This is a genomic window from Streptomyces sp. NPDC002838, assembly GCF_040295365.1.
Classification (GTDB): domain Bacteria; phylum Actinomycetota; class Actinomycetes; order Streptomycetales; family Streptomycetaceae; genus Streptomyces.
Genome location: NZ_JBEOVF010000012.1, coordinates 1 through 56,716 on the forward strand (window position 1 = coordinate 1; position 56,716 = coordinate 56,716).

Annotated in this window: 48 protein-coding genes, 1 rRNA gene and 3 pseudogenes (1 of these 52 cut by a window edge); 33 read left to right on the forward strand and 19 right to left on the reverse strand. The window is 70.3% G+C overall.

Features of this window, described 5'->3' with window-relative positions; genetic code table 11:
- The 9 genes from rrf to ABT063_RS17615 all read left to right on the forward strand — a co-directional run.
- Positions 1 to 95, forward strand: a 5S ribosomal RNA gene (gene rrf / locus ABT063_RS17575); the annotation flags it as partial.
- A gap of 71 nt (positions 96 to 166) precedes the next feature.
- Positions 167 to 811, forward strand: a complete 645-nt coding sequence (locus tag ABT063_RS17580) for an HAD family hydrolase (RefSeq protein ID WP_351058253.1) — start codon at positions 167 to 169, stop codon at positions 809 to 811.
- Between the two features lie 203 nt (positions 812 to 1,014).
- Positions 1,015 to 2,241, forward strand: coding sequence for an MFS transporter (locus ABT063_RS17585; RefSeq protein WP_351058254.1), 1,227 nt, complete (start codon positions 1,015 to 1,017; stop codon positions 2,239 to 2,241).
- Positions 2,192 to 3,364, forward strand: coding sequence for an acetoin utilization protein AcuC (locus tag ABT063_RS17590; RefSeq protein WP_351058255.1), 1,173 nt, complete (start codon positions 2,192 to 2,194; stop codon positions 3,362 to 3,364). Before ABT063_RS17585 ends, ABT063_RS17590 begins: the two co-directional genes overlap by 50 nt.
- A 436-nt stretch (positions 3,365 to 3,800) precedes the next feature.
- Positions 3,801 to 4,616: a phosphatase gene (locus ABT063_RS17595; protein ID WP_351058256.1), complete on the forward strand. Its 816-nt coding sequence runs from the start codon at positions 3,801 to 3,803 to the stop codon at positions 4,614 to 4,616.
- 129 nt (positions 4,617 to 4,745) lie between these two features.
- Positions 4,746 to 4,955, forward strand: a complete 210-nt coding sequence (locus ABT063_RS17600) for a helix-turn-helix domain-containing protein (RefSeq protein WP_016437488.1) — start codon at positions 4,746 to 4,748, stop codon at positions 4,953 to 4,955.
- Positions 4,956 to 5,140: 185 nt separating this feature from the next.
- Positions 5,141 to 5,239, forward strand: a complete 99-nt coding sequence (locus ABT063_RS17605; RefSeq protein ID WP_003948845.1) for a 30S ribosomal protein bS22 — start codon at positions 5,141 to 5,143, stop codon at positions 5,237 to 5,239.
- Positions 5,240 to 5,423: 184 nt separating this feature from the next.
- Positions 5,424 to 6,485: an NAD-dependent epimerase/dehydratase family protein gene (locus tag ABT063_RS17610; RefSeq protein ID WP_351058257.1), complete on the forward strand. Its 1,062-nt coding sequence runs from the start codon at positions 5,424 to 5,426 to the stop codon at positions 6,483 to 6,485.
- Between the two features lie 14 nt (positions 6,486 to 6,499).
- Positions 6,500 to 7,561, forward strand: a complete 1,062-nt coding sequence (locus ABT063_RS17615) for a lysophospholipid acyltransferase family protein (protein WP_351058258.1) — start codon at positions 6,500 to 6,502, stop codon at positions 7,559 to 7,561.
- A gap of 233 nt (positions 7,562 to 7,794) precedes the next feature.
- Here ABT063_RS17615 and ABT063_RS17620 read toward each other — a convergent pair whose 3' ends face one another.
- From ABT063_RS17620 to ABT063_RS17630, 3 genes are all read right to left on the reverse strand, one after another.
- Positions 7,795 to 9,039 carry a DUF5667 domain-containing protein gene (locus ABT063_RS17620; protein ID WP_351058259.1) on the reverse strand — a complete coding sequence of 415 codons (1,245 nt, stop codon included), beginning with the start codon at positions 9,037 to 9,039 and terminating at the stop codon, positions 7,795 to 7,797.
- A 233-nt stretch (positions 9,040 to 9,272) separates the two neighbouring features.
- A complete protein-coding gene (locus ABT063_RS17625; protein ID WP_351058260.1) occupies positions 9,273 to 10,046 on the reverse strand; it encodes an ECF subfamily RNA polymerase sigma factor, BldN family in 774 nt (257 codons plus the stop codon).
- A gap of 394 nt (positions 10,047 to 10,440) precedes the next feature.
- Positions 10,441 to 11,352 carry an HAD family hydrolase gene (locus ABT063_RS17630; RefSeq protein WP_095753410.1) on the reverse strand — a complete coding sequence of 304 codons (912 nt, stop codon included), beginning with the start codon at positions 11,350 to 11,352 and terminating at the stop codon, positions 10,441 to 10,443.
- Positions 11,353 to 11,446: 94 nt separating this feature from the next.
- Between ABT063_RS17630 and ABT063_RS17635 the strand changes: the two genes are divergently transcribed.
- The 5 genes from ABT063_RS17635 to ABT063_RS17655 all read left to right on the forward strand — a co-directional run bounded on the left by ABT063_RS17635 (position 11,447) and on the right by ABT063_RS17655 (position 17,229).
- Positions 11,447 to 11,734, forward strand: coding sequence for a glutaredoxin family protein (locus tag ABT063_RS17635; RefSeq protein WP_351058261.1), 288 nt, complete (start codon positions 11,447 to 11,449; stop codon positions 11,732 to 11,734).
- Between the two features lie 281 nt (positions 11,735 to 12,015).
- The gene (locus ABT063_RS17640; protein WP_351058262.1) at positions 12,016 to 12,783 is read left to right on the forward strand and encodes a redox-sensing transcriptional repressor Rex; all 768 of its coding nucleotides are present in this window, start codon (positions 12,016 to 12,018) and stop codon (positions 12,781 to 12,783) included.
- A complete protein-coding gene (locus ABT063_RS17645) occupies positions 12,780 to 14,537 on the forward strand; it encodes a glutamyl-tRNA reductase (protein ID WP_351058263.1) in 1,758 nt (585 codons plus the stop codon). The genes ABT063_RS17640 and ABT063_RS17645 overlap by 4 nt, the downstream gene beginning before the upstream one ends.
- Complete coding sequence (hemC, locus tag ABT063_RS17650) at positions 14,534 to 15,493, forward strand: hydroxymethylbilane synthase (protein ID WP_351058264.1); 960 nt, start codon at positions 14,534 to 14,536, stop codon at positions 15,491 to 15,493. The genes ABT063_RS17645 and hemC overlap by 4 nt, the downstream gene beginning before the upstream one ends.
- On the forward strand, positions 15,490 to 17,229 hold the full coding sequence (locus tag ABT063_RS17655; RefSeq protein WP_351058265.1) for a bifunctional uroporphyrinogen-III C-methyltransferase/uroporphyrinogen-III synthase: 1,740 nt from the start codon (positions 15,490 to 15,492) through the stop codon (positions 17,227 to 17,229). Before hemC ends, ABT063_RS17655 begins: the two co-directional genes overlap by 4 nt.
- A 25-nt stretch (positions 17,230 to 17,254) precedes the next feature.
- Here ABT063_RS17655 and ABT063_RS17660 read toward each other — a convergent pair whose 3' ends face one another.
- Complete coding sequence (locus tag ABT063_RS17660) at positions 17,255 to 18,652, reverse strand: FAD-binding oxidoreductase (RefSeq protein ID WP_351058266.1); 1,398 nt, start codon at positions 18,650 to 18,652, stop codon at positions 17,255 to 17,257.
- A gap of 248 nt (positions 18,653 to 18,900) precedes the next feature.
- Between ABT063_RS17660 and hemB the strand changes: the two genes are divergently transcribed.
- The 5 genes and pseudogenes from hemB (at position 18,901) to ABT063_RS17685 (ending at position 24,123) form a co-directional block, all read left to right on the forward strand.
- On the forward strand, positions 18,901 to 19,893 hold the full coding sequence (hemB, locus tag ABT063_RS17665) for a porphobilinogen synthase (protein ID WP_351058267.1): 993 nt from the start codon (positions 18,901 to 18,903) through the stop codon (positions 19,891 to 19,893).
- A gap of 274 nt (positions 19,894 to 20,167) precedes the next feature.
- A complete protein-coding gene (locus ABT063_RS17670; protein ID WP_351058268.1) occupies positions 20,168 to 20,524 on the forward strand; it encodes a DUF805 domain-containing protein in 357 nt (118 codons plus the stop codon).
- A gap of 478 nt (positions 20,525 to 21,002) precedes the next feature.
- The gene (locus tag ABT063_RS17675) at positions 21,003 to 21,905 is read left to right on the forward strand and encodes an SAM-dependent methyltransferase (protein WP_351058269.1); all 903 of its coding nucleotides are present in this window, start codon (positions 21,003 to 21,005) and stop codon (positions 21,903 to 21,905) included.
- 103 nt (positions 21,906 to 22,008) lie between these two features.
- Positions 22,009 to 23,229 carry an aminotransferase-like domain-containing protein gene (locus ABT063_RS17680; RefSeq protein WP_351058270.1) on the forward strand — a complete coding sequence of 407 codons (1,221 nt, stop codon included), beginning with the start codon at positions 22,009 to 22,011 and terminating at the stop codon, positions 23,227 to 23,229.
- Positions 23,230 to 23,300: 71 nt separating this feature from the next.
- Positions 23,301 to 24,123, forward strand: a pseudogene (locus ABT063_RS17685) (arylamine N-acetyltransferase family protein).
- 13 nt (positions 24,124 to 24,136) lie between these two features.
- On the opposite strand, the gene ABT063_RS17690 reads toward ABT063_RS17685, so the two are convergent.
- Positions 24,137 to 24,943 (reverse strand): DUF4253 domain-containing protein, encoded by an 807-nt coding sequence (locus ABT063_RS17690; RefSeq protein ID WP_351058271.1) that lies wholly within the window; start codon positions 24,941 to 24,943, stop codon positions 24,137 to 24,139.
- A gap of 107 nt (positions 24,944 to 25,050) precedes the next feature.
- Between ABT063_RS17690 and ABT063_RS17695 the strand changes: the two genes are divergently transcribed.
- Positions 25,051 to 25,596: a DinB family protein gene (locus tag ABT063_RS17695; RefSeq protein ID WP_351058272.1), complete on the forward strand. Its 546-nt coding sequence runs from the start codon at positions 25,051 to 25,053 to the stop codon at positions 25,594 to 25,596.
- A gap of 9 nt (positions 25,597 to 25,605) precedes the next feature.
- On the opposite strand, the gene argS is transcribed toward ABT063_RS17695, so the two are convergent.
- The gene (gene argS / locus ABT063_RS17700; protein ID WP_351058273.1) at positions 25,606 to 27,366 is read right to left on the reverse strand and encodes an arginine--tRNA ligase; all 1,761 of its coding nucleotides are present in this window, start codon (positions 27,364 to 27,366) and stop codon (positions 25,606 to 25,608) included.
- Positions 27,367 to 27,548: 182 nt separating this feature from the next.
- Between argS and lysS the strand changes: the two genes are divergently transcribed.
- Positions 27,549 to 29,291, forward strand: a complete 1,743-nt coding sequence (lysS, locus tag ABT063_RS17705) for a lysine--tRNA ligase (protein ID WP_351058274.1) — start codon at positions 27,549 to 27,551, stop codon at positions 29,289 to 29,291.
- 83 nt (positions 29,292 to 29,374) lie between these two features.
- Here lysS and ABT063_RS17710 read toward each other — a convergent pair whose 3' ends face one another.
- From ABT063_RS17710 to ABT063_RS17720, 3 genes are all read right to left on the reverse strand, one after another.
- On the reverse strand, positions 29,375 to 30,736 hold the full coding sequence (locus ABT063_RS17710) for a DUF2637 domain-containing protein (protein WP_351058275.1): 1,362 nt from the start codon (positions 30,734 to 30,736) through the stop codon (positions 29,375 to 29,377).
- Positions 30,737 to 30,821: 85 nt separating this feature from the next.
- Positions 30,822 to 31,721 carry a DUF3558 family protein gene (locus ABT063_RS17715; protein ID WP_351058276.1) on the reverse strand — a complete coding sequence of 300 codons (900 nt, stop codon included), beginning with the start codon at positions 31,719 to 31,721 and terminating at the stop codon, positions 30,822 to 30,824.
- 172 nt (positions 31,722 to 31,893) lie between these two features.
- Entirely contained in the window at positions 31,894 to 32,721 is an 828-nt protein-coding gene (locus ABT063_RS17720) for a DUF3558 domain-containing protein (protein ID WP_351058277.1), read from the reverse strand.
- Between the two features lie 203 nt (positions 32,722 to 32,924).
- On the opposite strand from ABT063_RS17720, the gene ABT063_RS17725 reads away from it, so the two are divergent.
- Positions 32,925 to 34,118, forward strand: coding sequence for an RtcB family protein (locus ABT063_RS17725; RefSeq protein WP_351058278.1), 1,194 nt, complete (start codon positions 32,925 to 32,927; stop codon positions 34,116 to 34,118).
- A gap of 303 nt (positions 34,119 to 34,421) precedes the next feature.
- Here ABT063_RS17725 and ABT063_RS17730 read toward each other — a convergent pair whose 3' ends face one another.
- The gene (locus ABT063_RS17730) at positions 34,422 to 35,198 is read right to left on the reverse strand and encodes an SDR family NAD(P)-dependent oxidoreductase (protein WP_351058279.1); all 777 of its coding nucleotides are present in this window, start codon (positions 35,196 to 35,198) and stop codon (positions 34,422 to 34,424) included.
- 162 nt (positions 35,199 to 35,360) lie between these two features.
- Between ABT063_RS17730 and ABT063_RS17735 the strand changes: the two genes are divergently transcribed.
- Entirely contained in the window at positions 35,361 to 35,792 is a 432-nt protein-coding gene (locus tag ABT063_RS17735) for an ester cyclase (RefSeq protein ID WP_351058280.1), read from the forward strand.
- Between the two features lie 231 nt (positions 35,793 to 36,023).
- Complete coding sequence (locus tag ABT063_RS17740) at positions 36,024 to 36,497, forward strand: MarR family winged helix-turn-helix transcriptional regulator (RefSeq protein ID WP_351058281.1); 474 nt, start codon at positions 36,024 to 36,026, stop codon at positions 36,495 to 36,497.
- Between the two features lie 33 nt (positions 36,498 to 36,530).
- Here the strand turns inward: ABT063_RS17740 and ABT063_RS17745 are convergent, their stop codons facing one another.
- A complete protein-coding gene (locus tag ABT063_RS17745; RefSeq protein ID WP_351058282.1) occupies positions 36,531 to 36,929 on the reverse strand; it encodes a winged helix-turn-helix transcriptional regulator in 399 nt (132 codons plus the stop codon).
- Positions 36,930 to 36,967: 38 nt separating this feature from the next.
- Between ABT063_RS17745 and ABT063_RS17750 the strand changes: the two genes are divergently transcribed.
- Positions 36,968 to 37,858 carry an NADP-dependent oxidoreductase gene (locus tag ABT063_RS17750; protein WP_351058283.1) on the forward strand — a complete coding sequence of 297 codons (891 nt, stop codon included), beginning with the start codon at positions 36,968 to 36,970 and terminating at the stop codon, positions 37,856 to 37,858.
- Between the two features lie 10 nt (positions 37,859 to 37,868).
- On the opposite strand, the pseudogene ABT063_RS17755 reads toward ABT063_RS17750, so the two are convergent.
- Positions 37,869 to 38,198: pseudogene (locus tag ABT063_RS17755) on the reverse strand (DoxX family protein); the annotation flags it as partial.
- A 15-nt stretch (positions 38,199 to 38,213) separates the two neighbouring features.
- Entirely contained in the window at positions 38,214 to 39,017 is an 804-nt protein-coding gene (locus ABT063_RS17760; RefSeq protein ID WP_351058284.1) for an AraC family transcriptional regulator, read from the reverse strand.
- 113 nt (positions 39,018 to 39,130) lie between these two features.
- Between ABT063_RS17760 and ABT063_RS17765 the strand changes: the two genes are divergently transcribed.
- The 4 genes from ABT063_RS17765 (at position 39,131) to ABT063_RS17780 (ending at position 43,090) form a co-directional block, all read left to right on the forward strand.
- A complete protein-coding gene (locus ABT063_RS17765) occupies positions 39,131 to 40,213 on the forward strand; it encodes an LLM class flavin-dependent oxidoreductase (RefSeq protein WP_351058285.1) in 1,083 nt (360 codons plus the stop codon).
- On the forward strand, positions 40,210 to 40,809 hold the full coding sequence (locus tag ABT063_RS17770; RefSeq protein WP_351058286.1) for an FMN reductase: 600 nt from the start codon (positions 40,210 to 40,212) through the stop codon (positions 40,807 to 40,809). The genes ABT063_RS17765 and ABT063_RS17770 overlap by 4 nt, the downstream gene beginning before the upstream one ends.
- A 130-nt stretch (positions 40,810 to 40,939) precedes the next feature.
- Positions 40,940 to 41,644, forward strand: coding sequence for a response regulator transcription factor (locus ABT063_RS17775; protein ID WP_351058430.1), 705 nt, complete (start codon positions 40,940 to 40,942; stop codon positions 41,642 to 41,644).
- 57 nt (positions 41,645 to 41,701) lie between these two features.
- Complete coding sequence (locus tag ABT063_RS17780; RefSeq protein ID WP_351058287.1) at positions 41,702 to 43,090, forward strand: HAMP domain-containing sensor histidine kinase; 1,389 nt, start codon at positions 41,702 to 41,704, stop codon at positions 43,088 to 43,090.
- An 82-nt stretch (positions 43,091 to 43,172) separates the two neighbouring features.
- On the opposite strand, the gene ABT063_RS17785 is transcribed toward ABT063_RS17780, so the two are convergent.
- A complete protein-coding gene (locus ABT063_RS17785) occupies positions 43,173 to 43,505 on the reverse strand; it encodes a CU044_2847 family protein (protein ID WP_351058288.1) in 333 nt (110 codons plus the stop codon).
- Between the two features lie 145 nt (positions 43,506 to 43,650).
- On the opposite strand from ABT063_RS17785, the gene ABT063_RS52210 reads away from it, so the two are divergent.
- Together ABT063_RS52210 and ABT063_RS17790 are read left to right on the forward strand one after the other, a co-directional pair.
- Entirely contained in the window at positions 43,651 to 43,866 is a 216-nt protein-coding gene (locus tag ABT063_RS52210) for an FxSxx-COOH-like cyclophane-containing RiPP peptide (protein WP_502990838.1), read from the forward strand.
- A complete protein-coding gene (locus ABT063_RS17790; RefSeq protein ID WP_351058289.1) occupies positions 43,863 to 45,758 on the forward strand; it encodes an aKG-HExxH-type peptide beta-hydroxylase in 1,896 nt (631 codons plus the stop codon). The genes ABT063_RS52210 and ABT063_RS17790 overlap by 4 nt, the downstream gene beginning before the upstream one ends.
- Before the next feature lie 38 nt (positions 45,759 to 45,796).
- Here the strand turns inward: ABT063_RS17790 and fxsT are convergent, their stop codons facing one another.
- From fxsT to ABT063_RS17815, 5 genes are all read right to left on the reverse strand, one after another.
- Entirely contained in the window at positions 45,797 to 50,464 is a 4,668-nt protein-coding gene (gene fxsT, locus ABT063_RS17795) for an FxSxx-COOH system tetratricopeptide repeat protein (protein WP_351058290.1), read from the reverse strand.
- A gap of 74 nt (positions 50,465 to 50,538) precedes the next feature.
- On the reverse strand, positions 50,539 to 51,603 hold the full coding sequence (locus ABT063_RS17800) for an AAA family ATPase (protein WP_351058291.1): 1,065 nt from the start codon (positions 51,601 to 51,603) through the stop codon (positions 50,539 to 50,541).
- A gap of 177 nt (positions 51,604 to 51,780) precedes the next feature.
- Positions 51,781 to 53,361: a VMAP-C domain-containing protein gene (locus ABT063_RS17805; protein WP_351058292.1), complete on the reverse strand. Its 1,581-nt coding sequence runs from the start codon at positions 53,359 to 53,361 to the stop codon at positions 51,781 to 51,783.
- Positions 53,358 to 54,368, reverse strand: coding sequence for an effector-associated domain 2-containing protein (locus tag ABT063_RS17810; protein WP_351058293.1), 1,011 nt, complete (start codon positions 54,366 to 54,368; stop codon positions 53,358 to 53,360). Before ABT063_RS17810 ends, ABT063_RS17805 begins: the two co-directional genes overlap by 4 nt.
- A gap of 343 nt (positions 54,369 to 54,711) precedes the next feature.
- Positions 54,712 to 55,131 (reverse strand): arsenate reductase ArsC, encoded by a 420-nt coding sequence (locus ABT063_RS17815; protein WP_351058294.1) that lies wholly within the window; start codon positions 55,129 to 55,131, stop codon positions 54,712 to 54,714.
- 136 nt (positions 55,132 to 55,267) lie between these two features.
- Here ABT063_RS17815 and ABT063_RS17820 point away from each other — a divergent pair.
- Together ABT063_RS17820 and ABT063_RS17825 are read left to right on the forward strand one after the other, a co-directional pair.
- A pseudogene (locus ABT063_RS17820) lies at positions 55,268 to 55,486 on the forward strand (ArsR/SmtB family transcription factor); the annotation flags it as partial.
- 759 nt (positions 55,487 to 56,245) lie between these two features.
- Positions 56,246 to 56,716 carry the 5' portion of a response regulator transcription factor gene (locus ABT063_RS17825; RefSeq protein WP_351058431.1) on the forward strand. The gene runs 135 nt beyond the window's last position, so the window shows 471 of its 606 coding nt (coding positions 1-471); it begins with the start codon at positions 56,246 to 56,248; its stop codon lies off the right edge, out of view.

A 56,716-nucleotide genomic window follows, 5' to 3' on the forward strand; every position in this document is an offset into this window, starting at 1 on the left:
AAACGCCCGGTTACATTCCGAACCCGGAAGCTAAGCCTTACAGCGCCGATGGTACTGCAGGGGGGACCCTGTGGGAGAGTAGGACGCCGCCGAACAAATCTTGGGAAGACCCCGCACCGGGACGGTGCGGGGTTTTCTGCATTTCAGGGTCGTTTAAGGTCGAGGCATGCGCTACGACTTGGTTATCTTCGACAACGACGGCGTCCTCGTCGACAGTGAGCCGATCTCCAACCGGCTGCTGGCCGCCTATCTGACCGAGCTCGGGCACCCGACCTCGTACGAGGACTCCATCCGGGACTACATGGGGTCGGCGATGCACCGGATTCACGACCTGGTCCGGGAGCGGACGGGGCGACGGTTGCCCGAGGAGTTCGACGACGTCTTCCACGGGCGGGTGTTCGCTGCCTTCGAGCGGGAGTTGGAGCCGGTGCCCGGGGCCGTCGGGGTGCTCGAGAAGCTGGCGGCGGACGGGGCGCCGTACTGTGTGGCGTCTTCCGGGAGCCATGAGCGGATTCGGGTGGGGCATCGGAAGACCGGGTTGGACCGGTGGTTCGAGGACGGGCGGATCTTCAGCTCGCAGGATGTGGGGCGGGGGAAGCCGGCGCCGGATCTGTTTCTGCACGCGGCCCGGCAGATGGGGGTCCCGGCCGAGAAGTGTGTCGTGATCGAGGACAGTCCGCTCGGTGTGCAGGCGGCTGTCGCGGCCGGGATGGACGTGTACGGGTTCACCGCCATGACGCCGGCCGCCAAGCTCGCCGGGGCCACTCAACTCTTCTCGGACATGGGGGAGTTGGCTGACCTGCTGGTCTGACACTTGTCATTGGGGCCCTCGCCGCCGGACCCATGGCGGTCATGCCCGCCGGGGAGGTCTGCGCCGAGGACTGTGACAGTCGGGCGAGTGTTTGCCGCGGCTCCCGCGGTCGTCGCGGCCGAGTGAGGCGCGATAAAGCTGAGGGAAATTCATCTTTGGCTGGATCTACCCACGAGTACACCGGGGCCCTTACGCTCGCCGCCATGACTGATGTGCTGCGGCGCGGCAGGGCCTCGCTGGCGTTCAGCTTCTTCGCGCAAGGTGTTGCCTTTGCTCTGCTCGTGACGCGGATCCCGGCCATCCAGGACCGGTACGGGGTGTCCGACGCGTTGCTGCCCGTCTTCCTGGCCGCGGTGCCGATCCTCGCCGGGGTCGGGAGCGTGAGTACCGAGAAGCTGGTGAAGCGGGTGCCGCCCAGCCGGGTGTTGCGCTGGTCCCAGCCCGTGGTGCTCCTGGGGCTGCTCGGGGTGGGGGCGGGGGACCGGATGGTCGTGCTGGCGGTCTCGCTGGCCGCGTTCGGGATGGCCGTGGGCGCGCTGGACGCCTCGATGAACATGCTCGGGGTGAGCCTGCAGCGGTCGTACGGGCGGAGCATCATGCTCAGCTTCCATGCCGCGTACAGCTTGGGCGGGATCCTGGGGGCCTCGCTCGCGTGGGTGGGGGCGCACTGGGATCTGGTGCTGTGGGTGTCGTATCTGCCGGTCGTGGTGGTGCTGTTGCCGGCCGCGTTGGTCGGGAGCCGGTGGTACGTCGACGGGGAGGCCGACGCCGTAGCGGAGACGTCGGAGAAGGAGGCGGGTGGCGAGGGTGGGGCCGTCGTCTTCAAGATGCTGTTGCCGCTGTGTCTGGTGATGTGCTTCGCGTACATCGGGGACTCGACCGTCTCCAACTGGAGTGCGAAGTATCTGCAGGACGTGCTGGGGAGTTCGGAGCAGCTGGCGACGGTTCCGTACAACGTGTACATGGTGACCACGCTGTTGGGGCGGGCCATCGGGGACTTCGGGGTACGGCGGTTCGGGGCCGTGGCGGTCGTCAGGGGCGGGTCGCTGGTGGCCGCGCTCGGGTTCGCCGTGGTGGCCCTGGCGCCCGGGGCGTGGGTCGGGATGCTCGGGTTCACGCTGTTGGGGCTGGGGTTGTGCGTGCTGGTGCCGCAGACGTTCGCGGCGGCCGGGCGGTTGTTCCCCGGGGCTTCGGATGCGGCCGTGGCGCGACTCAACGTCTTCAATTACGTGGGGTTCTTGATCGGCTCGCCGTTGGTGGGGGCTCTGGGGGACGCCTGGAGTTATCGCGGGGCCATGCTTGTGCCGATGGTGTTGGTGCTGGTGACGCTCGTCTACGCCCGGTCGTTCGATGCTCAACCGGACCGATACGGTGGCGGGCATGAGCGGCCGCGCACAGCTGATGTGGGACGAGGCAGTAACGGGCTATGACTTCGGTCCGGACCATCCGATGGATCCGGTTCGGCTTGCCCTGACGAGGAGTCTCGTTCAGGCCTTCGGGCTTGATCGGGAAGTGGATGTCGTGGCCGCCAAGGCGGCCGGGGAGTCGACCTTGCGGCTCGTGCACCGGGAGGACTACGTCGAGGCCGTGAAGGCGGCGTCGGTGGATCCGCGGGGGGCGGACGGGTCGTACGGGCTGGGGACCATGGACGATCCGGCCTTCGCCGGGATGCATGAGGTGTCCGCGTTGATCGCGGGGCAGTCGGTGGGGGCGGCGGAGGCCGTGTGGCGGGGGGAGGCGCTGCACGCGGTGAACTTCGCGGGTGGGTTGCATCATGCGATGCCGGGGGGTGCGTCGGGGTTCTGTATCTACAACGACGCGTCGCTGGCGATTGCTCGGTTGCTGGAGCTGGGGGCTGAGCGGGTCGCCTATGTGGATGTCGATGTGCATCACGGGGACGGGGTGCAGGCGGCGTTCTGGGAGGATCCGCGGGTTCTGACGATTTCCCTGCACGAGCATCCTCGGACGTTGTTTCCGCAGACCGGGTGGCCGGAGGAGACGGGGGCGGAGTCCGCGGAGGGGTCGGCCGTGAATGTCGCGTTGCCGGCGGGGACCGGGGATGCGGGGTGGTTGCGGGCGTTTCATGCGGTCGTGCCGGAGGTGATCGCGGACTTTCGGCCTCAGGTGCTGGTGACTCAGCATGGGGCGGATACGCATTTCGAGGATCCGTTGGCGCATTTGGCTGTGTCGCTTGATGCGCAGCGGGCTGTGCAGGTGGCGTGTCATGACCTGGCGCACGAGTACGCCGAGGGGCGGTGGGTGGCGCTGGGCGGGGGTGGATACGCGGTGGTGGATGTGGTGCCGCGGTCCTGGACTCATCTGGTGGGGATTGCCGCGGGGCGGCCTGTGGAGCCGGAGGCGATGATTCCGGAGGGGTGGCGGCAGGAGGTGTTCGCTCGGACGCGGCAGTTGGCGCCGGTGCGGATGACCGATGGGCGGTGGCCTGTGGCTTGGGCCGACTGGGAGGCGGGGTACGACCCTGCGGATCGGTTGGATCAGGCGGTGTTGGCGGCTCGGCGGGCGGTGTTTCCGTTGCGGGGGCTTTTGGCGTAGGGCGGTTGGAGCAGTTGGCCGGTGCTGGTGGGCCGGCGTCGGCCGGGCGAGTCGCTGGGTGCCGTCCGCTTTCCCAGTTGCCCGGTGTTGGCGCTGGGCGGGGGGTGGGTCGCGCGGCCCGGCGCTGGCGGGGTGCCGCTCTCTTTGGGTCGGGGGCCGCCCAGCGGCATTACTGCCCGCGGCTGCGTCAGAAGGGATGGCACGGCTGCCCGCCAGAAGGGATGGTCCGGCTGTCTGCAGCGTGACGGAGGCGGCTGTCCGCGGCTGCGCCAGAGCAGCCTGACGGAGACGGCTGTCCGCGGCTGCGTTGGATGGGATGGTCCGGTTGCCCGCAGTCCGACGGAGACGGCCCCCAGTCTGGCGGCTCATTACGCCAACTGTGCGGTGTTTCCCCGTTCGTATCGCGGCCCCGCTTCCCATCCGTCAGCATCGCACCGTGTTGAGTACCGGTGCCCTGCGTGCCCATCTCCTCGCCGCACGGCTTGCCGGGGTGGTGGCGACCTCTCGGGAGGAGAGTCTGCGGAGTTATCGGCTGTTCGCCGCTGGTGACCCTCGCGTGCTGATCGGGATTGATCCTGAATGGGCTTGGGGGGAGCGGGATGTGATCGGGTTGATGGCGGACAAGTGTGGGGTTTCGGCCGATCCCCATCACAGGTCCGGCCATGATGTGATCGATCCGGAGCTGACGGTGGCCGCCCTGGAGGTGTTCGCGGAGCGGCTCGCCGTGGCCGCCCGGAGCCGCGCCACGGTCCTCCTGGGTACCGGGCACCCCCATCGGCTGCTCGGCTTCTACGCCGCGTTGGCGGACGCGCTGTCGGCGGCGGGATGTGCCGTTCTCACCCCGGCGCAGGGTCGCTGTGTCGACATAACGACCCGGTTCGGTCTACGTACGCACAACCTTGACTACGTACGAGGAGTCGCGCTGGTGCGGGAACCTGGCGCGCCTCGCCCCGGTTGTGCGACCGGCGCACACACGCACTCACCGCTCCCGGTTCGGACCGCTTTGGCCGCGGCCGCCGAGGCCGGCGGGCCGCTTCCAGAGCTGGTGATCGGGGACCACGGGTGGGTCTGCGGAGCAGGTCAGCTGGGGTTCGAGGCCATCGGGCTCGCCGATACGGACGACCCTGCCCTCTTCGTCGGCGAGGCCGAGGGGCGCGTGTCCGTCGTCGTTCCACTTGATGACGCTGTGCGGTCTGATTACTACCTGCCGCTGACCCGCTACGTACTCAATCGAGCGTGTCTGTCACAGTAGGCCGCCGATGGGTGCACCTCTTCCCCACTTGCATCACCCGCCCCTACATTGGGGAGTGAGCACGCAGCGACGAAGAGTCACCGGAAGGGGAAGCCGGTGGCCGTCGAGTGCGGAAGGTTCAGGTGTGTCATGGCTGCTGAGCAGAGGCCTCTGAGCGAGGTTCAGTTCCTTACCGTGGCGGAAGTCGCCTCGGTGATGCGAGTGTCCAAGATGACCGTGTACCGCTTGGTGCACAGCGGTCATCTGCCCGCGATCCGGGTGGGGCGGTCCTTCCGCGTCCCGGAGAACGCGGTTCACGAGTACCTCCGCGAGAGCTACGTGGGGGTGGAAACCGCCTGACGACGGTGATCCGGGTGGGTCGGGGAGATCCTCAGGGCTTTTCAAGGGTCTCCCTGATTCCCCCTGATCCCCTCTGATCACCTCGATTACGACCTCAGCGCTCGGACGGGTAGGCTGGCCCCTCGTAGGTCGTATGGGCCCATGGCGCCCAAACACCGAGTGATGAGAAGTGAGCGAGGGTAGTCGTGGGCTCTGTTATCAAGAAGCGGCGCAAGCGGATGGCCAAGAAGAAGCACCGCAAGCTGCTCAAGCGCACGCGCGTTCAGCGTCGCAACAAGAAGTAAGCGACGACGGTAGAGCGTGTTCTGTGGCCCCCCACCCATGCTGGTGGGGGGCCACACGCGTGTCGTGGGCTGGATGTCGTCACTTCGTGCAGTGGGCGGTCATCACAGCGCAACAACAACCCGCTAAGTTGGCCGCACACGGGGAACGCGGCGGAGTACGAGGGCTGGAAGGAAGGCGCTGATCTTGGGCAAGGTCGTGCTCGTGACCGGGGTGGCCCGTCAACTGGGGGGCCGTTTCGTACGACGCATCCAGCGTGACCCACAGGTGGACCGGGTCGTCGCCGTGGACGCGGTCCCGCCCGAGCATCATCTGGGCGGTGCCGACTTCATCCAGGCCGACCTCCGGCAGCCCACCATCGCGCGCGTGCTGGCCGAGACGGCCGCCGACACGGTCGTCCACCTGGACGTGACCGCGACCGCGCTCGGCAGCGGCAGCCGGACCACGGTCAAGGAGACCAACGTCATCGGCACCATGCAGCTGCTCGGCGCCTGTCAGAAGTCGCCGACCGTCAAGCGGCTCGTGGTGAAGTCCAGTACGAACGTCTACGGCTCCGCGCCCCGCGATCCCGCCGTCTTCACCGAGACCACCCCGCCCAAGTCGCTGCCCAGCGGCGGCTTCGCCAAGGACACGGTCGAGGTCGAGGGGTACGTGCGAGGCTTCGCGCGCCGTCGGCCCGATGTCGCCGTGTGCGTGCTGCGGTTCGCCAACATCCTCGGCCCGACCGCGGACACGCCGCTCGCCTCGTACTTCTCGCTGCCCGTGCTGCCGACGGTGTTCGGCTACGACCCACGGCTGCAGTTCGTGCACGAGGACGACGTGATCGAGGTGCTGCGGATCGCCTCGCGCGAACCGGAGCGGGGCACGCTCAACAGCGGCACCTTCAACATCGCCGGCGACGGCGTCCTGCTGCTCTCCCAGTGCTCCCGGCGCCTCGGACGGCCCACGGTGCCACTGCTGCTTCCCGCGGTCACCTGGACGGGCTCGCTGGTGCGTACGCTGGGTATGACGGACTTCTCGCCCGAACAGATCCGGCTGCTCACGCACGGCCGGGTCGTGGCGACGGACCAGATGCGTGAGACGCTCGGCTTCAAGCCGAAGTACACGACGGCGGAGACCTTCGCGGACTTCGCACGCAGCCGCGGACCCGGACTCCTGCCGCCGGAGGCCCTTGCGGGGGCCGTCGACCGGATCGCCGCGCTGCCCCTCGCGGGTGGCGGCCACCCCCCGACGCAGAGCGCCAACTGAGGAGCGCATCAACGATGGCGGACGCCAAGGTCATTCCGTTCGACGACGACCGGTCCCGCGGGAGCGCCGTGCAGCGGCCGCCGCGGCGCCGGAGCGCGGGGAGCCGGCGCAAGGGCACGGAATCCGCGCTGGTACGTGAGGTCCAGCCCCTGCCCAGCAAGGCGCCCGCGCAGGATGATGTTCCTGTGACCCGTGAGGAACAGCCGCCCGAGCAGTCCCAGCACACCGGCGACCACGGCGGCCTGGAGAAGCGCATCGCGGGCGGCCTGGCCTTCCTGCGCCGCCGCCTCACCGGGGACTACGACGTCGACGACTTCGGTTACGACGAGGAGCTGACCGACCAGGTCCTGATGTCCCTGCTGCGCCCGGTGTACGAGAGGTACTTCCGGGTCGAGGTGAAGGGCGTCGGGAACATCCCGTCCGAGGGTGGCGCGCTGATCGTCGCCAACCACTCCGGCACGCTGCCGCTGGACGGCCTGATGATGCAGGTCGCCGTCCACGACCACCACCCGGACGGCCGCCACCTCCGCCTCCTCGCCGCCGACCTGGTCTTCATGCTGCCGGTGGTCAACGAACTGGCCCGCAAGCTCGGCCACACCCTGGCCTGCGCGGAGGACGCCGAACGTCTCCTCGGCCAGGGTGAGCTCGTCGGGGTCATGCCGGAGGGCTTCAAGGGCATCGGGAAGCCCTTCAGCGAGCGCTACAAGCTCCAGCGCTTCGGCCGCGGCGGCTTCGTCTCCACGGCGCTGCGCCAGGGCGCCCCGATCATCCCGTGCTCGATCGTCGGGGCCGAGGAGATCTACCCGATGATCGGCAACGCCAAGACGCTGGCCCGGGTCCTCGGCTTCCCGTACTTCCCGCTCACACCGACGTTTCCCTGGCTGGGCCCGCTCGGCGCGATCCCCCTCCCGACGAAATGGACGATCCAGTTCGGTGAGCCGATCCCCACGGACGGCTATCCGCCGGAGGCGGCCGAGGACCCGATGCTGATGTTCAACCTGACCGACCAGGTCAGGGAGCAGATCCAGCACACGCTGTACAAGCTGCTGGTACAGCGGAGGTCGGTGTTCTTCTGAGGAGGCCGTCTCCTCGAGACGGGGTGCACGGATCCTGCCCGGCCGCCGGAGGCCGTCGGACGGAGTCCGACGCAGCTGTTCGAAGCCTGCGAAGCAGTGCGAGAGCAGCAGACGGGAGGGGCCAAGCTGCTGGTGCAGCGGAGGTCGGTATTCTTCCAGGTGTACGTCGATGGGGGCGCCCTCCGTGGGAAGGGCGCCCCCATCGACGTAGGGACATGGCCGTAAGGGATGGCCTAGTTCGCGTCCTCGCCCTCGATGCCCAGGCCGGGCAGCAGGCCGGGGAGGAGCGGTGGGACGGTGACGTCCGGCTCGCCGGTCGGGGGCTTGCTGGTGGACGGTGAGGCGCTGCCGGTGTCCTTCGGCGGGTCGAGCAGGCCGCCGGTGTTGCCGCCGAGCAGGCCGTCGGCCTCGCTGCCGGAGCCGGCCGACTTGCTGGGGCTGTGGCTGCCGGTGCCGGTGCTCTCGGACGAGCCGCCCTTGCCGGTGCTGGGTGCCTTCGACCGGCCGGAACCGGACGGCGTGTCGGAGGACGCGGACCCGGAGCCCTGCCGCCGACCGCTTCCGTCGCCGCCCGGGGCCGGGGGCCGCGGGAGCAGGGACTGCAGCGGGGCGACCTCTTCCTCCATGGCGTCGAAGACCGACGACACCTGCTTGCTGACGTCACCGAGCTGGACGGGCAGCTTGTCGCGCAGTGCGCCCCAGGCGTCGCGGTGCGAGCGGGAGAAGGTGTCGAGGGCCTGGATGGGGCCCAGGGAGTCGGGGTCGCGCTGATACGCGGCGGTCAGCAGGCGGTGGCCCTCGGAGGCGTCGTGCCGCATGCCGGACAGGGCGCGGCGGATCTCGCCGAGGGACTCGTGGTCGAGGTGGCCGCCCCGGCCGCGCTCCATCAGCCGGCGGGCTTCGCCGAGCCGCGTGGAGGCCTGGTCGAGGTAGGTCCGGCCGCGCTCGTCGTCCCCGTCGGACAGGTGGTTGAGCTTGAAGTCCTCGATGCCGCGCTTGAGGCCGTACAGCGAATCGCCGGGAAGGGCGTCCGAGCTGGCGGCGGCGACTCCGCCGAGGGCTCCCGCGGCCACACCGACGCTGAGCCCGCCGGCGGCGAGGCCCTTGGTCAGCCGCGAACGCGGCCGGAGCTTGCCCAGCGTGCCGCCCCGGTGAGCCGGCTGCCGGTGGGAGCGCTGCCCGGGTAGCGGAGCGTCTGCTGCCTCGCCTCCGGCGGTGCCCTCGAGCAGCATGGCCTCCATCGCGGCCACGAGCTGGGCCCGCTGAACGACCTTGACCTCGGGGTCCAGCTCCGGCTTGGGCAGCTCGCCGAGACCGGTGGCGAGGGCCAGTAGTCGGCCCTGCTCGGTCTGTTCCGCAGCAGCCGGGGACGGTGCCGGTCCTTCGGACTGCTCGGCCGCCGTGCCCTGGTCGGACTGCTCCTCCAGGGCCTGGGCGAAGGCGTTCGCCCGCCGGTGCGCCGATACGTTCGCGATCACTGGCGGCACCTCCTCTCGTCATGACGGTCGACTCCCCAGGGGGTCCTGAGGGTTGCACGCCCTGACCACAAGCACACGATCGAGTGATCGAACTCGGCCAGGTAGTGACCACAGGGAGCCTGCATCCCGCACAACGAGTGGCGCGGCACTTGGGTTACGGACTGCGGATGATCGGGTCGGGGAGCCAACGGACTGTCACCGAAAGCGAGTTGGTGGTCACGGAACGTGCGCTGTCAGCGCGCGTCGTCCGGGAGGAGCCGGGCGAGGGTGCGCACGGCCCGGTACTGGAGGGTCTTGATGGCGCCCTCGTTCTTGCCCATCACACGGGCGGTCTCGGCGACGGAGAGGCCCTGGAGGAAGCGGAGCGTCACACACTCCTGCTGCTGGGGATTGAGCCGTCGTACGGCATCCAGGAGAGCGGCGTTGGAGAGGGACTCCAGGACGGAGTCCTCGGGAGACCGCTCGACCTCGTTGGCGTCGAGCATCTCGCCGGTGGTCACCTCCAACCGGAAACGACTCGACTTGAAATGGTCGGCGACGAGATTGCGGGCGATGGTGACCAGCCACGCCCCGAAGTCCCGCCCCTGCCAGGTGAAGGTGCCGATCCGCCGCAGCGCCCGCAGAAAGGTCTCGCTCGTCAGGTCCTCGGCGGTCGCCTTCCCTCCCACTCGGTAGTAGATGTACCGGTACACGGTGTCGCTGTACTGGTCGTAGAGGCGGCCGAAGGCGTCGGCCTCGCCCGCCTGTGCGCGCTCGACGAGATCCATCATCCGAGCGCTGTCGCTGTCGGCAGCCGGCCGCCGAGCGGTGGCGGCACCACTCGAACGCCCCCGTCTGCCGACTGCGGCGCTGCCGTCGGCGAGCGCGTAGCACGGGCCGACGGGGGTGGTTGCTACGGCGAGGGCAGGGACGGCGTACGCGGTGGGGACGTAGCCGCGCAACAGGTCGTTGACCGTTGCGCGCAGCGTAGCCAGGCCCGAGGCGTCAACCCCGACGTGTGGGTACACGGGACTCCCAGAGGCAGAGCTTCCATCAGTGCAGTGCGGGACCTTTCACCCGTCGTAGCGACGGAGGGGGTACCGGGTTGCGTCTGAGGAGAATAACGCTTAGTACAGGCTCTGCTACACCCAGTTGCTCTATTCATCGATTACGTCGCTTCTGTAACCGATTGACGCCCGATCAAGTGCCGCACAGTGACCGGTTGTTGATCAGAACGGTGCATGTTCCGTCTTGGTCCGGGGCGTGTTGTGGCCGTGTGCAGCCAATGGGACTGGACAGGGGGGTTGCGGGTATGACTTGGGGATTGGCCGGCACGCGGTGGGCGTGATCGGAACTGTTGCCCACCCCACCACCCGACTCGATCGGCCAAGAGGTGCCCCGACAGGCGCTACGCCCGACCCGCTACCGCCGCCGCCGATGCAACGCGATGGCCGCAGCCGTCCCTCCGGCCACCGCCCCCACGCCCGCCGCCGCCGGAATGCCGACCTTCGCCGCCTTCCGCCCCGTGCGGTAGTCGCGCAACCGCCAGTCCAGCTGTCGAGCGTGCTTGCGCAGCTTCGTGTCCGGGTTGATCGCGTAGGGGTGGCCGACCAGCGACAGCATCGGGATGTCGTTGTGCGAGTCGCTGTACGCGGCGCACCGGGACAGATCCAGTCCCTCCGCCACCGCCAGCGCCCGCACCGCCTCCGCCTTGGCCGGCCCGTGCAGCGGCTCGCCCACCAGCTTGCCCGTGTACACGCCGTCGACCGACTCCGCCACCGTCCCCAGCGCCCCGGTCAGCCCCAGTCGCCGAGCGATCACCGTGGCGATCTCCACCGGTGCCGCCGTGACCAGCCAGACCTTCTGCCCCGCGTCCAGGTGCGCCTGCGCCAACGCCCGCGTACCCGGCCAGATCCGCTCGGCCATGTACTCGTCGTAGATCTCCTCGCCGATCGACATCAGCTCGGAGACACGGTGGCCCTGGACGATCGACAGCGCGGAGTCGCGCGCCTCCTGCATGTGCTCCGGGTCCTCGACCCCGGCCAGCCGGAACCACGCCTGCTGCCACGCGAACTTCGCGAGGTCGCGGGTCTCGAAGAACTTCCGCTTGTACAGGCCCCGCCCGAAGTGGAACAGCGCGGCACCCTGCATCACGGTGTTGTCCAGGTCGAAGAAGGCGGCGGCATGCGCATCGCCGGGGACCGGGAACTCCGGTTCCTCACCCGAAACGTCCTGCGTGGACTTGCGCGCTGCCTCCGCCGAAGCCTCGCCTGCCAGCACGCTGCGCGCTGTGGCGGAGCGCCTACGGGGAGTGAGCCATCCGAGAGCGGCCATGGCGTGAGCATAGCCAGTTTGTTCGGTGGTTCCGGAGTCGTGAGGTTTGAAGGGTGTGAACTCTCCACGTCTGGCCCGTTAAACAAGCGGGAGAATGGCCGACATGACTTCCCTCTTTCGCCGCAACGCCACGAAGGCACCACAGGACCGCCTCGTCACCCTCATCCGCAAGCCGGGCTGCCATCTGTGTGATGACGCACAGCTCGTGATCGAGAAGGTGTGCGGCGACCTCGGGGTCCCCTGGGAGAAGAAGGACATCACCCAGGACCCCCAACTCCACGATCAGTACTGGGAACAGATCCCTGTCGTACTCGTCGACGGAGAGCAGCACACCTTCTGGCGCGTGAACGAAGAACGGCTCCGGAAGGCGCTGACCGAGTAGTCCAACTGGACCAGAACGTCGCTTAGGATCGACGGCGACTGGGTCTCGGGGGCGGGAATCGTTGAGGAGAGTGTGCGGTTTTGCCCCCAAGAGAAGAGGAACGGTGGTGCGGATGCGCCGGTTCCACACCCGTGCGCCGGGGGCGCGTGACCCCGGTCACGTTGGCCGGGCAAAACGGACACCATCTTTGTGCACGCGTTCACAAAGACATAGCCTGCATTCGACGGGGCGGTCCAGGGACGTGTGACCGCCTGCAGCCTCGCTCTACCCGCAGGAGCACCGTGGCAACTGGCCGAACTCACCGACCGGCGACCCGTAGCCGAGGGATTCCCGAGGCCACCGTCGCCCGGCTTCCGCTGTACCTCCGAGCCCTCACCGCGCTGTCGGAGCGCTCGGTGCCCACGGTCTCCTCCGAGGAGCTCGCGGCCGCCGCGGGGGTCAACTCCGCGAAGCTGCGCAAGGACTTCTCGTACCTCGGCTCCTACGGGACCAGGGGCGTCGGCTACGACGTCGAGTATCTCGTCTACCAGATCTCCCGCGAACTCGGCCTGACCCAGGACTGGCCGGTAGTGATCGTCGGTATCGGTAACCTCGGCGCCGCCCTCGCCAACTACGGCGGGTTCGCCTCCCGTGGGTTCCGGGTCGCGGCCCTCATCGACGCCGATCCCGCGATGGCCGGAAAGCCGGTGGCCGGGATCCCCGTCCAGCACACGGACGAGCTCGAAAAGATCATCAAGGACAACGGCGTGTCGATCGGTGTCATCGCCACGCCCGCCGGCGCCGCCCAGCAGGTCTGCGACCGCCTGGTCGCCGCCGGGGTGAGCTCCATCCTGAACTTCGCGCCGACCGTGCTGTCCGTCCCGGACGGCGTCGACGTACGCAAGGTCGACCTCTCCATCGAGCTGCAGATCCTCGCCTTCCACGAGCAGCGCAAGGCCGGCGAGGAGGCCGCCGCCCTGCACGACGGCACCGGACCGGTCGCCGCCACCCGCGAGGACTCCGCCGACAAGGGACCAGACGGGGACGTACCCGCCGTGATGCCGGCATGAGTCTCCTCGTTGTCGGGCTGAGTCACCGCAGCGCCCCGGTCAGCGTGCTGGAGAGGGCCGCGCTGAGCACGGACGCCCAGATCAAGCTGCTCCAGGACACGGTTGCGGCGGAGCCGGCCACCGAGGCCGCGGTGCTCGCCACCTGCAACCGCATCGAGCTGTATGCCGACGTGGACAAGTTCCATGCCGGTGTCGCCGAGCTGTCCACGCTGCTCGCCCAGCACAGCGGGGTCGGCCTGGAGGAGCTCACTCCCTACCTCTACGTGCACTACGAGGACCGGGCCGTCCACCACCTGTTCTCGGTGGCGTGCGGGCTGGACTCGATGGTCGTCGGCGAGGGCCAGATCCTCGGCCAGATAAAGGACTCCCTGGCCAAGGCGCAGGACGTGCACAGCGCGGGCCGCCTCCTGAACGACCTGTTCCAGCAGGCCCTCCGCGTCGGCAAGCGCGCCCACTCCGAGACCGGCATCGACCGCGCCGGGCAGTCCCTGGTCACCTTCGGCCTGGAACAGCTGGCGGCGGGCCAGGCGGTGGAGAAGTGGGCCAGGGGCAAGAAGGCCCTGGTCATCGGCGCCGGGTCGATGTCGTCCCTGGCCGCGGCCACGCTCGCGCGGGCCGGGGTCACCGAGATCGTGATCGCCAACCGCACCCACGACCGCGCCGAGCGCCTCGCCCGGATCCTCACCGAGGGCGACGACACGGACGTGCTGGCCCGCGCGGTACCGATGGAATCGGTGCCGGTCGAGCTGACACGTGCCGACGTCACCGTCTCCTGCACCGGCGCGACGGGGCTCGTCCTGACGGCCGAGTCGGTCGCGGCCGCGGTGGAGGGCCGTACCGGAGAGCCCGTCACGCGGAGCCGCACGGCTTCGGGCGCCGACTCCGGTCCTACGACCGCGCAGGCCGCCGGACGCGACGAGCTCCCGCCCACCAGCCTCGGCGCCGAGGACGGCTGTCCGCTCGACCCGCCCGCCGTGCAGGCGACCGCCGGATTCTCCGTGCTCGGCGAGGCGGCCGTGGCCGGTATGGCCGCCTCCGACCTGGAACAGCACGCGGCGTGGGTGGACAACGCCCCGCGCCAGCAGAGCACCGCCCCGGCCCAGGCGGGCGCCCTCACCACGCTCGACCCGGCCCAGGAGGCGGACGCCATCGCCGCGCTCGCCGCCGCCGTGGCGGTCCTCGGACGCGTCCCCGAGCGGCGCAAGCCCGAGCCGGTCGCCGAGATCCCGCGTCCCGAGCCGGTGTTCTTCCTGCTCGACCTCGCCATGCCACGTGACATCGACGCGGCCGTGCACCGGCTGACCGGGGTGCGGCTCGTCGACATCGAGTCGCTGGCGGAAGCTTCCGCCAACGCTCCGATGGCTGCCGACGTCGACCAGGTCCGCCGTATCGTCTCCGACGAGGTCACGGCCTTCGGGGCGGCGCTGCGGGCCGCGCACATCACGCCCACCGTGGTCGCCCTGCGGACGATGGCCGCCGACGTCGTGGCGGGCGAGATCGCCCGGCTCGAGGGACGGCTGCCCGGCCTCGACGACAAGCACCGCGGCGAGATCGCGCAGACCGTCAAGCGCGTGGTCGACAAGCTGCTGCACGCGCCGACCGTACGGGTCAAGCAGCTCGCGGCCGAGCCCGGCGGCGCCGGGTACGCGGACGCGCTGCGCACCCTGTTCGACCTCGACCCCGAGACGGTGGCCGCCGTCTCCCGCGCCGAGGACAACACCGAGAAGAACGGCAAGAACCGAGGGCCGGAATGACTCAGAAGGCATTGAGGCTCGGGACCAGGCGGAGCAGGCTCGCCCTGGCCCAGTCCGGGCAGGTGGCGGACGCCGTGAGCCAGGTGACCGGACGGCCCGTCGAGCTCGTCGAGATCACCACGTACGGCGATGTCTCCCGCGAGGCGCTCGCGCAGATCGGCGGCACGGGGGTGTTCGTCACCGCGCTGCGGGAGGCGTTGCTCAAGGGCGAGGTCGACTTCGCGGTGCACTCGCTGAAGGACCTGCCCACCGGGCAGCCGGACCAGCTGGCGCTGGCCGCGATCCCCGTGCGCGAGGATCCGCGCGACGTGATCGTCGCGCGGGACGCGCTGAAGCTCACCGACCTGCCGCGCGGGGCGCGCATCGGTACGGGCGCGCCGCGGCGGATGGCCCAGTTGAACGCGTACGCGCGCGGCCATGGGCTGGACATCGAGACGGTTCCGATCCGCGGGAACGTCGACACCCGGATCGGGTTCGTGCGGGACGGCGAACTGGATGCGGTGGTGCTGGCCGCGGCCGGCCTGCGGCGCATCGGCCGGATCGACGAAGTGACCGACTTCCTGTCGGTCGACACGGTTTTGCCCGCCCCCGGCCAGGGGGCACTGGCGATCGAGTGTGCCGCGGACCACGCGGGCCTGATCGCAGCGCTCGGCGAACTCGACGACCCGTTCACGCGGGCCGCCGTCACCGCCGAACGATCACTGCTCGCCGCCCTGGAGGCCGGTTGCAGCGCCCCTGTGGGGGCACTGGCCGACCTGTTGGCCGACGGGCAGATTGTCAAGGAAATGCGCCTGCGGGGCGTCGTCGGCACGACCGACGGCACTCGCATGGTGCAGCTGTCCACCACCGGTCCCGTGCCCGAGACGGACGACCAGGCAATGGCGCTCGGTCGCGAACTCGCCACCGAGATGCTTGCCCAGGGCGCGGCCGGTCTGATGGGGGAGCGAGCACATTGAGCCCCACCGCCCTTTCCGCCGGTCCTGAACACGGGCACGTCACCTTCCTGGGTGCCGGACCCGGGGATCCGGGACTGCTGACTCTGCGCGCCGTCGAGGCGCTGGCGAACGCGGACGTTCTCGTCGCCGGGCACGAGGTGCTCGACGTCGTACGTGCGCACGCCAGACAGGGCGTCGCCGTCGTGAACACGGATTCGGACCCTGCTACGGATTCCTTGGATGCCTTTACGGATCCTTCTTCCGGTCCGATTCCGCGCTCAGGCACGCCTCAACTGACGGTTGTTGACGGTGCGTCAACAACCGCTGGCGTCCCCGCCGTGCGGGATGCCGCACATCTTGTCATGGAGGCCGCGCGGGGCGGCAGGCGGGTCGTGCGTGCGGTGTCCGGGGACCCCGGACTCGACGCGTACGCCGCCGAGGAGATGCTGGCCTGCGCCGCGGCCGGCGTGCCGTTCGAGGTCGTGCCGGGTGTGGCCGCGGCGGTGGGCGTGCCCGCGTACGCCGGTGTGCCGCTGCGGGACGCAGAAGGCGCGGACGTGCGGTTCGTGGATGCGCGTACGGCCTCCGACCGGTGCTGGACGGAGGTGGGGGCTTCGGACGGGACAGTGGTCGTGTCGACGACCCTGGAGTCCGTCGCGGCTGCCGCCGGTGAGCTGGTTTCCGCCGGGCGCAAGCCCGATACGCCGCTGACGGTGACCGTTGCCGGTACGACCACTCGGCAGCGGACCTGGACCGCGACTTTGGGGACCATCGCGCAGACCCTGAAGCAGGCCAAGGTGCTGCCGTCGCCTGATGGGGCGCGGCCCGTGATAGCCGTGGTCGGTGAGCGTTCCGCCGCGGCTCAGCGTGATCAGCTTTCGTGGTTCGAGTCCAAGCCCCTGTTCGGCTGGAAGGTGCTCGTGCCGCGGACGAAGGAGCAGGCGGCTTCGCTCTCCGACCAGCTGCGGTCGTACGGGGCCGTGCCGCACGAGGTGCCGACGATCGCCGTCGAGCCGCCGCGGACGCCCCAGCAGATGGAGCGGGCGGTCAAGGGGCTGGTGACCGGGCGGTACGAGTGGATCGCCTTCACGTCGGTCAACGCGGTCAAGGCCGTTCGGGAGAAGTTCGAGGAGTACGGGCTTGATGCGCGCGCCTTCGCCGGCATCAAGGTCGCCGCGGTCGGGGAGCAGACCGCGAAGGCGCTGGTCGCGTTCGGTGTGAAGCCGGATTTGGTGCCGAGCGGGGAGCAGTCGGCCGCGGGGTTGCTGGAGGACTGGCCTCCGTACGATCCGGTGTTCGATCCGATCGACCGGGTGTTCCTGCCGCGGGCCGACATCGCCACGGAGACGCTGGTCGCCGGGCTGATCGAGCTCGGGTGGGAGGTCGACGACGTCACCGCCTATCGGACCGTGCGGGCCTCGCCGCCGCCGGCGGAGACCCGGGAGGCGATCAAGGGGGGTGGCTTCGACGCCGTTCTCTTCACGTCGTCGAGCACTGTGCGGAATCTGGTGGGTATCGCCGGTAAGCCGCACAACGTGACCGTGATCGCCTGCATTGGGCCCGCTACCGCGAAGACCGCCGAGGAGCACGGTCTTCGGGTGGATGTGATGGCTCCGGAGCCGTCCGTGCACAAGCTGGCGGAAGCGCTGGCCGAGTTCGGTATGCGGCGGCGGGCTGCCGCTCTGGATGCCGGGGATCCTGTTACTCGGCCCAGTGAGCGGCGTCCTGGGGCTCGGCGGAGGCGTACGACGACGTAGGGCGACGACGTGGCGTCCCGTGTGCCTACGCCGCCGGGGCCACCGTGTGGCCGAAGCGGAGTAGGTTCGACGGGTCGTAGGTCGACTTGGCGTGCCGGAGGTGGGCGTAGACCTCCGGGGTCCAGGCTCGGGCCCGGTCCTCTTCGTCGCCCGGAGTGCCGTGGACGTTCACGAAGGTGCGGCCTGTGCTGTACGGGGTCATCGCGGCGTGGAGTGCCCTTGTGGCGCGTTCGATGGCCTCGGCTGCCGGTGCGGCTTCCAGGACGCCCACCGCCTCCAGGAAGTACGTCGCGTCGCGGGCGCAGATCGCGTCCTCGGCGGGGGCCGGGCGGGACAGGGCGCCGCCCATGTGGCCGATCTCGACGAGGAGCAGCGGGCAGTCGGGGGCCTGGGGGCCGACCTGGTCCAGGAACGTGCGGATGGCGTCCGGGGACAGGTCGCGCAGGAGCAGGGACGACTCCCTCGCGGGAAGCGGGTCCTGCGGCGCCATGTGGATGCGGTCCAGGGCGGCGTAGTCCATCTCCTCCACCGTGTCGACGGCCACGGGTGCGGCGGCGCGGAGGGGGGCGAGCAGGCGTTCGCCGTCTTCCGGGTTGCCGGTCCAGGCGATCGCCACGCGGGCCCAGAAGCCGCCGCGCAGGGGTTCGGGGATCTGGGAGATGGGCGGCAGGCGGAGCAGCGTGAAGGCGCTGCACATCTCTGGGGGGACGGTTCGTGTCCAGTCGGCCCAGGTTGTGAGGAGTGCCTTCGCGTGGTCGCCGGGGCAGTAGATGCCGCCGCCGAGGAGGCGGGAGAGCGGGAGCAGGTCGCAGACCAGTTGCGTCACGATGCCGACGTTGCCCTTGCCGCCGCGCAGGGCCCAGAAGAGTTCGGGGTCTTGGACGGCGTCGGTCTCGTGGAGCGTGCCGTCGGGGGTGACGACCTGGAAGGAGCGGACGTGGTCGGTTGCGAAGCCGTATGTCCGGCCCAGGAGCGGGAGGCCGCCGCCGATCGTGTAGCCGATCATGCCCGCGCCGGTTGATGTGCCGGTCAAGGCGGCCAGGCCGTGGGGCGCGGCTGCGTCCAGGACGTGGCGCCCCTTCGCGCCGGCCGAGATCGTCGCGGTGCGTCGGGCCGGGTCTATGCGTACGTCCGTCATGCGGGCGGTGCTGATCAGCAGGCCCCTGTCCATGGGGAAGTTCGCGCCGTGGCCGGTGGCCTGGACGGCGACGGGGGTGCCGGTGGCGGTGGCCCAGCGCATCGCGGCCGCCACGTCGGCGGCGTCGATCGCTCCGACGACCACGTCGGGGGTGTGCAGGGCGGCCAGGTTGAAGCCGGTGACCTCTTCGGCGTAGCCGTCGTCGCCGGGGCGCAGGACCGGGCCTTGGATCTCGGAGAGGGCGAAGAGGTCGGGGGTGTCGTGGAGGTGGTGGGTGGCGGGCATCGCGTCCTCCTCGGGCTCAGCCTCTCCTTTCAGCTTGGACCTGTGGGGTGCGGGGCGCATGTGGGGTTGGGGGGCTTCCGGCGGTTGGGCCGGGGGTGCCTGCGGCGGTCTGCGGGGGTCTTGGGGGTGCGCGTAGCGCCTTGTGTTGGGTGGTGGGTCGGGGCCGCCGTACGCGACTGCGGGTGCTCGCTTCCGCGCCGACGTCCCGTCGGCAAAGGGGGTGCCGGGGCGGGCGTAGCGTAGGTGGCATGACGACGTACGGAACCTTCCCCGGCACGCGGCCGCGGCGGCTGCGAACCACCCCCGTCATGCGGCGCATGGTTGCCGAGACCCGGCTGCATCCGGCCGACTTCATCCTCCCGGCCTTTGTGCGGGAGGGGGCCGCAGAGCCCGTGCCGATCGCGGCCATGCCCGGAGTTGTGCAGCACACCCGGGACAGTCTGAAGAAGGCGGCTGCGGAGGCGGTGGCCGGCGGGCTCTCCGGGATCATGCTGTTCGGCGTGCCGGAGGAGTCGAAGAAGGATGCGGTCGGGACGCCCGGGACCGATCCGGACGGGATTCTGCAGGTCGCGATTCGTGATGTGCGGGCCGAGGTCGGGGACGAGCTGCTCGTCATGTCCGACCTGTGCCTGGACGAGACGACCGATCATGGGCACTGCGGGGTGCTGGACGCGGAGGGTCGTGTCGACAACGACGCGACTCTCGAGCGGTACGCCGAGATGGCTCAGGTGCAGGCCGATGCCGGGGCTCATGTGGTGGGGCCCAGCGGGATGATGGACGGGCAGGTCGGGGTCGTCAGGGATGCCCTTGACCAGATCGGGCGGGAGGATGTCGCGATCCTCGCCTATACGGCGAAGTACGCCTCCGCCTTCTACGGGCCTTTCCGGGAGGCTGTCGCCTCGTCGTTGAAGGGTGACCGGAAGACCTATCAGCAGGATCCGGCGAACCTGCGGGAGTCTCTGCGGGAGTTGGCGCTCGACCTCGAAGAGGGCGCCGACATGGTGATGGTGAAGCCTGCGGGTCCGTATCTGGACATCCTGGCCCGGGTCGCGGACGTGGTGGACGTGCCGGTTGCCGCGTATCAGATCTCCGGTGAGTACTCGATGATCGAGGCCGCCGCCGAGAAGGGGTGGATCGATCGGGACCGGGCCATCCTGGAGACGCTGACCGGGATCAAGCGGGCGGGTGCGCGGAACATCCTCACGTACTGGGCCACGGAGGTCGCTCAGCGGCTGCTGTGACGCAACGGTTCGGGATCGGTGCGGATACGGCTGGAACTCGGTTCGGGGAACGCCCGGGGGGCCTCTCGTTGTCTTTCGGTGGGTTTCGGGGCTTCTTTGGGTGACCTTCTGCGGGTCTGTCCGGAAACAGCCCTTGGGGTGGGCTGTTGCCGGGTGTGGAGCGTGATGAGCTGCGCGAATGTAACGAATTGACGAGTTCCCGTCAGGGTCCTTATCTTCTGCGCCTGGCCTGATCCATTCGGAGGGGTCTCACAGCGATCCCTGGGGGGACACAATGAGCTGGTTCATCGAGGTACTGAAGAAGTACGCGGTCTTCGCCGGGCGTGCGCGCCGCAAGGAATACTGGATGTTCACGCTGTTCACGGTGATCTTCTACATCGTGCTGGCGGCCGTCGGCTTCGCGATCGACTTCGCCTACCTGCCGGTCATCTTCGAGCTCGCGATCCTGCTGCCCACCTTGGGTGTCACGGTGCGCCGCCTGCACGACACGGGCCGCACCGGCTGGTGGATCCTCATCGGCCTGATCCCGCTCGTCGGCGCCATCGTCATGCTGGTCTTCCTGTGCAGCGACAGCGAGTCGGGTCAGAACAAGTACGGCCCGAACCCGAAGGAAGTTCCTGCCTTCGCCTGAGGTTCCGTGCCCTGTGCTTCGAGGCCGCCCGGCTGTTGTCCGGGCGGCCTTCGGCTTTGTTCGGCTTTCTGCGTTGTGAAGGGCGCCCCGGCCTTGGGGGCGGCCGGGCCTTCGTCTCGTACGCCTTCCCCGTCGTTGCATCCCGCCAGTACGAGCGTGGTGAGCGCCAGGGCGGTGGTGGCGAGGAGGCGGATGCGGGTTCGGGCGGGCATGGCGGCATGTGCCTTTCCGTGTGGCGGCTGAGGGCGTCGGGATCAGCGTGCGCGGTGGGCCGTCCCGGTCGCCACAGTTCGCGGCGGATTCGGGATGCCGGAGTGGTGGGACGGCTGATGACCTGCGGGGATGCCGCGTCCCGAGGATGCGGCGCGGGACGCCGTACGGGCCGATCCGGTGAAATATGGCAGCGGGCACCATCAAGTGCCGCCGGGAGTTAGGTTGTTGACCGCTCGTCCGCCGACTCTTTTTCAGGGAGACGTCCATGTCCGGTGACGCCCTCAGCCTCGATCCCGCCGAGCTGAGAAGGAGGATCGACACCACCAAGGCCCACCCGGCCCGCGTCTACGACGTCTTCCTGGGCGGCAAGGACAACTATCCCGTCGACCGTGAGGCGGCCGCCGCCGCGCTCGCCGCCAATCCGCGGGGCTATCTCGACGTACGGCACAACCGTGACTTCCTGCGGCGGGCGGTGAACACGCTGGCGAAGGAGGACGGCATCCGTCAGTTCCTCGACATCGGCACCGGGCTGCCGACCGCGGAGAACGTCCACCAGATCGTCCAGCGCATCAACCCCGACGCGCGGGTGGTGTACGTCGACAACGACCCCGTCGTCCTCGCCCACGCGCGCGCCCTGCTCACCAGCGGGCCCGAGGGCCGTACGGACTACATCGACGCCGACTTCAAGGACCCGGCGCACATCCTCGAACAGGCCGCGAAGACGCTGGACTTCGACGAGCCGGTCGCACTGTGCCTCGTGGCGATCCTGCACTTCGTGGAGGACGAGGAGGCGTACCCGATCGTGCGTGCGCTGATGGACGCGCTGCCCTCCGGCAGCCGGCTCGTCCTCAGCCACCTCACCGAGGACCTCAATCCGGAGAACATCCGGGCGGTGCAGCGGACGTACACCGAGCGCGGGTTCACCTTCGTGCTGCGGGCCAAGGCGGAGGTCGAGCGCTTCTTCACCGAGAATTCCCTGGAGCTCGCCGAGCCGGGAGTCGTGCCGGCCCACCACTGGCGGGCGGACGACGCGGCGCCGGTGCCGGAGCAGCCCGAGGCCTCTTATCTGGCGACCCTCGATGCCATCGAGAAGGTGCGCTATGCCGACATCAACGACGTCACGGACGCGGACATCAACGTGTACGCGGGTGTGGGGAAGAAGGCGTGAGGCGCTGACCGGCGTGTCCGTATCCCGAAAAGCTGCTTGTAGGCGGCATGTACTTCTCTAGGCTGCCCGGCAGGAGTCGCCTCGCAGCCTAAGGAGCCGTGTCATGACGGTCACCGAGCCCGTGCCCACGTCCACCTCCGCGCCCTTGCCGCCGCTGGCCGCGCGGGCCCGGTCCGTCGGGGGTTCGCCGGTACGGGACATCCTCGCCGTCACCGCCCGCCCCGAGGTGATCAACTTCGCGGGCGGGCTGCCCGCTCCCGAGCTGTTCGACCAGGAGGGCGTCGCCGCCGCCTTCCGTGACGTGCTCGCCGAGACACCCGGGCGGGCGCTGCAGTACTCCACGACCGAGGGCGAGCCCGCGCTGCGGGCCGCGCTCGCCGCGCGCACGGCGGTGCGGGGGCTCGCCACCGACGCCGACGACATCCTTGTCACCACCGGGTCGCAGCAGGCGCTGTCCCTGCTCGCCACCGTGCTGCTGGAACCCGGGGACACGGTCCTCGTCGAAAGTCCCTGCTATCTGGCGGCACTTCAGGCCTTCGGGTTCGCGGGCGCGCGGGTCGTGGCGGTGCCCGGGGACGAGGAGGGGCTGGATCCCGAGGCGCTGGAGGAGCTGGTGGTGCGGGAGCGGCCCAAGCTGCTCTACACCGTGCCCACCTTCCAGAACCCGACCGGCCGCACCCTGCCGGCCGAACGCCGGGCCGCCGTGGCCTCCGTCGCCGCCCGCCGAGGGCTGTGGATCGTCGAGGACGACCCGTACGGGGAGCTGCGCTTCGAGGGCGAGCGGGTGCCGTGGATCGCCTCCTACGAGGAGACACGCGACCGGGTCGTCCTGCTCGGCTCCTTCTCCAAGGTCATGGCGCCGGGGCTGCGGCTCGGGTGGCTGCGGGCGCCCGGTGAACTGCGCCGGGCCTGCGTGGTCGCCAAACAGGCCGCCGACCTGCACACCGCCACCGTCAACCAGCTCGCCGCCGCACGGTACTTGGCGGACCGGGACCTGGACGCCCACGTCGGGCGGGTCGCCGGCGTGTACCGGGAGCGGCGGGACGCGATGCTGGGCGGGCTGCCGGAGGCCCTTCCCGCGGGCTCGACCTGGACGCGTCCCGAGGGCGGGATGTTCCTCTGGGTCCGGCTGCCGTCGTCGTACGACACGACGGAACTGCTGGGGAGGGTGGTGCGGCATGACGTGGCCTACGTTCCGGGCGCGCCCTTCTATGCCGGTGAGGCGGATCGGTCGACCCTGCGGCTGTGCTTCGTGACGCAGACGCCGGGGGAGATCGGGGAAGGGCTGCGGAGGTTGGGGGAGGGGCTGAAGGGCAGGCCCTAGGACCAAAGGCGGGGGCGGGGTCCGGCTGCGGTTGGCGGACGGGGCGTGGGGAGGGTGCCTACGTTGAAGGCATGTCTGACACGGTTCTGTTCGACCTTGACGCGTATCTCGAGCGGATCGGATGGGAGGGGGAGCGGCGGGCCGACGTGGAGACGCTGAGGGGGGGTGCATCTGGCGCACTCGCGGGCCGTCCCGTTCGAGAACCTGGATGCCCTGCGCCGTGTGGCTCCCTCCCTCGAAACCGCCGACCTCATGGCCAAGCTGGTCCACAGCCGGCGCGGCGGCTACTGCTACGAACACAACACCCTGTTCTCGCTGGCCCTGGAGGCGCTGGGGTTCCGGGTGACCCGACTGGTAGCGCGTGTCGTCGTGGGCGCCGACAGTTTCGCCGACCGCCCCCGCACTCACATTGCCCTGCTCGTCCAGGCGCCGGGGGACCCGCAACCGTATCTGGCGGACGTGGGCTTCGGGGCCATCGGGGCGCTGCTGGAGCCGGTGCCGCTGGTGGCCGGTACCGAGTTCCGGGACGCGGAGCGGCGGCACCGGCTGGTGCACGCGGCACACGACGGGCCGCTGGAGATGTGGGTGCTCGAGGCGTACGCCGAACAGTGGCAGGCACAGTACGCCTTCACGCTGGATCCGGTCGAGAAGCCCGACCTCGAGGTCTTCAACTGGTACGTCGGCACGCATCCGCGCTCGCCCTTCACCCAGCGCGTCTACGTCCAGAGCGTCAGCCCCGAACGCCACCTCCTCCTCCACGGCCGTCTCCTCACCGAGACGTGGGCCGACGGCACGGTCAAGAAGCGGGAGGTGGCGGACGAGGCGGAGGCGCGGCGCGTTCTGGAGGAGGAGCTGGGTGTCACGGCTCCGGAGGGGATGACCCTGCTGTCGTGACGGCCGGCCGGTGTCAGTCCCACCAGAAGTGCCAGGCGGGCTGGTTGAGGAGTTGCCGCTCGGCGTAGGCGCGCAGGGTGGTGTCGCTGCCCTGCCAGATGTTGTCCGGGCAGAACGCGAAGTGCTCGGCGGCGAGGGCCTCCGCCTCGGCGAGAGTGCGGGGCGGGACCGCGACGGACACGAGCAGGTGGTCGAAGCCGAGCGCGACGAGCCGTATGCCGAAGCGGTCCTCCCAGGAGCGGAGCACCGCGCACAGCCGGGCCGTGTCGCCCTCGTGGTTCGCCGGACCCGTCCAGCCGATCACGGCCGGGATGTCGGCGCTGCGGCGGGCCGGGACGAGAGCGAGGCGGGGCTCCTTGAGCGGTCCGCCGCTTTCGAGGAGGGCATCGGCGATCTCGGCGGCGACGGTGTCGGGATCGGGATCGGCGTCGGGGCCGGCGGGGCCGTCCGTGAGGCCCGGCCACTCCTCGCCCTGCGCCGCGCACTCGTCCCAGAACTCGGCGAGCACCTCCTCGGCGTCGTGATCCCCGGGATACGACATCTCCCCGGGCATCAACACCCACTCCTCCGGCCCGCCATGGCCACCACCCAGGTCCACGACGACCGGCAGCAGACCGGCCGCCCGCCGGGCCGGCTCCAGCGCGGCCCAGCCACCGGGCACGGCCGGCTCGTCCGCACACCACAGCAACGGCTCCTGTGCAGGGCCCTCGGCCCCCTCGTCCGACGCGTCGATCAGTCTCCCGGACGGGAGTTCAAGTCCCAGGACACGACCGCTCGGGTCGGCCGCCAGCTTCGGCAGGGGGTTCGGAAGTGTCGCCATGTCGGTGACTGTAAGGGCGGGCACTGACAACGGCGGGAGGAGGGGGGAGGAGAGCAGGCGGGGCATCTGGGACACGTACTGACCTAGATGCCTCCTACGGTCGGCCCATGACCACGTCATCGGAGAGCCCCGTCCTGTCCCTTCCCGGCGAGCACGGCGAGCACGGCGAGCACGGCGAGTTGCTGCTCGCCCTCGCGGAGCAGCGGGAGCTGCTGCTGATCACCGTCCGCGGTCTCACCGACACGCAGGCCGCGCGGCGTACGACCGTGAGCGAACTGACGCTGGGCGGGATCATCAAGCACCTCGCCCAGGGAGAGGAGGTGTGGACGCAGATCATGGCCAAGGGAGACGGAGAGCTTCCGGAGGGCATGCTCGACATGGGGCAGTACCGCATGGCCGAGGGCGACACGCTCGCCGGCCTGCTGGAGCGGTACGCGGCGGCGGCGCGGGCGACCGAGGAGGCCGTGGCCGCGCTGCCGGACCTGGACCGCCGCGTGCCGCTCCCGAGAACGCCGTGGTCTCCGCCGGAGCCCGAGTACTGGTCCGCCCGCCGGATCCTGCTGCACCTGATCAGGGAGACGGCCCAGCACGCCGGGCACGCCGACATCATCCGGGAAGCGCTGGACGGCGCGAACACCACCGCCCAGCGCTGACCGGGACCGTCAGAGCCGCTCAGGCGTCCGGATCCCCAGCAGGGCCATGCCCCGGTGCAGCGTGCGGGCCGTGACGTCGCACAGGAACAGGCGGTTCTGCACCTGCTGCGGCGTCTCCGCCTTCAGGACCGGGCACTTGTCGTAGAACGTCGTGTACAGGGACGCCAACTGGTAGAGGTAGGCCGCCAGCTTGTGCGGGGCGTACTCCTTCGCCGCCTCCGCCACCGTCTCCGCGAAGGCGTCGACGTGCAGGCCCAGCGCGCGCTCCGCCTCGTGCAGGTCCAGCTCCGGGTGCGCGGCGGGGCGGGCCTCGCCGGCCTTGCGCAGGATCGAGCGGATACGGGCGTACGCGTACTGGAGGTACACGCTCGTGTCGCCGTTCAGCGAGACCATCTGGTCCAGGTCGAACTTGTAGTCCCGGTTCGCCGACGTCGACAGGTCCGCGTACTTCACCGCGCCGATGCCCACCTGGGTGCCCCGCTCGGCGATCTCCTCCTCCGAGAGGTCCTGCGCCTTCTCCCGTACGACGGCACAGGCGCGGTCGATCGCCTCGTCCAGCAGGTCGACCAGGCGGATCGTCTCGCCCTCACGGGTCTTGAACGGCTTGCCGTCCTTGCCGAGGACCGTGCCGAAGGCCAGCTGGACCGCCTTCACGTCCTCGTTCAGCCAGCCCGCCCTGCGCGCCGTCTCGAAGACCATCTTGAAGTGCAGCGACTGGCGGGCGTCGACCACGTACAGCAGCGTGTTCGTCTTGAGGTTGAAGACGCGGTCGCGGATCGCCGACAGGTCGGTGGCCGCGTAGCCGTAGCCGCCGTCCGACTTCTGCACGATCAGCGGGACCGGCTTGCCGTCCGGGCCCTTGATGTCGTCGAAGAACACGCACAGCGCGCCCTCGGAGCGGACCGCGACGCCCGACTCCTCCAGCAGGCGGCAGGTCTCCGCGAGCATGTCGTTGTAGCCCGACTCGCCGACGATGTCCGCATCCCGGACCTCCATGTCCAGCTTCTCGAAGACGGAGAAGAAGTAGATCTTCGACTCGTCCACGAACTTCTGCCACATGGCGAGCGTGTGCGGGTCGCCGGCCTGGAGGTCGACCACCCGGCGCCGGGCCCGCGTCTTGAACTCCTCGTCGGAGTCGAAGTGCTTGCGCGCGGCCTTGTAGAGGCGGTCGAGGTTCGACATCGCCTCCTCGCCGGAAACCTGCGCGTCCTTGTGGTCCAGCTCGTGCGGGTGCTCCTCCAGATACTGGATCAGCATGCCGAACTGGGTGCCCCAGTCGCCGATGTGGTGCCGGCGGACCACCGTCTCACCGGTGAACTCCAGGAGCTGGACCACCGCGTCACCGATCACGGCGGAGCGCAGGTGGCCGACGTGCATCTCCTTCGCCACGTTCGGCTGCGCGTAGTCGATCACCGTCGTGCCCGGGTTCTCCGCGAACGGGACGCCGAGGCGCTCGGGGTCCGCGTACCGCGCGGCCAGGTTCTCCGTGATCGCCTGGTCCGTGACCGTGATGTTCAGGAAGCCGGGGCCGGAGACCTCGATGTCCTTGATCACGTCACCCGTCCCGACCCGCGTGACGACCTGCGTCGCCAGCTCCCGCGGGTTCGCCTTGGCCTTCTTCGCCAGCGCCAGGATCCCGTTGGCCTGGAAGTCAGCCCGGTCGCTTCGTCGCAGCAGCGGGTCGGCAGAGCCGGCCTCCGGCAGGGCAGCCAAGAGGGCGGTCGCGAGACGCTGGTTGACGGAAGCGGTGAGGGACGTGACCGAGGCCATGGAGTGGGTGCCGTTCTCCTCGTGGGATGGATAGACACGGCCAGTATCCCATGGTGCGTAAAGCGGTTTTCTCGGGCGCGGGGAGGTCTGGGAGAATGGGCGGGTCAGCCGTGCGACCGCACCGGCTGTTCGAGCAGAGCTCTCAGGAAACACTCCCAGCAAAACTCTCAGAAAAAGAGGACGTGCCGATCGTGGCTCAGAGCACCGAGACCACCGACTGGGTCTCCCGTTTCGCGGATGAGGTCATCGAGGAGTCGGAGCGTCGGGCCCCGGGCAAACCGGTTGTCGTCGCGTCCGGGCTCTCCCCGTCCGGCCCCATCCACCTGGGGAACCTGCGGGAGGTCATGACCCCGCACCTGGTGGCGGACGAGATCCGGCGGCGCGGGCATCAGGTGCGGCACCTGATCTCCTGGGACGACTACGACCGGTACCGCAAGGTGCCCGCCGGTGTGGCCGGCGTCGACGAGTCCTGGGCCGAGCACATCGGCAAGCCGCTCACCTCCGTCCCGGCCCCCAAGGGCTCCGCCCACCCCAACTGGGCCGAGCACTTCAAGGCCGCGATGACCGAGTCGCTCGCCGAGCTGGGCGTCGAGTTCGACGGGATCAGCCAGACCGCGCAGTACACCTCCGGGGTGTACCGGGAGCAGATCCTGCACGCCATCAAGCACCGCGGCGACATCGACGCGATCCTCGACCAGTACCGGACCAAGAAGGCTCCCGCGAAGAAGCAGTCGCAGAAGCCCGTCGACGAGGCCGAGCTCGAGGCCGCCGAGGGATCGGGGGCGGCCGGCGAGGACGACGGCAGCTCCGGCTCCGCCGGGTACTTCCCGTACAAGCCGTACTGCGGCAACTGCGAGAAGGACCTCACCACCGTCACCGCCTACGACGACGACACCACCGAGCTGACCTACACCTGCACCGCCTGCGGCTTCGGCGAGACCGTGCGGCTGAACGAGTTCAACCGCGGCAAGCTGGTGTGGAAGGTCGACTGGCCGATGCGATGGGCGTACGAGGGCGTCGTCTTCGAGCCGAGCGGCGTCGACCACTCGTCCCCCGGGTCCTCCTTCCAGGTGGGCGGACAGATCGTGGGGATCTTCGGCGGCAAGCAGCCGATCGGGCCCATGTACGCCTTCGTGGGGATCAGCGGCATGGCGAAGATGTCGTCGTCCCGCGGCGGCGTGCCCACGCCCGCGGACGCGCTGAAGATCATGGAGCCGCAGCTCCTGCGCTGGCTGTACGCCCGGCGCCGGCTCAACCAGTCCTTCAAGATCGCCTTCGACCAGGAGATCCAGCGCCTCTACGACGAGTGGGACAAGCTCGACGCCAAGGTGGCCGACGGGTCGGCACTTCCGGCGGACGTCGCCGCGCACGCGCGTGCGGTGGGGACCGCCGGCGGTGAGCTGCCGAAGACGCCCCGACCTCTGCCGTACCGGACCCTCGCCTCCGTCGCCGACATCACCGCCGGGCACGAGGACCAGGCACTGCGGATCCTCTCCGAGCTGGACCCGGAGAACCCGCTGGCGTCGCTGGACGAGGCCCGGCCGCGCTACGACAGGGCCGAGGCGTGGATCAACACGCAGGTGCCCGCCGACCAGCGGACCATCGTGCGGGACGAACCCGACGCCGAGCTGCTGAAGTCCCTCGACGAGCAGGCCCAGCAGTCGCTGCGACTGCTGCTGGACGGGCTGGCCGAGCACTGGTCGCTGGACGGGCTCACCCACCTCGTCTACGGCGTGCCCAAGGTGCAGGCCGGGTTCTCCGCGGACGCGACGCCCAAGGAGCTGCCGCCGGAGATCAAGACCGCCCAGCGGTCCTTCTTCGCGCTGCTGTACCACCTGCTGGTGGGGCGGGACACCGGGCCGCGGCTGCCCACGCTGTTGCTGGCGGTGGGGCAGGAGCGGGTGCGGGCCCTGCTCGGGGAGTAAGCGGTTCTACGACGATGGGGGCGCCCGGTGTTTGCCGGGCGCCCCCATCGTCGTAGCGGATTCAGCGGATTCAGCGGATTCGGTTACGCGATGTGGTCCTCTTCCAGTTCCGCGTTGAAGCGGTTGGTGAAACGCATGACCATCCGTTTGGCGTCGGCGTCCAGGACGGGGATGCCGTAGGTCGCCTCGACATTGCTGCTGAACTCGCGGGGGGTCGGGTAGCCGCTGCCGTCTATCGACTGCTTGAAGACCTGGTAGTACGCCTCTTCGTCCGGCTCCGGGGGCTCCGGGGTTCCGCCTCCCTCGCCCAGTTCGCGGGTGCGGCCGGGGCCTGAGGGGATGGGGAAGCTGCCGGTCTCCTCCGGAGAGGGGTCCGCGGAGGGGGGTTCTTGTTGGTACTGCTCCTGGTACTGCTCGGCCTGTAGCTGTTCCGCGTACCACTGCTCGTATTGCTCTTGGGGGTCGTAGGTGGGGTCGTAGCCGCCCTGGTACTCGACTTGGCGGGGTGCCTCGAACCAGGGGCTGTGGTCCGGTTCTGGCGCGTTGGACAGTTGCTCGGCGTTCGGGTTGCTGTCGAGCTCCAGGCGCTGCTCGCTGGGAGGTGCCGCTCTCTGTGGGACGGGCGCCGCCCCAGCGGCACGACTGCCCGCGGCTACGGCGGGATCGGTGCCCGCGGCAGCGGCGTATGCAGCCGCCGCGTCGGCTGCCGGCGCCGCGTCCAGCGCCTGCTGTGGTGCCGGGGGGATCAAGGCCGGCTCTATGCCCGCTGCCGCCAGGCCCGCCGGGGCCGTTTCCGCCAGCGGAACCCCGTACCGCGCCAGCCTCAGCGGCATCAGGCTCTCCACCGGCGCCTTCCTTCTCCACCCCCGGCCGAAGCGTGACCGCAGTCGGGCCTGGTAGACCAGGCGCTCCTGTTCCAGCTTGATGACCTGGTCGTAGGAGCGGAGTTCCCAGAGCTTCATGCGGCGCCAGAGCAGGAAAGTCGGGAGGGGGGAGAGGAGCCAGCGGGTGAGGCGGACTCCCTCCATGTGCTTGTCCGCCGTGATGTCGGCTATGCGGCCGATCGCGTGGCGGGCTGCCTCGACGGAGACCACGAAGAGGATCGGGATCACCGCGTGCATGCCCACGCCCAGCGGGTCCGGCCAGGCCGCCGCGCCGTTGAAGGCGATCGTGGCCGCCGTGAGCAGCCATGCCGTCTGACGGAGCAGCGGGAAGGGGATGCGGATCCAGGTCAGGAGCAGGTCGAGGGCGAGGAGGACGCAGATGCCCGCGTCGATTCCGATGGGGAAGACGTAACTGAAGTTCCCGAAGCCCTTCTGGAGGGCCAACTCGCGGACGGCCGCGTAGGAACCGGCGAAGCCGATACCGGCGATGATGACGGCACCGGAGACGACCACGCCGATGAGAACCCGGTGCATCCGTGTCAGCTGCAGTGGCGCGGCCACCCGTACTCCCCTCCCAGTGCGTGTTGTTGCGCGCAACAGGGTGGCACATCTGTGCGGGAGACGGGTGGCCGGTCCAGAGTGACGGTCAGCTCTTCTTCGTCGCCGACTCCGACGGGGAGGCCGAGGGCGCCTTCGACGCCTGCTTCGACGCCGACTTCGTGGGCGACGGCGAGCTGCTCGCCTTGCCCTCGCCGTTCGCCGACGACACCGCGGCCACCGCCTCCTTCGTCGCCTTCTGCGCCAGCTTCGCCAGGGACTCCGCGCTCGGGGACTTGTCGCCGGCCAGGCCCGCGCCGTTGTAGTCGAGGGTGACGACGACGTTCTCGACGCGTGCCACGACCGTCTGCTGCTTGAAGGAGCCCTCCTTCTTCTTCAGGTCGTAGCTCACGGCCGTCGCCGCGTCGCCCGTCCCGGCGACTGGCGCCGACTTCGTGTTCTTCGCGCCGCTCACCGCCTGGGCGTCCTGAATCTGCTTGTCGTAGTACGCCTGCGCCTGCTTCTCGCCCGTGCCGCGCGAGGTGTCCGACTCGAAGCGGAGCAGAGCGACGTTCAGCCAGCGGAACTGGGAGCCCTTGACGCCGTTGTTGTCGAGGCTGCTCCAGGAGCAGTTGGCGCGCGTCGCCGTGTCGTCCGACGTGCCCTCCTTGCCCGACTTCGCCGCCTCCGGCACCAGTTCGCCCAGGGTCTTCTTCGACAGCACCGCGCAGGGCTCCGGCAGCGACTTGTACGCCGCCGCCTGCACCGTCGGCGAGGGGCTCGCGGAGGCCGAGGCGGTGGCGCCCGCGTTCTTGGTGCCGGCCTCGTCGGAGCCGGAGTCCGAGGAGCAGCCGGTGGCGATCAGCATCGCGGGGACGGCGGCCGCGCAGACAAGGACGCGGTTGAGGCGATTCGCCCGCTGGTCACTCCCCCACTGCCACTGCCTCAACGGCGTGGGAGGTGCTCCCAGGTCTCGCTGTACTCGTCGCTGCATGGTTCCTTCACTCATGACGCTCGTGTTCCTGCCGTCGGATCGGGTCCGGGGACGCTGGGGTTCCTGGCGGTTCCTGGCGGTTCCTGCGGTCGGATCGGGTCCGAGGGGCCACGGTACGCGGTGAGGAGGACATGCGGCCGTGCTTCGTGTGCTTTGCGTGCGAGCGTGAGGGGTGTGTGAAGGGGCGTCAGTCGGACAGCGTGCTCGCCAACTGAGAGGCCAGTTTCCGGGCCTTGTCCTGCATTTCCTTGCTGTCCGGAACCACGCCGACGGTGACCGGCTGCTCCACGTACTCGATCGTCACGATCACGTTCGACGTGCGGAACGCCACAGTCACCGTGCGCTGCTGGGCCGTCGAACCGGAGCTGCTCAAGGCGTCGTCCAGGAACGCCTCGTCGCCGAGGTCGTCGAGGAGGCGGGGCTGGAGGGTGGAGGGAGTGGTGGAGACGGAAGGGGAGGGGGAGCCGGAAGGGGACGTCGAGGGGGAGTCGCTCGGGGCGGCGGCCTCGTCGACGCCGGTGGTGGGGCTGGAGCTCGCGCCGGACGCCGATTCGGACGGCGTCGGCTCGGGAAGGTCCGCCGCCTCCTCCTTCGTCAGGAAGAGCTGCTCCGCCTCGCTGTCGTCGCTCACGGTGTTGTCGTACGAGACCACCCGCTCGAAGTCGACGAGCAGGTGGTCGGTGGCGTCCGTGGACTCCACCTTCCAGCGGCAGCCGACCTTGCGGTCCGTGTCGTAGGTGAGCGTCGGCTCGCCCGCGTACGCCTTCTCCCGCTGCTCCGCGTCCGTGAGCTGCTTGATGCCGGGCAGAAGCGAGTTGAGGGTTTCCTGGCCGACCGCGCCGCAGGGTTCGGGCAAGGTGCGGTACCGGCCCGGCTGGGCCGCGGCCGAGGCCGTACTGGAGTCGCCGGGGTTGGAGTTGTCCGCCGTACCGCCGTCGTCCGAACTGCCGGTGCAGCCGGCCAGCAGGGCCGCGAGGAGCGCGGCTGCGCCGGGTACGTAGGCCTTCCGCTGCACGGTCGGGCTCCTCTCGACGGTGTGTCTTCCCTGAGGATCTCAGTGTCCCCGCTGGTTATTCGCTTGCCGCACGGGGGCGCCCCCTGGAGACAATGTGTATCGCACGCACTGCCGTGGACGCCGGTCCGCTGTCCCATTCATCGACCTTGGCGCCGGTTTTGCGGTTCGAGACTTCTGTTGTTTTTACGGGGGAAGAGGACGATATGTCGTACGTGGAAATGCCGGGCACGAAGGTTCCCGTCCGCATGTGGACCGACCCGGCGACGGTCGAGGACGTGGCACTCCAGCAGCTGCGGAACGTGGCGACCCTGCCGTGGATCAAGGGGCTGGCGGTCATGCCGGACGTCCACTACGGGAAGGGTGCGACGGTCGGGTCCGTCATCGCGATGCAGGGGGCTGTGTGTCCTGCGGCGGTGGGGGTGGACATTGGCTGCGGGATGTCCGCGGTGAAGACCTCGCTGACGGCGAATGATCTGCCGGGGGATCTGTCGCGGCTGCGGTCGAAGGTGGAGCAGGCTATTCCGGTGGGGCGGGGGATGCATGACGATCCCGTCGACCCGGGGCGACTGCACGGGTTCGCGACCGCCGGGTGGGGCGACTTCTGGGGGCGGTTCGACGGAGTGGCGGAAGCGGTCAAGTTCCGTCATGAGCGGGCTGGAAAGCAGATGGGAACGCTCGGATCCGGAAATCATTTCGTAGAAGTGTGCATAAGTGATGAAGGTTCGGTCTGGCTCATGCTCCACTCCGGTTCCCGGAACATCGGCAAGGAGCTGGCCGAGCACCACATCGGTGTGGCCCAGAAGCTTCCGCACAACCAGGGGCTGATCGACCGAGATCTTGCGGTCTTCGTGGCGGACACTCCGCAGATGGCGGCGTACCAGAACGACCTCTACTGGGCTCAGGAGTACGCCAAGTACAACCGGTCGATCATGATGGCCCTCTTCAAGGACGTGATCCGCAAGGAGTTCAAGAAGGCGCGGGTGACCTTCGAGCCCGAGGTGAGCTGCCACCACAATTACGTCAGCCGTGAGCGCTACGAGGGTATGGACCTGCTCATCACGCGCAAGGGAGCGATCAGCGCCAGGGCCGGCGAGTACGGCATCATCCCGGGCTCAATGGGCACCGGTTCGTACATCGTGAAGGGTCTCGGCAACGAGAAGTCCTTCAACTCGGCCTCACACGGCGCCGGTCGGCGCATGAGCCGGAACGCGGCGAAGCGGCGCTTCTCGACGAAAGACCTGGAGGAGCAGACGCGGGGCGTGGAGTGCCGTAAGGACTCCGGTGTCGTGGACGAGATCCCGGGCGCCTACAAGCCGATCGAGCAGGTCATCGATCAGCAGCGGGACCTGGTGGAGGTCGTGGCGAAGCTGAAGCAGGTCGTCTGCGTGAAGGGCTGATCCGCGCGTCTGCGGCACGGGCCCTGGCCCATGAGACCGGGGGCCGTGTTCTCGGAACGATGCCGCCTGTGCGGCCCGGATCTGCGGAACCGTCGTGCGCCATACAGGAATCCCTGCAGTGGGTTCGAAGCGATGCGAGCCCTTGGTGCCGGGGAGGACGACACCGGCATCCCAGGCGAGGGCCGTCGCTTTGATGTTGTGGCGTGAGCCTGGATCGTCAGTTCAGTCCCCGTTAGCCCGGCCCCCCGAACTGCCCTTTGACGCCGCGCAGTTCTTATTTCGGCGCGTGCGTCACCGCGTAGATCACAGCTCCCGGTGGACCTTCGTGTTCGAGGCCTGGGCGCGCGGGCGGAGGATCAGGAGGTCGACGTTGACGTGGCTGGGGCGGGTCACCGCCCAGGTGATCGTGTCGGCGACGTCGTCGGCGGTCAGGGGCTCGGCGACGCCCTCGTAGACCTTTTCCGCCTTGTCCTTGTCGCCGCCGAAGCGGGTGAGGGCGAACTCGTCCGTCCTGACCATGCCGGGTGCGATCTCGATGACGCGGACCGGGCGGCCGACGATCTCCAGGCGGAGGGTCTCGGCGAGGACGTGGGCGCCGTGCTTGGCGGCGACGTAGCCCGCGCCGCCCTCGTACGTGCCGTGGCCGGCCGTGGAGGAGACGACGACGATCGTGCCGTCGCCGCCGGCGTCCAGCTTGGGGAGCAGGGCCTGGGTGAGGTTGAGGGTGCCGATGACGTTGGTCTCGTACATCGTGCGCCAGTCGTCCGGGGCGCCGGTCGCGACCGGGTCGGCGCCGAGTGCGCCGCCCGCGTTGTTCACGAGCACGCCGATGGTCTTGAAGGCCGAGGCGAACTCGTCGACGGCCGCGCGGTCGGTGACGTCCAGCTGGTAAGCCGTCGCCGAGTGGCCGGCCGCGGTGATCTCCTCGGCGAGGGCCTCGATGCGGTCCTTGCGGCGGGCGGTGAGGACCACGCGGTAGCCGGCTGCGGCGAGCTGCCGGGCGGTGGCGGCGCCGATTCCGCTGCTCGCACCGGTGACGACGGCGATGCGGGAGGCGGCGGACGGGGCGGCGGTGGCCATGGACTGCTCCTCGGGCGGGTCGAAAGCCTGTCCGGCCAGGATAGGCGGGCGGGAGGCGCGGGCGGTTCGTGGTCTCGTTCTCCGGTCGGCCTCCGGTCGGCTCATGGGCGGCCGCGGTGGAAGAATGGGGTGTGGGTGATCCCCTGATCAGGAGGTGGATCAATGGGACAGGCACGTGAGGTCATGGACCGGCTCACGGATGCGGTGACCACGCACCCGGACCTCAAGGTCATCGCCGATCTGTATGCCGAGGACGCGGTCGCCGTCACACCCGACGAAGGAGAGATCCGCGGGCGTGACCAGATCGTCGACTACTGGCGGCAGATGACGGAGGCGGTTCCCGAGGCCACGTTCGAGTCGTTGCACAAGTACGAGACCGGTGACACGGCCATCGACGAGGGCGTCTTCAGCGGAAGGAACACCGGGCCGCTGCAGCTGCCCAGCGGGGAGACGCTCCCTCCGACCCAGAAGGAGATCAGGATCCGCGGGGTGGACATCGCCACCGTGAAGGACGGCCGGATCGTCGACTACCGGCTCTACTTCGACGAGATGGACTTCCTGGGGCAGCTGGGGCTGCTGCCCGAGCAGCCATAGCGACTTCAGCCGTAGCGGACTCCAGTCGCCGCGAGCCGACCCGGTCGCCTCGCGGCGACTGCATGAGGGCAAGCGCGCCCGCGCCGATCCACAGCCGGCCGCGCTGTGCGCGCACGCCCTGCCGGACCAGGTCACCCACGCGCGTCACCTGATGGACGGCGCCTGGTGTGCGCCGCGCGGGGGATACATCCCCGTACGATCTCTGCACGGTGCAGAGGAAGGGCGGGCGGCATGTCGGGTAGGGCACGTGAGCGGCTGCTGGACGAGCTGTCCGTGGTCTCCCGCCGTTACATGGCGTCGTACGCCCTGTTCAACCAGGCCGTAGCCGACCATCTCGGGCTGCATCCGACCGATCTGCAGTGCCTGAACCTGCTCACGCTGGAGCGTGGGCCGGTGACGACGGGCCGTGTCGCCGAGCTGACCGGGCTGACGACGGGGTCGGCGACGCGGCTGGTGGACCGGCTGGAGCGGGCCGGGTACATCGTGCGGGAGCGGGACGCGGCCGACCGGCGGCGGGTGCTCGTGGCGACCGTGCCGGAGAAGGCCGCGGAGTTCGGGCGGGTGTGGGAGCGGCTGGGCGGCGAGTGGTCCGCGCTCTTCGACGACCTGGACGAGACCCAACTCGGCCTGATCGTCGACCACATGAGGCGTACGACGGATTTCAGCGCGGCCCAGGTGGCACGGCTGCGGGCCGGTCAGGTGTGAGGCCGGTCCCGTGCCGGGCCTCACGGGGCGTGGTCAGCTTTCGGCGTCGTACTGCTCCCGCGCCTCCCGGACCTCCTCGATGTGGGTCTCCGCCCAGTCCTTCACGGCGCCCAGCAGCAGGCTCAGGCTGCGGCCCAGTTCGGTGAGTTCGTAGTCGACGCGGACGGGCACGGACGGGGTGACCGTGCGGGTGAGGATGCCGTCGCGCTCGAGTGATCGCAGTGTCTGCGTCAGCATCTTGGGGCTGACGCCGGCGATCTTGCGGCCGAGGTCGCTGTAGCGCATGGGGCCGGGGGCGAGGGCGGACACGACGAGGCTGACCCACTTGTCGCTGATGCGGTCCAGGAGCTGGTTGGTCGGACAGCTCTTGAGGAACGCGTCGTACTCGGCACGGGCCTGTTCCCGCCGCTGGGCCGCCGTCATGGTCGCCATGGCTCACCTCCGGGGTACGTACGCACCTTTGGGTAACTATGCGAGCTGCGGTGGTGACGAAGTTCGGCGGGCCCGAGGTCGTGCGGATCGTGGAGACCGAGGTGCCCGAGCCGGCCGCGGGGCAGGTGCGGATCAAGGTCGCGGCGGCGGCGCTGAACCCGGTGGACGCCGGGGTGCGCGCGGGCGTCTTCGGGGGCGCGGGCCAACAGATCGGGCTCGGCTGGGACGTGGCCGGGACGGTGGACGCGACGGGGGCGGGGAGCGCCTGGAACGTCGGCGACGAGGTCGTGGCGCTGGACTACGGCATGGTGAAGCCGCTGGGAACGCACGCCGAGTACGTCGTCGTACCCACGGACGCGGTGGCCCTGGCGCCGAAGACGGTCGACGCGGTGGAGGCCGCGACCCTGCCGTTGAACGCGCTGGCCGCCGTACTGGCCCTGGATCTGCTGGCGTTGACGCCGGATCGGTCGCTGCTGGTGACGGGTGCGGCGGGCGCGGTCGGCGGGTATGCCGTCCAACTCGCCGCGCGCCGGGGGATTTCGGTGACCGCGCTGGCCCGGGAGGAGGACGAGGAGTTCGTACGGTCCCTGGGGGCGGCCCGGTCGGTGACCGGTGCTGTCGGGGCGGGCAGCGTCGACGCGGTGCTGGACGCGGCGGTTCTCGGCGAGGCGGCCTTGGAGTGGGTGCGGGACGGGGGCGGCTACGCCGGTGTCATTCCGCGGGCGCATCCGGCGTCGGTGCGGGGTGTGCGGGTCGGCGCGATCGAGGTGAGGGCGGACGGGGCGCGGCTTGCCGAGCTGGTCCGGCTGGTGGACGAGGGGGCGCTGACCCTCCGGGTGGCCGAGGCGTACGCCCTGCAGGGCGCGCCGAAGGCGCACGCCCGGCTCGCGGAGGGTGGACTGCGGGGGCGGCTGGTGCTGGTCCCGTAGGGCCTCGGGCGAACCCGAGTGTCAGGGCGGCGATCACCGGGGCCGCGTACACCATCGGGAACGGGATGTGCGTGTACCGGCGCGCCCGGACGACGGTGACGACGGCCCCGGTGAAGTACAGCACCAGGCCGACCCCGGCGGCGACCCCGACGACCGGCACGAAGAGCCCGACCAGCAGGCCCACCGCCCCGGCCGGCTTGGCCGCGCCGAGCCACGGCCACCACGACCGGGGGACGCCGCAGTCGGTCAGGGCCTTGGTGATCCTCCCCCAGAGGGGGGCCCTCAGGGCCCGGGTGAGGACGGCGGCGGGTTGACGTGGGGCGGGTCGGGAGTGTGACAGGCGCGGGCCGGGCCCTCAGTGCACGCCTTGTGCGTACGCCGTCGGTGGCACCCCCACCGTCGTGGTGAAGTCGCGGATCAGGTGGGCCTGGTCGGCGTAGCCGAGGTCGGCGGCCAGGGCGGCCCAGTCCACCTCCCGGTCCCGCTCCGCGCGTTCCAGGGCCTCGTGGATGCGGTAGCGGAGGATGACCCACTTCGGGCCGACGCCGACGTATGCGGCGAACAGGCGCTGCAGCAGTCGTACGGACATGCCCTCGGAGCGGGCGAAGTCGGTGACGCGGCGGATCGTGCGGTCGGTGCGGATGCGGTCGACCAGGGTCGTCGCGAGGTCGGCCTGGGGGTCGGGCCGCGGGGCGAGGGCGAGCAGGAACGCGTCGAGGGCGGCGACGCGGGCGTCCTCGTCGTCCGGGGCGAGGATCGTGGTGGGGTCCGTGTCCGGGAAGACCTCGGGGGAGAAGATCCGCCGGCCGGTCCACTCCGTCACCGGCCGCTCGGGCGCGAACGGGCGGAAGCCGCCCGGTCTGAACTTGACGCCGCACACCCGGCCGCGCCCCTCCAGCTTCTGTGTGAACAGGTCGAGCTGGATGCCCGCGACCTCGATGAAGGGCTCCCGGCCCTCGAACCGCTGGAAGACGACGTTGACCGCGGGGTGCGGGACGACGTGGGAGACGTACGGCTCGGTGAGGTCCCAGTCGATCAGCCAGTACAGCTCGACGTACCGGCGCAGCGGCTCGGCGGGTTCGCGGCGGCGGAAGTGCACGCGCGCGAAGAGCTCCGCGGCGTCGACGATGCCTCGGGTGTCACGGCGTGGGGCGGCCATGTAGGGATCGTAGGACGGGGTACTGACACTGGGTGGATGTGTGGAATACGGGGGAGGGGCGGGCCGTTCCAGGGGTATAGTTGAACGGTAAACAACCTGGAGGGTGGGCGACCATGCAGTTCGGGATCTTCAGCGTCGGCGACGTCACGCCGGACCCGACCACGGGCCGGACGCCGACCGAGCGCGAGCGCATCAAGGCCATGGTCGCGATCGCGCTGAAGGCCGAGGAGGTCGGGCTCGACGTCTTCGCGACCGGCGAGCACCACAACCCGCCGTTCGTCCCCTCGTCGCCGACCACCATGCTCGGCTACGTCGCGGCACGCACGCAGAGGCTGATCCTCTCCACCGCCACCACCCTCATCACCACCAACGACCCGGTGAAGATCGCCGAGGACTTCGCGATGCTCCAGCATCTGGCGGACGGCCGGGTGGACCTCATGATGGGGCGCGGGAACACGGGGCCCGTCTATCCCTGGTTCGGGCAGGACATCCGGCAGGGCATCAACCTCGCCATCGAGAACTACGCCCTCCTCCACCGGCTGTGGCGGGAGGACGTCGTGAACTGGGAGGGGAAGTTCCGTACCCCGCTGCAGGGCTTCACCTCCACGCCCCGCCCGCTCGACGGCGTGCCCCCGTTCGTCTGGCACGGCTCGATCCGCTCGCCGGAGATCGCCGAGCAGGCCGCGTACTACGGCGACGGCTTCTTCCACAACAACATCTTCTGGCCGGCCGACCACACCAAGCGGATGGTCGAGCTGTACCGGACCCGGTACGCCCACTACGGGCACGGCACGCCCGAGCAGGCCATCGTGGGGCTGGGCGGTCACGTCTTCATGCGGAGGAACTCCCAGGACGCGGTGCGTGAGTTCCGGCCGTTCTTCGACGTCGCGCCCGTGTACGGGCACGGGCCGTCGCTGGAGGAGTTCACCGACCAGACCCCGCTGACCGTGGGCTCGCCCGAGCAGGTCATCGAGAAGACGCTGAGCTTCCGCGAGTACGCCGGCGACTACCAGCGCCAGCTGTTCCTCGTGGACCACGCCGGGCTGCCGCTGAAGACCGTGCTGGAGCAGATCGACATGCTCGGCGAGGAGGTCGTGCCGGTGCTGCGGAAGGAGTTCGCGGTGGACCGCCCGGCCGACGTGCCCGATGCGCCGACCCACGCGTCCCTGCTCGAGGCTCAGGAGGCCGCCGTATGAAGCTCGTCGTCGTCTCGGCCGGGCTGAGCGTCCCGTCCTCCACCCGGCTGCTGGGCGACCGGCTGGCCGCGGCGGCTGCCGAACGGGCCTCGGCCCAGGTGCAGGTCGTCGAGCTGCGCGACCTCGCCGTGGAGATCGCGCACAACCTCACGAACGGGTTCCCCGGACGGAGGCTGAGCGCCGCGATCGACGCGGTGACCGGGGCCGACGGGTTGATCGTGGTGACCCCCGTGTTCTCCGCGTCGTACAGCGGGCTGTTCAAGTCGTTCTTCGACGTGATCGACAAGGACGCGCTGGCGGGCAAGCCGGTGCTGATCGCGGCCACGGGCGGCACGGCCCGGCACTCGCTGGTGCTCGAGCACGCTCTCCGGCCGCTCTTCTCCTACCTCCGGGCCGTCGTCGTCCCCACCGGGGTGTACGCCGCCTCGGAGGACTGGGGCGCCGAGGGGCTGGACGGGCGGGTCGAGCGGGCGGCGGGGGAGCTGGCGGGGCTGATGACCGGCCTCGCGGCGTCCGCGCCGGCGAAGGACGACATCGATGACTTCGCGGTCGTGCCTTTTGCCGAGCAGCTCGCCGCGCTGCGGCCCGCGGGGTGAGAGGACGGTAGGGGCGCACCCTCCGGTTGCTCCCCTGCCGGTGAGAGGCCAGTAAGAAGGGCGCCGGCTGAGCCGTTCATCACGTCCTACGACCGTGATGGCTTGGCACACTGAGGGCGTGCCCCAAACTGTGCTGCTCGCCGAAGACGACCGCGCCATCCGCCACGCCCTGGAGCGCGCCCTGACGCTGGAGGGCTACCAGGTCACCGCGGTCGCCGACGGTGTCGAGGCGCTGGCGCAGGCCCACAAGACCCCGCCGGACGTACTCGTCCTCGACGTGATGATGCCCGGGATCGACGGACTCCAGGTCTGCCGGGTGCTGCGCGCCGAGGGCGACCGGACGCCGATCCTGATGCTGACGGCGCTCGTGGAGACCCAGGACCGGATCGCCGGACTGGACGCGGGCGCCGATGACTACGTCGTGAAGCCGTTCGACGTCGAGGAGGTCTTCGCCCGGCTGCGTGCCCTGCTGCGGCGGACCAGTCCGGTCGGCGCGCTGACCGGCGCACCGAAGCCGCCGCCGCAGGTGCCCGACGGGCGGATCGAGGCGGCCGGGCTGCGAATGGACGTGCAGGCCCGTCGCGCCTGGCGCGGGGCGCGGGAGCTGGAGCTGACGCGCACCGAGTTCGAACTGCTGGAGCTGCTCGTGCGCAATGCGGGGATCGTGCTCGACCACTCCACCATCTACGACCGGATCTGGGGCTACGACTTCGGGCCCGGCTCGAAGAACCTCGCCGTGTACGTCGGCTATCTGCGCCGCAAGCTCGACGAGCCGGGCGCGGCGCAGCTGATCCACACGGTGCGCGGGGTGGGTTACGTCCTGCGGGAGGACTGAGTGGGCCGCCTCGGGCGGTTGTCGTTCTCGGCGAGGCGGCGGCCCCGGCCCCGGCCCGTGCTCCGGCGGCCGCGGCTGCTGTCGCTGCGGACCACCTTCGCGGTGTCCTTCGCGGCCGTGACCGCCGCCGTCACCCTCCTGGTCGGCGTGCTGTCCTACAGCGCCGCCGCCCGGCTGGTGCGGGTGGACCAGGAGTCCGTGTTCGACCAGGTCGTGCGGGATCTGCGGGACGAGGTGCGCACGACCCGGATGTCGCCGGACGACTTCTCCTCCTCCGCGCCCGGCCACGACATCGTGCGGCCCGCCCGTACGGACGTGCAGGTGCTGGGGCCGGACGGTCACATCGTCGACCCCGGCAGTCCGGGGCTGCCCGTCACCGACGCCGACCGGAGGATCGCCGCGGCCGGCACGTCCGGGAGGCTCGCCGAGCACAACGACGTCGACGTCGCCGACGACGTCTACCGGGTGGCGACCGTCGCGCTCGGCGGGGGACGGGGCGCGGTGCAGGTCGCGCAGGAGTTCAGCGACACCGAGGACCTGCTGCGGGCCCTGCAACAGCGGACGCTGATCCTGATGGTCGCGGTGGTGGTCGCCGCGGGGCTGTTCGGCTGGTGGCTGGCCCGGCGCATCACCCGGCGGCTGGTCATCCTCACCTCCGCCGCCGAGGACGTCGCCCGCACCCGGCGGCTCGGCATCCAGGTGCCCGTCACCGGCTACGACGAGGTCGGCCGCCTCGGCCGCGCCTTCGACCGCATGCTCGGCCGCCTCGCCCAGTCCGAGGAGGACCAGCGCCGGCTGGTCCAGGACGCGGGGCACGAGCTGCGTACGCCGCTGACCTCTCTGCGGACGAACATCTCCCTGCTGCGGAGGATCGACGAACTGCCGCCCGCCACCCGCGAAGATCTGGTGGCGGACCTGACCCAGGAGGCCCGCGAACTGACCGACCTGGTCAACGAGCTCGTCGACCTCGCCGCCGGGCAGTCCGACACCGAGCCGCCGCAGCGGGTCGACCTCACCGACCTCGCCGAGGAGGTCGCGGGGCTCGCCCGGCGCCGTACCGGGCGGGAGATCCTGGTCCACGCGAGCGGCGACACGACCACCGACGGCCGGCCCGGCATGCTGACCCGCGCGATCTCCAACCTCGTCGAGAACGCGGCGAAGTTCGACAGCGACGGCAGGTCCCCCATCGAGATCGACATCGCCGGCCCCGCCCGGCCGGGGACCGTCCGCGTCGCGGTCCTCGACCGGGGGCCCGGCATCGCCGACCGCGACCTGATCCGCGTCTTCGACCGCTTCTACCGCGCCGCCGACGCCCGCTCCCTGCCCGGCTCCGGCCTCGGCCTGTCCATCGTGCGGGAGGTGGCGCTCGCGCACGGGGGAGCGCCGTTCGCTCTGCGGCGGGATGAGGGTGGGGCGGTGATCGGGTTCACGGTGGGTGGGGGTTGAGGGCGGTGGCAGGCCCTGGGGGAGAGTGTGATGTTCCCTCGTACGGGGCAGGCATGGTCCGGGTGGCGGAGCCAGGTCGGCCTCAGTCCCCGGGGCTGTCCGCGTGCCAGGTCATCGTGACCGTCATGTGCGCCTCTGCCTGCGATTTGGCGATGACGGCGCCGAGTTCGGCGTTGAACCGCATGCCGAATTCCAGGCTGACCTCGTCAGGGCGGTGCGGCATGTCCCGCAGTCGTCGCAGGGCGGACGCCGCGGCGTTCCGGATCCGGTCGACGCCTTCCTCGAAGGAGGCGGTGGCATCGGCCACCGCGTTGCCCGGACGGGACACCTCGACGACGCCCGGTTCGTTCTCCGCCACCTCGACGACCAGGGAACCGTTGCCGTCCTCGGACGGAAACCGCAACAACTGCGTCATGTCCTCCCCCTCCTGATGCCCTGTTCGGCGGCCGCGTTGGCCCCACGCTGTATGACCTGCGGCCGTCTTCCACTGGCGAGCCATTGCAGCCACCATGGAAGCGCACCCCGAGCCGCCAAACCACCACGTCAGGGGGAACCACGGTATGGCAGAGTCTGCGAAGGACTTCTGTTCCGACCTTGTCGATCTATCCGGGATCTCTTTGGCGGAGCTGCACTCCAGCGACGATCCGGCGTTGCGACGCGCGTTGAGTCGGGTGGACATCAGGGCGACCCTGGCCGTCGGGACGCTGGCGGGGGACAGCCAAAGCGACGAAATGAGATTCGTGCGCGGGCGACGGCCGGATCAGCGCCGACCGTGACCGCTCGGCCGCTGGACGTCCACCGAGTGTCCCTGGAGTCGCTCCGGGCCATAGCGGCGGGCAGCGCGAACGAGGCGGAGCTGCATCTGTTGTGTTCCGCTCAGCGCAGCCAACTCCTGCTGGTTCTGCGTGCTTTGTTGGATCACTTCGACGAAGCGGCCCGGCGCACCCGTCATCCCGGTGGTTTCCCGCCTGGCGGGGTGGCCTGGCGCCTGCTGTGCACGACCGAGCGACATGCCCCCGAGGCGGTGGAAATGGTGCTCGCCGATCCCACCGTCATGGCCTGGGCTCTGCGCCTGCTGAGACGCCTCGGCGGATCCGCCGCCAAGCCGGCGTCGGCCGCCCCGCTGTGGGCCGAGCTCGGCCAGTTCCACGCGCTGGCTGCGGCGGCGGCCGTGCGTGCTGGGGTCCCCGCCATGCTGAGGGTGCCCGCACACCGAGGGATGGTCTGGCTGCCCGGCGCCGGGATGGCGGGCCCGGTGGCGCGGCGCCGCTGGAGCGAGGCGCAGATCCGGGTGGGGCGGGAGGGCGCCGTCGTACACGGGGAACTGGCGCAGGTACGGCTGTCCCGTCCCCTTCCGGCGTCGGCGCCGGGGTGGCGTCCGCTGCGGCCGGTGCGGGGCCTCGCGCCGTGTGCGGACGAGAAGGCACAGGCGGGGCCGTGGCTGGACACGGTGACTCCGTACCGCGACTTCACGCGATACCCGAGGTCTCCCGGTCGGTCGGGCGAGCGCCGATTACGGCTGTGGGAGGACCGCGTTGCCGGTGCGTACGCCCTGCTGGACCGGGAGTCCCCGGCGGACGCCGCCGCGCTGAGGGCGTTCGTACGGGTGCTCGTACCGCGGTCCTTCCGGACGGCGGGGGGTGGTCTGGTGGCCAGTGCGTCCTCGCTGGACGCTTTCGGGGCGGTCACTCTGTCCTTGCCGTACGACGAAACGCAGGCGGCGGCGGTCCTCGTCCACGAGACGCGCCATCAGCAGCTGAACGCGCTGCTCAGCCTGGTGCACCTGGTGCGGGTCACCGAGGACGAGCCCGGCGAGTCGACGGGGCGCCTCTACTTTGCCCCCTGGCGCAGTGACCCCCGGCCGGTGCGCGGACTGTTCCACGGAGTGTTCGCGTTCGCCGGTGTCGCGCGGTTCTGGCGGACGCACCGCAGGCACGTGACGGGAAATGAGGCGCAGCGCGCCGACTTCGAGTTCGCCGTCCTCAGGGAGCAGCTGCAGGAGGCTGTCGCCGTGCTCGTGAGCGACGACGGCCTGACCGAGGCGGGCCGGGTGTTCGTGGAGGAGATCGCGGCGCTCGTCGGGACATGGCAGGAGGACGTCGTATCCGACAGGCCGGGCGCACTGGCCCGTCACTACTGCGCGCTACGGCGATCGCTGTGGCGGGCGCGGCATCTGGAGATCACCCGGTCCGCTGCGGAGCAGCTCGCCGCCGCTTGGGCGGCCGGGCATCCGGCTCCCGCGTTGCCGATATCGATCCTGCGTCCGCGACCTGACCTGATTCGCCTCGATACCTTCGGACCGCTGGCCAGGTACTTCCTGTCGGCGCCGGAACCCTTCGCTCGCCGACGCCGACAGGAGGAGAACGGGGATCCGGCACGCCGGGCCGAGTACGCCGCGGTCGCGGGGAACGCCGAAGAAGCCGCGCTCGGCTACACGGAGTGGGCCGCGCGCGACTCGCAGAACATCGAGGCATGGATCGGCGCCGCGCTGGCGCTTCCCGAGCACGCCCGTGGAGCAGGCGTCGCCTTACTGCTGGACCGGCCCGAAGTGGTGGCAGGCGTTCACCGCGCCATCGCCGCTGTGGGCGGCTCTCCCGCCCCCCTCGACCTGGCCGCATGGCTCGGCGCAGACGGCACCGGCCTCACTCCGAGTGCCACGGACGCCTAGGGCGTGTCGCCTGTCACCAACGTGCCGGGACAGCACACCTAGAGCGAGAGCAGGTCGATGTCGGCATTGGCTCGTAGCCCCTTCTCGGCGTCGCGCGTCGCGGGGTGGGACGGGCCCAGGACACTCCGGTACCGCTCCAGGGCCTCGGCATACAGCCGCTCGCTCTCCTCGGTCCTGCGCAGCGCCTTCTGGTCGTAGCTCAGATTGAGCTGGACGGCCAGGTTGGCCGGGTGGTTCTCGCGCAGCCGGGCCGACTCCTCGGCCAGGGCTTTGTCGAGGGCGTAGGCGTCCTCGGGATGGCCGAGGGCGAAGTGGTCGCTGGCCAGGTTCATACGGGCGAGCAGTGTCCGGGGGTGCCCCTCACCGAGCAGGCGTGTCAGCCCCTCGACCGTTTCCTGGTCCAGTTCCAGCGCGGCCTCGGGCTGCCCGAGCAGCCTGAGCGTCACCGCGAGGTTCATGGCACACGCGTAGCTGTGCGGGTGCTCCCGGCCGTACCTGTTGCGGTGCCGCTCCAGCACCTGTTGGCTCAGTGCTCGCGATTCCTGGAGCTTGCCGGCCTGGCGTAGGTCGTTGGCGTGGCTGACCGCGATCAGGAGGTGGTAGCGGCTGTCGGTGCCGAGGACGTCGGCGATCAGTTCGATGTACTGGCTCGACAGAGCGTAGGCGCCCTCGTGATCGCCCATCTTGCGGCGCGTCACACACCGGTTGCGGTTCACCAGTGCGGCGAAGGGATGCCGCTCGCCGAGCTTCTCGATGACCTCTTCGGCCAGCAACTCGTAACCTTCGAGGGCTTCCTCGTACCGACCGACCTCCTGGAGGTCGAGCAGGTAGGCCTCCCGGGTGGACAGCGTGTAGATGTGGTCCTCACCCAAGGCCTCGATCCGGCGCTGCCAGGTGTTGTAGTCGAGTTCCCGGGCCGTTTCCGAGTCACCGGCCAGGCGCAGACTCACGGCGTAGTTGTGCGCGGCGAGCAGGGTGGCCGGGTCGTCCGCCCCGAACTCCCTCAGGCTTGTTTCGTAGACCCGTTTGTCCATCTGCCGCGCCTCGTCGAAGTTGCCACGGTTGCGGTGGTGGATGGCCATGAAGCTCTGCGCCTGCAGCGTGTCCTCGTGGGCCTCACCGAGGACCCCGCGGAAGCGCTCCACGAGCCCGGACTGCAGGTTGTACGCCCGGCCGAGGTCGACGCCCTGTTCACGCAGTGCCTCGGCGATCTGCTGGTCGATGTTGAGGACCTCCTCGTGGTCCTCGCCCAGGCGGTCACGCCAGATCCCCGCGGCACGCTCGCCCAGGACCAGGGCTCCGGCGTGGTCGCCGCGTGCGCGCAGGAACCACACCTCGTTCAGTACAAGGCGACGTGTCCACGGCTCTTCGCACTCGACAGCGTTGGACGCCCTCACATGGCTGAGGAGCGAGGAGTAGCGCGGCCAGTAAGCAGCCCGCTGCGGGTTCCTCGGGTCCGCATGGGACAGCAGTTGATGCGCGGCGTGCCGCATCATCGCCTGTTCCTGCGCGTTCATCTGCTCGATCAGCACGCGCTGAACCAGCCGGTGCATCTGAACCGTGTTCTGCCGATGATCGATCCGCGCCAGCGCATACCGCCCGATCTCCCGCACCGCCCGCCCGAGTTTGACCGGATCGTCCAGCGCGGACTGCAGTTCCTGCGGGACCGAGATGCCGCGGACGGCCGAGAAGAGGTCCCATTCGATGGGTTCCGGAGCGAAGAACGCACAGACCTGGAGCAGTTGCAGAGCGTCCGGTCGGGTCTCCCGCAGCCGGCCCAGCGACACGTTCCAGGCGGCCGCCACCGACAGGGGGTAGTCACCGGGCGGCTCGGACTGCATCAGTGCCGTGAAGTTGCGCTCGTACACCTCGAGGTACTGCTGCACCGGCATGCCGGTCTCGGCCAGCCAGACCGCGGCCTGCTCGACCGCCAGGGGCAGGTCGCCGAGGGCGGCGGCGAGGTGGTCGACGGAATCGTCGGGGAGCTGGGGGCTGCGACGCCGCAGCAGCGCGACGCTCTCCTCACGGGCAAACACGTCGACCTCTAGCGAGCTGGCATCGGTGGACCACTGGAAGTTGCGGGAGGTGACGACGATGCGGCCCGGGCCGTCACTGGGGAAGTACTTGCGCACTTCGCGCGGATTTTCGGCGTTGTCGAACACCAGTAGCCATTGGCTGTACGGCTCGCCCCGGCGCAGGGCGTCCAGCACGGCGGGTACCGCGCTCATCTCCGAACCCACCTGCAGGCCCATCTGCTCGCCCAGTTCGATGAGTGACTGGACGATCTGGTTCTCCTGCTCGGACGGGATCCACCAGATGAGCCGGTAGTCACGGCTGTGCCGGTAGACGTACTCGATGGCGATCTGCGACTTGCCCACACCGCCCATGCCGTGCAGGGCCTCCGGAAGCACCGCGGTGACGCCGCTGCTCAGCCGTTCCTGCAGCCGTTCGAGCAGCATCTCCCGACCTGTGAAGTTCCGGTTCCGCTGCGGTACGTTCCCCCAGATGCGGGGTGGGTCGTGCGGGCTTCGCTGGCCCGGGGCAACGGACAGACCGGCAGACACGGCGATTCCTCCTTGTTGTGGACGCGCGGGCGTGGGCGCGGGCGCGGGGGAGGGCTGGGCGGGCGGAGCGGTGGCGGATGGCGGCCCCGGGGGTGCGGCCCCCGCAGGGCGCCGGGCGTTCGCCGCTTTCGGGGCTTGAGGCGTCAGAGGCCCGTAATCTAGCGCGCCGGAGGGTGTAGAGTTGTACAACTTTGACCGCATTTCGGTCGATGAGTACCCTGATGGCCGCTTGTACCCTGGCGCTGGAGCGCCGCCGGCGGCCTTGGCCGTCCGGCTCGGTCGGGGGCCGGCGCGCTGGAGCAGCCGGCCCAGGTGGTTCGCGCGGGTGAGGTAAGAGCCCGACACCGCGCACAGCGCCGTGTACAGGTGAGCCACGAACGGGCGGGTCTGCTCGGTCATCGGTGGGTCCGCGGGCTCGCCCTCCGGGGCTACCAGCGCACTTCCTCCCTCGCCCCACAGCGCCTCCAGCTGCGGGCCGAGGTGGTGCTGGATCTGGCGCAGCGCGCGAATCGTCTCCGCCCGGCTGCCGAGGGCGAGGAGTTCCTCCCGTACGCCCTCCTCGAAGTCGAAGGAGACCCGGTGGGCGTCCTCGACGTCGGCCGTTTCGTCGGTACGGTGCACCAGGCCCAGCAGCACGATCTCGGCGAGGTTCCAGAACTGTGCTCCGGGCAGGGTCTGTTGCAGCAGCCGCATGACGGGGAGGTTGAGCGGGGCCGCCGCGAGTCGCTGAGCCAGGGCGTAGGCGTCGGGAGAGGCGGTGGCCCGGAAGCGTCGCACCATGGTGGCGGCCCGCTTGGCCCGCCGTACCGCCGTCGATTCGGCGCAGGCGACGCTGTCGGCCTCGGCGGTCCGCGGTTCGGCCACGATGTCGGCCAGCGCCTCGGTGACCGGACCGACCGCTGCCGCGCGCAGGTCCCCGCCCGGCGCGCTCCACAGGGCCGCCAGAGCGTGCCACTCGCCGGCGTCCGCCGCGGCCACCAGCCGAGCCCAGCGCTCCAGTGACTTGGGCCGCAGCTCCACGACGGGTACGGGAGTCGCGCTTTCCCGTCCGGGCTCGGCGACGGGCTGCGGATCTGCTCCCAGGGCGTCCGCATGCGGGTGCTTGCAGTCGGCGTCGTACGAACGGTTGGGCGCGGCGGGGGACGACGCCCGTAGCCGGGTCCGGGCGACGGTGGGCAGCGTCAGGTCCCACAGGTGCTGGGGGAGCAGGCTCAGTACGGCGACGGGTGAGAACCTGCCGAGCCGGTGCAGCGTCGAGACCGCCCGGCCGGTGCGCCAGGCGCCGTGACCGCCGTCCGTGACGGCCAGCAGCAACTGCCGGTCGCCCGGCTGGGCCTCGGCCGGCGGGATGTCGGGCGTCGCGCCGTCGTCCAGGTCCCAGCGGACCAGCCGTACGGTGCGGAAGGCGGCCGTCTGCTCCATCAGCTCGGCGATCTGGCGCGCCGTGTGCGACCACAGGGCCATCGACGGGCTGTCGTCGACCAGCAGCAGCAGGTCGAGCCACCGCTCAGGAAGCGCTCGGCACACCGGAGACCACATCCCTGCCAGCGCGGCCTGCTCCGCGGTGGCCTCCTCGTCCAGCTCGACGTCGTGGGGCGAGTCGCGGAACAGACGCAGCGGGCGCAGCGACCTGCCGAGCGCCAGGGAGTCGGCCAGCCGGGGCGAGGCGGGCCAGCCGGCCTGGTCGGGGGATGCCTCGTTGCCGGAGTGCAGGGCGAGGCGCGGATGCACCGGGGTAGAGCTCGCCGACGGGAGGATGTCGAACAGCGGCAGGTGGTCCGCCGGTGGCTCCTCGTCCGGACCGCTGGGTTCCTGCCCTGCGTCGGGGCGGTGGCCGTCTTGGTGTTCGGGGGCGCGGGGTTCGCCGCCAGGGCGGTCGCTGTCCTGCCCCTCGGGAGTCAAGGGCTCGTCGCGGCGGCTGCCGTCCTGTCGCCCGCGCGCCGCGGGGGCGTCGGAGAGGCTGCCGGGGCGCTCCTCGGGTGCCGTCGGGTCGCCGGACCGGCTGTCCACGTCCCGGACGGAAGGCCGGAGTCGTTCGCCGCGCTCCCGGGCGGCCCGCCCGGGAGCGTCGAACAGCGGCACGGCCGCGTCCTGGCACGCCGCCAGGTACAGCGCGTCCGCCAGCTCCGCCCAGGTCGGCAACTCCCGGTCCGGGGCAGACCTGTGCCCTCCCTCCGGCCGTGCGGGCCGGGGAGGGGGTTGTGGAGAAGCCGCCGTCATCCGGCCCTCGATTCCGCCCCCGCTCCGTCGAGCCGGTGCCACAGCGCGTCCACGAGGTCCTCCAGTGCCTCCTCGTCGTCGGCGGGGAAGCGCCCCGAAGTCGTCAGGAACACGGCGTTGAGCAACTGGTCCACGGCGAGGCCGCCCCGGTCCCGGCTGTTGCGCAGGAAGCGGTCGATCAGGCCGTCGGCCGGGGCGGAACCCGTTGACCCGGCCGCCTCCCTCAGGTGGGCCAGAACCATGTCGACCAGTTGCGGACGGTCCGGGTCCGGCATACGAAGCCGCAGACAGCGGCGGAGGAAGGCCGGGGGGAACTCGCGTTCGCCGTTCGATGTGATCACCACGATGGGGAAGGCACGGCACTTGACGACGCCGTCGACGATCTCGGCGGTGCGGTTGGGGTCGTCGGACATGACCGTCACTCTGGGGTGCAGCCGCCGGGCCCGCACGAGTTCGGCGATGGGGAACTGACCCTCCTCGAACACGCTCAGCAGGTCGTTGGCCAGATCCTGGTCACTCTTGTCCAGTTCGTCGACCAGCAGCACCCGAGGCAGCTCGTAGGGAAGCAACGCCGTTCCCAGGGGGCCCAGTTGGAGGTAGTCGCCGATCCCGGGGAGTGCCTCCTCGCCCACCGCCCGCCCGTCCGTGCCCCCGTCGACAGTGCCGTCCGCCCGGTGCAGGGTGCGTAACGCCGCCGAGTCCTGGACCCGGCCGATCGCGTCATATTCGTACAGCCCGGACCGCAGTGTGGTGCGGCTGGTGATGTGCCAGCGCAGCACTCGGCCGAGTTTGAGTTCCCGGCTGATCCGGTAGGCGAGGGACGACTTGCCGGTCCCGGGCCGTCCCGTGACCAGCAGTGGCCGACGCAGCAGCAGGGCGGCGTTCACCATGTCGGCCTCACGCCTGACGTGGTCGGAGCCGACGGATAACGCGGTGACCTGCCCCAGCCGCCGCTCCATCTCCTCGTCGTCCCGCGGAGGCGGGGCGACCACGGGCCCGCCGGTGAACCGGCGCCAGGGCGGTGGAGGCGGAAGGAGTTCACCCAGGTCGGCGTCGTACATGGGCCGTCCTGTGCCGCGGTAGATCCACCACCGGTGGTCGGAGGAGTCCTGGCCCACACCGTCGGTTCCGGACCCGGCGGTGCCGGGTACGGCCGGAGCCGTTGCCGGGCCCCCCGTACCTGAGTCGTCGGCCGGACGCGTTCCCCCGGACGCACCATCGTCTGGAAGCATCTTGTCCTACCCTCCCCCCTGCGCGGATGAATCCCGCGCCTCTCCCCGCTCGCCCGGAAGGCGGTACGGGTCGTCCCAGAGCAAAGCCGCGTGGCGACCGAGCGTAGAGGAGCCGCCCTCAGCAGGATCCTCGCCCTCAGCCTCTATACGCAACGACCTGACTGCGTCTGGTAAGCGAACGATGCCCTTGCGTGAGGTCAGTTCCCGCAATTCGTCGCGAAAGGCGGGATCCACTCCCCCGCGCCGGTCCCACACCACGATCGGTACCCCCGCCCGAAGCGACTCGGCCAGCTCGTCGAACACCAGGTGCCCGCTCCGGCGGCCACCGGGCGGATCGCTCAGGACGACCATCACCGGCTGCGGATCGGAGAGCAGGCGGCCCCGGCCGCCGTCGTCCGGAAACCAGTGGACCGGGCCGCCGCAGCCGGTCACCAGGGCGTCCCAGCGCTTGGCCCAGCGTCCATGTGTGTCCGCGCGTTCCATCCTTTCGAGGCTGCGAAGAACCACTGGGTGGTCCTCCCCGAGGGTGCCATCGGCACCGTGGAATCCCTGTTTCGTCCACTTCTCGACAGGTAAGTCCAGAAGATCCCTGGGGAGCAGGAACTCCAGGGTCAGGTCTTCCTTCCAGAAGTACGCCCAGCCCGTCTCGGCCTCCTGCACCAGCGCCTTCACGTGCTCGGGCAGGTCGGCCACGTCGACGCGCACGTCCCCGCCCCGCACCGGATACGGATCCGGTCCGCCGATCTGCCACCAGTACGACAGCAGCCGCTCCCCGTCGTGATCGGGATCGGGCAGCGGGCGCAGCCGGATCAGTAGGCAGGCGGTGGGCCCCCAGACCGCGTCCTCACCGCCCTGGGGCAGCGGGAAGGGAGAGGCGGGCGTCACCGGGATGGACTTGCTCTGAGGGGAGTGGACGGCCAGATGGTCATTCTCCGCTCCCGCGGCCACAGGCAGCGCGGCGGGCGTACCGCTGTCCGCTGCCGGAGCGCCCGGATACGCCTCGGGGCGGACCCGGTGCTCCGCCACCCAGTCCAGTAGTTCCCGCTGTTGCTGCCCCTTCGCGTAGCGCGCGAGGTGTTCGACCAGGAGGACGCACGGGAGCGGCTCGCCGGGCCGTGCGTTCAGGGTCGCCGAGTACAGCACCACCGACCACGGCTCCGCGCAATGGGGTGGCAGAGGATCGGGCCGATCGCCCAGGGTCTCGTGGAAGACCCGGGCGACGTCGAGCACCTCCAGCCCGCCCAGCAGGCCCATCAGCCGTTCCCAGCTGGGCGCTGAGAAGAGCGGCGCTTCGGCGAGCGCGATGGCAGTCCGCACACGCGCCATGTGACGGGTCTCGCCCTCCAGTATCGACACCACGCTGCCCAGCACCTGGAGGCCGTCCGGATACGGCATCACCTCCCGGAGCAGGAACAGCAACGAGCCCCGTCGGCGGCTGCTCTCGGGCAGCGTGAAGGCGACGCCCAGCGCCCGGCTCACCTGCCGCGCGCACTCGTGCAGCAGCATCGGCTCCTCGAAGCACGGGACGGCGTCCAGCGCGTCCAGGAGGACCTTGGGCGGCCCCCAGGACCCCTGGGAGCGCGTCACGAGGTCTCGCCTTCCGGGCCGGTCGGCCACAGCTTCGCGATGAGGCCGAGGGCAGCCCGCGCGGGCTCCGACTCGTCGTCGAGCAGCCGGAGGGCGTCGAGGAGAGCCTGTCGGCCATCGCGGTGGTCGGCGCAGGCCTGGACGACGTAGAAGAGTTGGAGCCGGGGGCGGGGATGGGTGCGGATGGCGCGCCGGATGGGAGCCGGCAGCAGCCGGCGCAGCGCTGCCGCACCGTCGTCCTCGACCTGAGCGACGTTCAGGAGAGCTTCGGCGAGGGCGAATTGGTCCCTGTCGGAGGGCGGCCCGGCCGGCTGTCGCGGTATGGGCGGCCCGTGTGGTTCGGCCGGCCGGAGTGTGGCCCCAGTGGGCGGTCCCGTCCGCTCGGGTCCGGTCGGTGTGGGCACAGCTGGGTGCTCCAGCATCGGGTACAGCGTCGGCCACATCTGTGCCGCCGCCTCCAGGGGAAGCATCCACGCCACCTTGGCCTGCCGGTCGGTGTACGCGGCGGTGACCATGCCGACGACCCGTAGGCCCGCCGGGTCCCACACGCCGGCACCGCTGAATCCATGGCCGACCCAGGCACCGACGGTGCCGAGCCCTTCCATCTGGACCCAGTCCCGGTGAGGGCCGCCGCGTCCCACCAGCCGAGCCGTGGAGACCAGCCCGTCGGGCGCTCCGGCGGGGTGGCCGTACACGCTCACCTCGCGCCGGTCCGGCTCGCCGCACGAACCGAGCGGTGCCGGGACCACGTCATGCGGCGGCGACCAGGCCGTGCGCAGGACGGCCAGGTCCCCACCCGAACCACCGGCCAGCGGGCCGGGAAACCAGCCGTCCGGCACGACGCTCGCCTCGCCGGCCTCGATGTCCGGACGGCCGGGCACGTCGACGAGGACGGCGCGCTCCGGCAGTGCCACCGCTTGGTTCCCGGCCGCTCCCGCAGCGGACGCCACCACATGTGCGCAGGTCAGCACGACACCGGGCATCACCAGGATGCCGGCGCCGCGCACGCCGCCGCGCAATGAGAGAACGCGTACTCTCCCTAAGGCCGATGTGCCTGTCCTGTCCCCCTTGGCCACTGCCACGTCCCTTCCCCCGCGGGGTCCGTTGGCGGACGCCTCCCCGTTTGAACCAGCGTACGAAGCGCATGCGCCTGGTACACGGGCTACGTGTATCCCGGAGCTTTACCGGATGGGCCTTCGGTGAATCATCGGTGTATGTGCGGGCGTCCGGTGACACGAGTGCGGCGCCGCCGGAACACGGACACGGGACCCGGCCGTACTCCGCGCCACAACCCTGACTCACTTGCCGCACCCAGGCGGCGGCCCGTAAGGGCTGCGGGCAGTGCGGAGGTCACGCCTTCCGCTGGGCGTCGATCTCGGCGATCAGTGCCTCGATACGCGTCCTGATCTCGTCCCGGATCGGCCGTACGGCCTCGACACCCTTGCCCGCCGGGTCCTCCAGGGCCCAGTCGAGGTACTTCTTGCCGGGGAAGATCGGGCAGGCGTCGCCGCAGCCCATCGTGATGACGTAGTCGGACGCCTGGACGGCCTCGGTGGTGAGGATCTTCGGCTTGGCGTCGGAGATGTCGACGCCGACTTCCTTCATCGCCTCGACGGCTGCCGGGTTGACCTGGTCGCCCGGGATGGATCCGGCGGAACGGACCTCGACCCGGTCGCCCGCGAGGTGGTTGAGGAAACCGGCGGCCATCTGCGAACGCCCGGCGTTGTGGACACAGACGAACAGCACGGAGGCGAGCGGGCTGGAGGACATCGGTTCTTCCTTCGTGTGCGGGATTCGGGGTCGGGCGTGGGGCGGATCCCGAGATCATCCCAGGCTGGTATCAGTTCAGGGTGATGTGACAATATCAGTCCATGATGACGTCGGTCGACACTGATCTGATGCGGGCACGCACCTGATCGAGGAGACGGGGGCGAAGCAGACCAACCTCTCCAACCATCTGAAGGTGCTGCGCGAGGCGGGTGTGGTGGAGACGGAGCCGTGCGGCCGGTTCACCTACTACCGGCTCAAGCCGGACGTCATCGCCTCGCTGGCCGGCCGCTTCGCCGACCTCGCGGAGGCCGCGCGCGCCACCGCCGAGAACAACGTCAAGCGGTCCTGCCCCTGATCCCCGCACCCGCGGCTTCCGCTCCCGCCGCTACGGCGAACTGATCCCCACCCCTGCGGCGACCGATCCCCGCCCCCTGCGGCGACTGCATCGAGGAGTCCTGTTGACCGCCACGCACGAGACCACCGCGGACTCCGCCGTATCCGCTGCCGGGCGGACAACCCACCCCGCCGGCCGGCACGGTGGCGACCGTGGCCCGTACGCTCCAGTCGTCCTCGCTCATGGTCTCGCCGCGGAAGGTCACGTGCCCCGACTCCGGGCTTCCCGGGCGCGAGGTGCTCCCGCATCGCCTGCAGACACGCGATCCGCTGCTCCTGCTGAGGCGGCGAGAAGAACGTGCTGAGCGCCATCAGCACGACGTCGTGCCGCCGGCCCGTGGTCGCCGTGAGGAAGTCCGCCACGAACTCCACGGTCTCGGCCGTACCGGACAGTGCGTCGGGATACCTCTGGTCGTAGATGTCCGCGAGCAGATCGTCGTAGGCATTGGCCCCCATGGCTCAGACGCCAGGCAGACGGCAAAGGGGGATCAGGAACAAATGATCGACACGACTGGATGACCTCGGCGACCGGTCCGAAACGGCCGCCCCCGAACGGCTGTTCAGCAGCGGGGGAACGGAGCGGCGTACGACCGCAGCCCCCCGCTCAAGCCTGGAGGGATCGCAACCGACGTTGGCAGACCCGGACGCGCCACGCGCCATCGAGCGATGGAACGGGCACACACCACTTGCCCCCGGCCGCACGCTGCCCGATGCTTCGGGCGTGATCAAGGTGCTGGTGGCGGAGGATCTCCACGTCGTACGGGCCGGGCTGGTGGCCCTGCTCGGGGACGCCTTCGACGTCGAGGTCGTCGCGCACGTGGGGTCCGGGGACGCGGTGCTGCCCGCCGCGCTGGAGCACGGGCCGGACGTGGCCGTGCTCGACATCGGCATGCCGGGGCTCGACGGCCTGGCGGCGGCGGCCCTGTTGCGCGAGCACGTCCCTGCCTGCCGGACGCTGCTGCTGACCGGCATGGACCGGCCCGGCCATCTGCGCCGGGCGCTGGACGCCGGCATCCCGGGGTTCCTGCTGAAGACCACCACGCCCGAGCGGCTCCTCGACGGCATACGCGCGGTCGCGGCCGGAGGCAGGGCGATCGACAGGGAGCTCGTGGACGACTTCTGGGCGCTGGGGGAGTGCCCGCTGACCGAGCGGGAGGCGGAGATCCTGCGGGCCACCGCCGACGGACTCGAC

What these genes read in the sequence shown, in the direction of transcription:
- ABT063_RS17725 (WP_351058278.1), top strand. Translation starts at nt 32,925, where the DNA reads ATGTCGTACGTGGAAATGCCGGGCACGAAGGTTCCCGTCCGCATGTGG.
- ABT063_RS17660 (WP_351058266.1), bottom strand. Translation starts at nt 18,652, where the DNA reads ATGCCCGCCACCCACCACCTCCACGACACCCCCGACCTCTTCGCCCTC.
- hemB (WP_351058267.1), top strand. Translation starts at nt 18,901, where the DNA reads ATGACGACGTACGGAACCTTCCCCGGCACGCGGCCGCGGCGGCTGCGA.
- ABT063_RS17635 (WP_351058261.1), top strand. Translation starts at nt 11,447, where the DNA reads ATGGCCGACATGACTTCCCTCTTTCGCCGCAACGCCACGAAGGCACCA.
- ABT063_RS17600 (WP_016437488.1), top strand. Translation starts at nt 4,746, where the DNA reads ATGGCTGCTGAGCAGAGGCCTCTGAGCGAGGTTCAGTTCCTTACCGTG.
- ABT063_RS17785 (WP_351058288.1), bottom strand. Translation starts at nt 43,505, where the DNA reads ATGACGCAGTTGTTGCGGTTTCCGTCCGAGGACGGCAACGGTTCCCTG.
- ABT063_RS17630 (WP_095753410.1), bottom strand. Translation starts at nt 11,352, where the DNA reads ATGGCCGCTCTCGGATGGCTCACTCCCCGTAGGCGCTCCGCCACAGCG.
- ABT063_RS17730 (WP_351058279.1), bottom strand. Translation starts at nt 35,198, where the DNA reads ATGGCCACCGCCGCCCCGTCCGCCGCCTCCCGCATCGCCGTCGTCACC.
- ABT063_RS17800 (WP_351058291.1), bottom strand. Translation starts at nt 51,603, where the DNA reads ATGTACGACGCCGACCTGGGTGAACTCCTTCCGCCTCCACCGCCCTGG.
- ABT063_RS17735 (WP_351058280.1), top strand. Translation starts at nt 35,361, where the DNA reads ATGGGACAGGCACGTGAGGTCATGGACCGGCTCACGGATGCGGTGACC.
- ABT063_RS17615 (WP_351058258.1), top strand. Translation starts at nt 6,500, where the DNA reads ATGGCGGACGCCAAGGTCATTCCGTTCGACGACGACCGGTCCCGCGGG.
- ABT063_RS17765 (WP_351058285.1), top strand. Translation starts at nt 39,131, where the DNA reads ATGCAGTTCGGGATCTTCAGCGTCGGCGACGTCACGCCGGACCCGACC.
- ABT063_RS17690 (WP_351058271.1), bottom strand. Translation starts at nt 24,943, where the DNA reads ATGGCGACACTTCCGAACCCCCTGCCGAAGCTGGCGGCCGACCCGAGC.
- ABT063_RS17750 (WP_351058283.1), top strand. Translation starts at nt 36,968, where the DNA reads ATGCGAGCTGCGGTGGTGACGAAGTTCGGCGGGCCCGAGGTCGTGCGG.
- ABT063_RS52210 (WP_502990838.1), top strand. Translation starts at nt 43,651, where the DNA reads ATGGCAGAGTCTGCGAAGGACTTCTGTTCCGACCTTGTCGATCTATCC.
- ABT063_RS17580 (WP_351058253.1), top strand. Translation starts at nt 167, where the DNA reads ATGCGCTACGACTTGGTTATCTTCGACAACGACGGCGTCCTCGTCGAC.
- ABT063_RS17585 (WP_351058254.1), top strand. Translation starts at nt 1,015, where the DNA reads ATGACTGATGTGCTGCGGCGCGGCAGGGCCTCGCTGGCGTTCAGCTTC.
- hemC (WP_351058264.1), top strand. Translation starts at nt 14,534, where the DNA reads ATGACTCAGAAGGCATTGAGGCTCGGGACCAGGCGGAGCAGGCTCGCC.
- ABT063_RS17745 (WP_351058282.1), bottom strand. Translation starts at nt 36,929, where the DNA reads ATGGCGACCATGACGGCGGCCCAGCGGCGGGAACAGGCCCGTGCCGAG.
- ABT063_RS17760 (WP_351058284.1), bottom strand. Translation starts at nt 39,017, where the DNA reads ATGGCCGCCCCACGCCGTGACACCCGAGGCATCGTCGACGCCGCGGAG.
- ABT063_RS17670 (WP_351058268.1), top strand. Translation starts at nt 20,168, where the DNA reads ATGAGCTGGTTCATCGAGGTACTGAAGAAGTACGCGGTCTTCGCCGGG.
- ABT063_RS17770 (WP_351058286.1), top strand. Translation starts at nt 40,210, where the DNA reads ATGAAGCTCGTCGTCGTCTCGGCCGGGCTGAGCGTCCCGTCCTCCACC.
- argS (WP_351058273.1), bottom strand. Translation starts at nt 27,366, where the DNA reads ATGGCCTCGGTCACGTCCCTCACCGCTTCCGTCAACCAGCGTCTCGCG.
- ABT063_RS17815 (WP_351058294.1), bottom strand. Translation starts at nt 55,131, where the DNA reads ATGTCCTCCAGCCCGCTCGCCTCCGTGCTGTTCGTCTGTGTCCACAAC.
- ABT063_RS17590 (WP_351058255.1), top strand. Translation starts at nt 2,192, where the DNA reads ATGAGCGGCCGCGCACAGCTGATGTGGGACGAGGCAGTAACGGGCTAT.
- ABT063_RS17695 (WP_351058272.1), top strand. Translation starts at nt 25,051, where the DNA reads ATGACCACGTCATCGGAGAGCCCCGTCCTGTCCCTTCCCGGCGAGCAC.
- ABT063_RS17740 (WP_351058281.1), top strand. Translation starts at nt 36,024, where the DNA reads ATGTCGGGTAGGGCACGTGAGCGGCTGCTGGACGAGCTGTCCGTGGTC.
- ABT063_RS17675 (WP_351058269.1), top strand. Translation starts at nt 21,003, where the DNA reads ATGTCCGGTGACGCCCTCAGCCTCGATCCCGCCGAGCTGAGAAGGAGG.
- ABT063_RS17680 (WP_351058270.1), top strand. Translation starts at nt 22,009, where the DNA reads ATGACGGTCACCGAGCCCGTGCCCACGTCCACCTCCGCGCCCTTGCCG.
- ABT063_RS17715 (WP_351058276.1), bottom strand. Translation starts at nt 31,721, where the DNA reads ATGAGTGAAGGAACCATGCAGCGACGAGTACAGCGAGACCTGGGAGCA.
- ABT063_RS17645 (WP_351058263.1), top strand. Translation starts at nt 12,780, where the DNA reads ATGAGTCTCCTCGTTGTCGGGCTGAGTCACCGCAGCGCCCCGGTCAGC.